Here is a 56924-nt window from a genome sequence, read left to right on the forward strand (position 1 = left end):
TTTGCACGATAATAAAACAACTGGCGTAAACCACCCATTCTTTACCGAACAATCCCATCACCAACGGAATAATCAAATTACCTGAATTAGCATAAATCGATGCCGCATGCTCGATAGGATCCAATTTCAGCGTTCTCTTTAACACCGTACCGATAATCACCAGCATGCCATGTAAAAACACCGCCATCCCAAAAGACAGCATTAATCCCTCTAGAATTTCCGGCGTATACGAAATCTGAAAAGCTTCAATCATCACGGCGGGACTGATGATATATAACCCGATAATAGACAGCGGCTTACTGTCTTCCGATTTAAGCAATTTGCTTTTCACCAACCCATAGCCCATCAACACAATAAGGGTCAGTTCAACGATTTTCGTGCCGAGAATGAATGCGATATCCATAGTTGTTCTTCGTCAAAATAATTAAAAATCACACCGCACTTTGTTTATAAACGTATCCATCGCCTTGCGGGATAAATTCAAACACATGCGTAATGCAATTCGGCGCGTCCTGATCTTGGTGGGACACGAAGAGTAGTTGGGTTTGACTATTGTTCACCAGTTGTTCGATAAAGTGCTTTACCAGTTTGCGATTCATGCCGTCGAGGCCTTGCAACGGTTCATCTAAAATCAATATGGGCGGGTGTTTCACCATCGCGCGGGTAATCAACAACAGGCGCTGTTGTCCCCAAGAAAGGGAACGAAACGGACGATTTGCCAACGCCTCCATATTCAAGCGCGTAAGCCATTGCATCGCCTTGATCCGCAGTGCGCCGGGAACGCTTTGGTATACGCCGATGCTGTCAAAAAAGCCCGAAAGAATCACCTCTAACGCAGAACAGTTGACCCGATAATCCATGTGTAACTGACTGCTGACATAACCGATGTTGCGTTTAATCTCCCAAATGGTTTCGCCACTTCCCCGCTGTTTACCGAATAAAACCACATGATTAGCATAAGATTGCGGATGATCGCCGCAAATAAGCGACAATAGCGTAGATTTTCCCGCACCATTCTGCCCTTTAATCCACCAATTTTGCTCAGGCGCCACTGTCCAATCAAGCCGATTTAAAATGACATTCTCACCATATTGAACAGTAACGTTTTTCAGTTCAAAAGGGGATTGATTCGGCGGTAATTTAATCGGCGATACAGCACTTTCCGGCAACGGCACATCAACGTTTTGTTCCGCATATTGTACTTGTTGAAATAGACTTTGTTGCTCAACCTCCGTCCGCCCTCCCTGCAAAATTAACTGGTTGTGATCTAACAACGCCACATGATCAGCGGCAGAAGGAATGTCGGAAAAGCGATTGACGATCAACACCAACGCCATTTTTTCATTGAGCTGTTGTAGCAATTGTTGCCAATCCGACACAGACTGTTGATCTAGCCCTTCAAAAGGCTCATCTAAAATTAATAATTGCGGTTCGGAAACCAATGCCTGCGCCAACAACACTTTGCGGCTCTCGCCGGTAGAAAGCAACATAAACGGACGATCCAACAACGACGTAATATGCAACAGCGCCGCATAAGAGTCACACAAGGTTTCCTTATCACTACTGTTCAAAATGGTCTGACGTGCGGTTTTGCCGAAATCGTCTGGACTCACCGTATCGTTGTTACGATCTTTAAACGTTTGTTCCAGAATTTGTTGTTGCCGTTCAAAAGAAAACAACCCAATGCGTTCAAAATCACTGTGATATTCGCCCGCCTCAAGAGGCAATGCCCCTTGTAATGCTAATGAAAACGCCGTTTTTCCGCTGCCGTTACTGCCCACCACGACCCAATAATCCCGAGCCTTGACAAAAAAGTGCGGTAGATTTAGCAAACGTTTTTCATGCAGTCGAAATTGCGCATTTTCTATATTGAGTTGAGGCATGATTGCTCCTTTTATTTACCACAAGCAGACAGTACCACGGAACAATTTTCCCCATGAACATGAATTTGCCCAGCTTTTTACTCCGCATTCACTGTTTTACGGTGCATACAACACATCTAAATCCTGTTGTGGCAGGAAATCTTTTTCCTGTACTTGGAATTGTACCACCTTGTCGTTTTGCAAGACTTTCTTCACTTCTCCTTTGCCTTTCCAGCAAAATGACACCAACTGATCTTTTGGTCGCTCGATGGTTAAGGTGAAATCGGCGATTGGTTTTGCCCAGTTGGCCCCGGTTTTTAAAATATAGCCCAACTGACGATAAGAACCACCGCCCTCAGGAATTAATTTTCTAATGGCATGTTTAAATTCAGGACCAATACAATATTGCTCGGTAAACGGTGTCTCCTCACCGAGTTCTAATATAGACGAAATAGACACGCCACCACCGACCAAAGGGGCATATTCATGGCTGATGTAAGTCGTGTCGGAGGCTTTAAAGGTTTGCTGCCAACTATAAATAATTTGCCCGCCCCAAAACAGTTCACCTTCATATTTTTCCAATTCAAATTTGGCTAAACGAGGATCTTTACACTTCAAAATTTTATTATCTGCCGATGCAGATTTGCGCAACCAAGGTTCCATCAATTCTTCCTCAGTTAAACCACAATCTCTGAAAATCGCCGTCACATCATGAGGCACCAATTTTTGTTCCTCTGTCCCTTCTTTTTCTGTTTTATAAAGAAACGCCCGCACATGCACTTGCGGTTTAATTTCCTTACCATTAGCGTAGATTTTAAAGGTGTTAATTAACCCTGCTGTATCCGCAAAGTCTCCGTAATCATAAAGAGAAACCTCAGGTAATGGGAATAGCACAGTTTCCGTAATGTCTTTGTCGGTGAGATTTTGATATTCGTAGTCCACCTTAATTTTATCGAGGCTGATAAACAGATTTTCTTTTTGCATGGCAATATTGTCATTTTTGAGGTATTCCACGCCACCAGTGGACACAAACCCCATGCTATCGTTGGCTTGTGCAGTAAAAGCGAAACAGAGCGCGGTTAAAACAACGTATTTTTTCATATTGGTCCTCAGGAAATAATGTATTGATGAACGGCGAAAATCATAGCAGGAATTGGCAGGATTAGGGATAAAAAGTGCGGTGGGTTTTGAAAACGTTTTTGAGACTCTACCGTGAGTAATACATTACCCTGGTTGGCACGCATAAGAAGACGCGCGCCATCAGAGTAAGCCACTATCTTAGGGCTAAACCTTGCTTTTTGCCCAATTCACTGCCGTTTCAATAGCGTTTCGGGCTTGTGGGCTGTTGCGCCAACAGGTTGAACCGGTGATTTCTGCACCGCGTTGAAGAATGAAATCCGGGCTGGTAGCTGCCAATATTTTGACGTCATCCAACCCCATTTCCATCAAACGTTTTAAGATCGTTGGGCCAATGCCTTTTTGCGACAGAAGGTCGTGTTTTTCAACTTCACTAAATGGCATATTATCTTCCTTGTGAGGTAAAAGTGCGGTGGATTTTGAAAATGTTTTTTTAGGTTCTGCCGTGGGTAATAAATTACCCACGGTTACACATCCTTCAGCCCCCTTGGGGCCGATTTTAAATTCCCCGATGGGGAATGATTAGGCTTCCACCTTTGGTTTAATCATCGCATAAACTACGCCGGTCAACACAGAACCAATGGCGATGGCGCCAAGGTACATAAGCGGTTCGGAGACGAACGGAATCACAAATAAGCCGCCGTGTGGCGCTTGTAAGGTAATGCCTAAACTCATGGAAATCGCCCCCGCAGTTGCACCACCTAGCACACTGCTGATAATCACGCGTAGTGGATCTGCCGCCACAAATGGCAATGCCCCTTCGGAAATAAAACAGAAGCCAAGCACGAAAGAGGCTTTACCCGCATCACGTTGATTGGAAGTGAATTTACTGCGCGCTAACCAAGTGGCAATCGCCATGCCGATTGGCGGCACCATGCCTGCTGCCATTGCCGCTGCCATTGGGGTGTAAACCTGAGAGGCGATCATGCCCACGGAGAAGGTATAAGCCGCTTTGTTTACCGGCCCTCCCATGTCGATACACATCATGGTGCCGATAATCACGCCAAGCACCATGGCATTCACATCGCCCATGGATTTGAGCCATTCACTCAACGCCGTCATGATTTTCGCAACAGGCGGGTTAATGAGATAAATCATGGCTAAGCCGACAATGAAAGACCCCAATAACGGCAAAATTAAGATCGGTTTAAGGGACATCAGGCTTGGTGGTAATTTAATCACATTATTAAGCCCTTTCACCACATAACCCGCAAGGAAGCCGGCGATAATTCCGCCTAAAATCCCCGCGCCTGCGGTCGTCGCCAACATCCCGCCGATTAACCCCACGGCAAGTCCCGGACGGTCGGCGATGGAGAACGCCACATAACCTGCGAACACCGCAATCATTAAGTGGAACGCTGCTCCACCGCCGATATCCATTAAGGCTTTCGGCAAGCCACCCGCGATGTTTTCGTCTTTGAACGCTTCAATACCGAACATGAAGGAAATGGCGATAAGCAAACCGCCTGCCACCACCAATGGCAACATATGCGATACGCCTGTCATTAGGTGCTTATAGACGCCTTTCTTCTCGCCGCGCTCTTCGGCTTTCGCCGCGGATGTTGCGCCGCCTTCGTAAATTTTGGCGTCTTTAAAGGCTTTATCGAATTCTTGCGCGGTTTTCTTCAACGCAAGTCCGGTGGAGGTGCGATACATTAATTTGCCTTTGAATTTGTCCAACGGTACGTCAATATCCGCCGCCACAAACACCAAATCCGCTGTAGCCACTTCTTCTGCCGTGATTTCATTGCCCGCCCCCACTTGTCCGCGGGTTTCCACTTTCACCTGCCAACCTTGTTGTTTGGCGTAGGTTTCGATAGCCTCGGCAGACATGAACGTATGTGCGACGCCTGTCGGGCAAGCAGTCACCGCCACAATATTTTTCATTTTACCGTTAGAAACGACCGCACTTTCAGCAGGCGGAACATAATCCTGCGCCTGTTGAATAGCCTGGTCTAACAAGTTTTCGGGTGCGTTGAAATGTTCGTCAATTTTTGCCAAAAACACTTTTTTGCCACTGAATTGAGCATTATTGGGTAAAACATTCCCCAAAACGATGATCAGATCCGCCGCCTCGGCACTGTCCACAATTTGATGTTGCGCTTGCGCGGCTTTGCTTAGCATTTCACGCAATAAAAAGGCCTTTGCATGACCGAAGTTGGCGGTTGGGGTTAAATAAATATGCATAAGATTATCCCTCAATGACAGTAATGTTGACATTGTTTAAAATTGGTTCAAGCAAAGTGCGGTCAGAAATGCCCACGTTACTTTGCGACACGGCAAAAGCGGACACCGCACTGGCAAAGGCAAGGGTGTCTTTTTGCGGAAGGTCGTTAATTAAACCGTAAATCAAGCCCGCCACCATAGAATCGCCCGCACCCACGGTACTCACCACATGTTCACATCTCGGTGGTTGTGCCTGCATAATTGCCTCATCACTCAACCATAAAGAACCATTCGCCCCCATGGAAATAATCACATGAGCAATGCCCTGTGCTTTTAATTTTTTGGCGGCAGACACAATTTCTTCCAGTGAATTTAAGGTATAACCCACCCAGGCTTCTAATTCGCGGTGGTTGGGTTTCACCAACCAAGGCCGTGCGCTTAAACCTGCGGTTAACGCGGCGTGGCTGCTATCCAACACCACTTTTACGCCTGCCTGATGGAGTTGTTTTAGCCAATCAGCAAACAAGTCCGGCGTCACGCCTCGCGGTAAGCTACCGCACACGGCAACAATGTCGAAGAATTTGCAATACGCAAGAGAATCCGCCACAAATTGTTGCCACGCACTTTCACTGATTTCATAGCCTAAAAAGTTTAAATCGGTAACATCCGCGTCGGTTTCGGTAATTTTCACGTTGATACGAGTTTTGCCCGGCACGCGTTGGAATTTATCTTGTAATCCCAGTTTGTCGAATAAGGCAACAAAATCTCCTTGGTTGTCTTCACCGAGAAAACCGCCCACCGTGACGTCAATACCCAAATCTTTTAACACTTTCGCTACGTTAATGCCTTTACCCGCAGGAAAAAGCCCGAGGGTTTCCACGGTGTTGACTTCGCCCAATTCGATACGTTTTAAACGCCCGACCAAGTCATAAGCGGCGTTTAAGGTGATAGTTGCGACGTTTGCCATCATTATTCCCCTAATCCTGCGTTAATTGCTGCACCGATACCCTCAATAGCTTGTTGTGCTTGCTCCCCGGTGGCCAAAAAACGTAAACGATGGCCTTTCACTACACCTAACGCCACCACTTTCATCAGACTTTTTGCGCTGACCAACGGCGTATCGCGATCGAGATTTTGTACGGCAATATTGGCGTTATATTTTTTTACTTCACTGACTAAAATCGCCGCTGGACGGGCATGCAATCCATGTTCATTTTTTACTTCAAAAATGCCTTCCACGGATTCACTCGGATTTTCCACCGCACTTTCACCACTTGGCGCAGAAATTGCCGACGCAACTTTCTCCATCACTTCAATGGTGTCCGGTTCGCTTGGTGGTATCGCAGAAATAGTTTCGCCAAGCCCTGACGCAATCACTTTACCAATAGCTTCAACTGCAGCTTGTGCATCATCGCCTTCTGCCACAAAACGTAAACGATGCCCCTGAGTCACCCCCAAGGCGACAATTTTTATCAAGCTCTTGGCGCTCACCGGTGCGCTGGCTCGGGTAAGATTTTCCACGGTAATCTTAGAGGTGAATTTTTTCACTTCATTAACCAAAATGGCGCTTGGTCGGGCATGTAAACCATGTTCATTACGAATAGTAAAGGTACCGACAACGCTGCCGGCAGCCACAGACGGCGCGGCGGAAGCAGTTGAAGTCGTCTGTGTCGTCGCTTGCGGAATTGCCCTGCCTTTTAATGCTGCAGCAATCTGTGCGCTATCGCCGTTTAACAAGATTTGCTGTACCTTGGCATCTAACAGACGGGCTAAAGCTTCGTCAATTTGCTCGTTGGCATAAGCCACCGTTACCACGCCATGCACAATTTTATTATTCAAATTAAACGCCTGTTTTGCGCGACTGAACGCCAACCCATTCTTTTGGTTTCCTACGGCGGCATCGGTTACCCATAGGCCTTGCGCCAACGGCAATGCCGGATTGGCAATGACTTCCGAAACGTACTGATGATTGACCGCACTTTGTTGTTCTAATTTGCCGGCGTTAATGGCGATTAAAGTGAGCAAACTGCTGGTGTCCACATCTAAGCTAATGTTTTCATCAACCACATTAAATTCGTCCGCTTCGCCCATTAAAATGGCGCGGAATTTTTTCACATCGGTGAGAGTGGCTAATCTTGCAGCGGTGTCTTCATCGCCGAGAACATGAGTCAGTTGACGTAGCAGTGCCAAATGTTCGTCAGAACGGGCCGCAATGCCGATCACCACATAGGCGATATTACCTTCGCCCCATTCAATCCCTTGTGGAAACTGGAAAATCTGCACACCGGTGTTTTTTACCATACTACGGGTTTCTAACGTGCCGTGCGGAATGGCGATACCATTCCCTAAAAAGGTCGATGTTTGTTGTTCCCGCCCTAACATGCCTTGTAAATAACCGCCTTCCACATAACCAGCCTGTTCAAGGGCATTTGCCGCCAGCGTAATGGCTTGCTGTTTATTATCGGCACTCGCCGCCAAATGAATGTTGCTTTCGGGTAAATTAAACATTCTGTCTCCTTGTTTCTACGAGGGTATAAATTGGGTGCTGAATATTGCAAAAACCTTTCAGCTTGGTTTTAAAAATACAAAAAACTGCCGGTAAAAACCGACAGTTTTGTAAATTATTTTCCGGTACACAATTTGAGTAATTGCTCGGAACCTTGCACGATATATTCGTCATTTTCAGACCGCACTTTGTCTTTTTTCAAATCTAACATGGCGTCATAAATACCTTGGGTCGCGCTCGGCGTATCGATAAGACTCCAGCATTTGGCATTCAGTTTGCCAAAATTATTTTGCAACGCCGAGGCATGTACAACGCCGCTGTAGTAGGCATAAACATCGGAATCCTGTCCTTGTGGGCTATACAATTTTTCTTTGATTTGTTCAACAGGCACAAGAATTCGGCCTAAATACCAATCATTGGCACCACTGGCGAAAGAATTCACATTAAAATCGCTGTGCACGCGCCCTTGGTAGGTTGCGACCGTAGCCTCATACGCGGTGGCGTAAGATTTTTGGTCAATTTTATCTTCGTCTAAGTCAATGACCGTTTTTTTGTCACCCATGAAAGGCACATACGAGGAAAGGGAACAAGCGCTCAATAAAGAGGCTAGGAAAAGAATGGAAAGTTTCTTAATCATAAAAATCCTTGAATTTCGGTGGAAGAAAACAAACTAACTCAAGCGTGGCGCTCATTATACTGTTTCTACGGTGCGCAATAAATAGCTCACGAGGATTGCACGTTAAACTGCAGTAACTCATCCAATGTGTTGATATTGGTAAACGCTGCCTTATTTTCTGAGAAATCCACACTCACCGCCCCGTTTTGGCGCATAAACTGCAACATTCTGCGCTCGCCAGTAGCCAAATAAGCCGCAAGTTTCTCTTTTAAGCTACGCGCCATTAAACAGAAGGTCGGATGTTCACGCTCACCATCATGCACATACGCAATAGAAACGCCGTGAAAAACCACCGCACTTTTCAATTTTTCCAGTAAATTGTCCGGGAAGAAGGGGCTATCACAAGGCACAAATAAGACAAAATCTGTCTCAGATCGTTCCAGCGCGGTCAAAATCCCACTTAACGGCCCTTGAAAGCCTTCGATATTATCGCCAAACACCGGCAATCCGGCGACAGCATAAATGGCCTGATTGCGATTGGCGTTAACAGAAATATGTTCCACCTGCGAATGCAGGCGATCGTAAATAAATTGAAATAACGGTTTTCCCTGCAGGGGCTGCAAGCCTTTATCCACACCGCCCATGCGTTTTGCTTGCCCACCGGCTAAAATGACTGCGCTAATTGAAATTGTCATGCTTCTTTGTTTTCTTATGAAGTTAATTCAAGTATGATCCCGCTCGTTTATCTCACAATAATAAGGAAATGCGTATGAAATGTCATCGCCTGAATGAAGTGTTGGAACTTTTACAACCTTACTGGTCTAAAGACCCCGATTTATCATTAATGCAAATTATGCAAAAAATTGCTGACGAAACCGGATTTGATAAACCTCTCGCAGAACTATCTGATGAAGTCATCATTTACCACTTAAAAATGGACGGCAAAGATAAATTCGAGCCAATTCCCGGCATTAAAAAAGATTACGAAGAAGACTTTAAAACCGCGTTATTAAAAGCGCGCGGTATTATTAAATAAATCGATTATTAAGGATAACAAATGAAAAAATGGTTATTTTTAGCGCTGACAGCAGCGCTATCTGTTTCTGTTCAAGCAGCTAACTTAACGGAAGGTAAACAATATGTGGTGGTAGAAGGGCAACAACAGAGTGCACAACCGGAAGTATTAGAGTTTTTCTCTTTTTATTGCCCGCATTGTTATCACTTTGAAACCCAATTTCACATTCCACAAAAAATTAGCGAGAGCCTGCCGGAAGGCACGCCATTCAAGCAATATCACGTGAATTTTTTAGGTCGCCAATCTGAAAACCTCACGCGCGCGTGGGCGTTGGCCATTGCGATTAAAGCGGAAGAAAAAGTCAAACTGCCATTATTTAAAGCAGCACAAGCCAATACATTGAGTTCGATGAACGACATTCGCCAAATCTTTATTGATAACGGCATCTCTGCCGAACAATTTGACGGCGGTATCAATAGCTTCGCGGTAAACGGTTTAGTCTCCAAACAGCAACAGTTAGTGGAAAAATACCAAGTGCGTGGTGTACCCGATTTCTATGTAAACGGTAAATATCGTGTAAACATGGAAGGCTTGGCGCATGATGAAAACACTTTTGTGATCGAATACGTCGAAACCGTAAAAGGTTTATTGCAAAAATAAACAAAAATTGGTTTAATGCCTGCCGATTTTATTTTCGATACCTATTTTAGAGGATTATATGGCTGAGAGTTTTAGCGTAACCCGTCGTTTTTTTGACGACAAAAACTACCCGCGCGGCTTTGCCCGTCACGGTGATTACACCATCAAAGAAGCACAAGCTTTAGAACAATACGGACAAGCCTTCCGCTCATTAGATTCAGGCGAACGTAAGCCGGTAACCAAAGAAGAAAAAAGCTTTGTTGCATTCTGTCGTGGTGAACGTGCTGCGGAAACTTTCTTCGAAAAAACCTGGCAGAAATATCGTAGCCGTATCTCCACCAACAAACGCCTTTACACCTTATCCGGTGTGGTTGGCGTGGACAATCTGGACGACTACTCGGCAGACTAATCACTTAAACAACAATCAGAAGGCTTGGGATTCCGAGCCTTTTGTTTTTACGACCGCCAATTCCATGAATGCTATGCTTAATTTACCCGTTGATCGTTACGCCAAATTGCTCGAAGAAAAGCAACAAAAACTGACCGCACTTTTATCGCCATTTGATGCACCTGATTTACAGGTGTTCGCCTCGCCAACGCAGCATTTCCGCATGCGGGCAGAGTTTCGAATTTGGCACGAAGGCGATGATTTCTATCACATCATGTTCGATCAACAGAGCAAACAACGTTATCGGGTGGATAATTTCCCTATCACCAGCGAACTGATTAATCGCATGATGACGGCATTGTTACCGTTGTTAAAACAGCAAATGGTATTACACCACAGACTGTTCCAAATCGATTATTTAAGCACGCAAAGCCAACAGATTATCGTCAGTTTGTTGTATCACAAAGCCTTGGATGAAAATTGGCAAACCGCTGCGCAAACCTTGCGTTCACAACTCCAACAGCAAGGTTTTAACGTGCAAATTGTCGGACGTGCCAGCAAGCAGAAAATTTGTCTGGAACAAGATTATGTAGATGAGATCCTACAGGTACAGGGCAAAGACTACATTTATCGCCAAGTGGAAAACAGCTTCACACAACCAAACGCGGCAGTAAACAGCAAAATGTTGGAATGGGCGGTAGATTGCACTCGCAATAGTCACGGGGATTTATTGGAGCTTTATTGTGGCAACGGCAATTTTTCTATCGCGCTGGCGCAAAATTTCCGCAAAGTGTTGGCCACAGAAATTGCCAAACCTTCGGTCGCCGCCGCGCAATTTAACATCGCAGCCAACGAAGTAGAGAATTTACAAATTATTCGTATGTCTGCCGAAGAATTTACCCAAGCCATGCAGGGCGTACGCGAATTTAATCGACTAAAAGGCATTGATTTGAAAGCCTATGAATGCAACACCATTTTCGTCGATCCGCCACGCGCCGGCTTAGATGCGGAGACCGTTAAACTGGTGCAACAATATGAGCGCATTTTGTATATTTCCTGCAATCCGCATACGCTATGCGACAACCTGAAAACACTCAGCCAAACCCATCGCATTGAAAAAGCCGCCTTGTTCGATCAGTTTCCTTACACGGAACACATGGAAGCGGGCGTTTGGTTAGTGAGAAAGGGATAAACATGAACATCCAACTGCTCTGCGAAACCAAAACACCGCAAAAATCCACCACACTTTTTGCCGAAGCCGGCTTAACACACGATCCGAATAGCCCGTTGGCGTTAGTATGGACAGAAGCGGAAGGCACAGAACGCTTGGAATTACGCAAATTAGACGAGCCAAAATTAGGCGCAGTATTTGTGGATTTTGTCGGCGGCACCATGGCACATCGCCGCAAATTTGGCGGTGGACGCGGTGAGGCGGTGGCAAAAGCGCTAGGTATTAAACAAGATAATTTGCCGACGGTGATTGACGCGACGGCAGGCTTAGGGCGTGATGCCTTTGTATTAGCGTCACTTGGCTGCCAAGTGAAACTGGTTGAACGCCACCCGGTCGTACGTTTGTTGTTACAAGATGGCTTACAACGTGCTTATGCTGACGAAGAAATCGGTCCGTGGATGCAACAAAATATGCAACTTTTGCCTTATCAACACATCAATCAACTGAATCCTGACACGGATTTCGCGGATGTAGTGTATCTCGACCCGATGTACCCACACAAAGCCAAAAGCGCCTTGGTGAAGAAAGAAATGCGTGTGTTTCAACATTTGGTCGGTGCCGATTTAGACGCCGATGAACTGCTTACGCCAGCACTTCAATTGGCTCGTCAGCGCGTTGTGGTGAAACGTCCTGACTATGCCGATTTTCTCGCGCAAAAAGCACCGCACTTTTCACGCGAAACGAAGAATCATCGCTTTGATGTGTATGTGAAACACAACTAAGCCATTTTATTCCACGAAATAATGAGGAATAAAATGGCTGTCGTTGCCGGTGACGGCGGTGAAATCTTCCCGCAAGCCCATGCCGCATGCCACATCGCCCACCACCCAAGAACCAATGACCGGATACATCCCATCAAAATTCGGTAACTCAAATTTCTGCTGATAAATATAGCCTGCATTGGCATAGAAATTTGAATGTTCACTGCCTTTGGCGGCAAATTCCAAGCCGTTGCTTTTTTCATAATAAAACACGTTAGCCCCTTCGCGACCTAATAACGGCTTTTTCACCCAAATAACATTGCGATCCGTAATGTCGTGTCGATTGAAATAGGTTGGCAATAAATACGGATGGTTCGGGTGTTTTTGCCAGAGTTTAGCAAGCAGCGCTTTATTGCTCAGTAACAATTTCCATGCCGGTTCAAAAAATTGCGTTGCACTGTTTAACATGTGCGGTGCGTATTCAGTAGTCGTCATCCATTCTAACGGATACAATTTGAACAATGCTTCAATGGGTTGATTGTTGAGATCGACAAATTGTTGCGTGTCGTTATCGTAGCCGATGTCTTCAATGGTCAAGCGGTGAATATGCCAACCGGCGTTATACGCCACATCCGCAAGATAATCCAAATTGCCCCAATCTTCCCGTCCGGCATCCGCCATCGCAGCAAAATGGAAACCGGTTTTGCCGCTTTGCTGTTGCAACACGGAAAAACGGGTAATCAATTCTTCATGAATCCAGTTGAATTGATCACGATTTGGTAAACCTTCCGCTTGCTCCAACCACTGCCATTGCACCACCGCGGCTTCCAATAAAGAGGTCGGCGTATCGGCGTTATATTCAAACATTTTGAGATTGTCACCGTCATAACCGAAATCAAAACGGCCATATAAGTACGGTGCGTTTTCACGCCAAGATTGCTCAATTAGATTTTTTTGTAAATCGGTAAAGCGATAATGTTCGTAATCGCCTTGTTTTACTTCATCGGCGACAAAATCCATGCACATGGCATGCAATTCGTTAGCGGCATCTTCAATTTTGTCGATTTCTGCCAACGTAAATTCGTAGGCAACATTGTCCGACCAATAATGCGAGCCATCGGTAGAAGGCAGATTGTAATAATCAAAGCCCACCTCAAGCAGCTGTTGCACCATGTCGGGACGGGTTGGAATGCCGGTGATACGTTTCATGATTAACCACCGCCACTTTTATTGGTGTTACTGCTACTAAACCCACCGCGTGAAACAGGTTTGCTGTTTGCGCTGCCGGCACCGCCCTTAACCAACACCGGCTTACCCACAGAATGGTTGCCTTGCGGTCGAATAATTTGCCCGGTTGGTGTCGAAACGGCGCGATTATTTGGATTGTAACTCGGGCCTAGAAAACCACTCATGGCTTTGGCGATCATATAACCTGCCGCCGCACCGGCAATGGCGCTGCCGATAGAAGGGCCTTCATCACCACTGGCTGTGGTAGTTGGCGTGGCATTATTGTCGCCGGCAACCGCGTTATTTTCGCTACTCGCCACACTGCCATTATTATTTGCCACAGGACTCGTGTTTGTGCTTTGAGATTTATCCTGTTCGCATAATTCCGGTCTAATCCAGTCCGCAATGCAATCGTCCAGACTGTTGTACACATCGCGTTGCACTTCATCTTCCGAGCAGCCACCCAACAGCGCTACCACGGATAATGTCACTAAAATTTGATTTTTCTTTTTCATCATAAACGTTACTAGAAAGTGTTTACTTTCCCCTTTTCATCGTATCTAAAAGACGTTTTCTGTCATACCAAAACATTGAGTTTGAATGGCGCTATCATAGCACAGAGTTACTGCAGCAATGAGTGCGGACGAGAAATTAACCGCATTAAAAATTCAGTTGGGAAGCGCAAACAGAACACTTCCCAACATTTGCAGCAGTAAAAGCAAAATAAAAAACACAGAAAAAACTGACCGCACTTTCAGTCATAGCCTAAAGTGCGGTCAGTTTTAAAAATGTTTTTTAGAAAAAAACGGCGAACCTTTTAGATTCGCCGTCACTATATTATTCCATCTCAAAAGTTTCACTACGTTGTCGCTGAGGCAACACAAGAGATAAACCGATACCAACCAGTGCCGGGGTAAGCCAAGAAAGCGAGTACTCAGCAAACGGCAGATGGTGAAGGAAATCCGTTAACCACGCTAATTGATAGTGATCTGCAATGACCCCAGCAAGAGAAATTGCCGTCACCAACGCAATGGTAAGTTGCATACCAATTTTGGATAACGCAACAAATTTATTCACGATAATCAGCAACACAATGGCAATCGTGATCGGATAGAGCACCAACAACACCGGAATAGAATACTGAATAATTGCGCCCAAGCCTAAATTTGCGATACCGAACCCAATCAAGGTAAACAGCGTAGCATAGGTTTTGTAACCCAACTGAGGGAAACGCTCACGGAAAAACTCGGAAACGGCAACAATTAAACCGGCTGTCGTGGTAAAACAAGTCATGGTCACCATCACAGCCAAGAAAATTTGCGCATTAGCCCCGAAAATGACTTGTGTTGCTTGAGAAAGAATATACACGCCTTTGTTTGTGTCAGATGCCATCACATCCGCAGGCACAGGGAAATGGTTGCCCAAATACGCCAAACCGATATACAGCAGACTAAAGCCTAACGCCACCACAAGACTCACTAGCCACACCGTAGAAACATATTCTTGTTTATTTCGGAAACCGAGCTGCTTCAAGGTTTGTACCGCCACCACGCTAAATGCTACGGAAGCCAAAGCATCAAGGGTGTTATACCCTTCAATGAATCCGGTACCAAAGGCAGAGGTCGCATAGTCGCCAAGGGCAGAAGATGGCGTTGTATCACCGTATTGGAAAAAGCCTAATGTGACTAACAATACGATAAGTAGAGCAAAGATCGGGGTCAAAATACGGCCGATGCTGTCGAGAATTTTAGACGGATTTAACGCGATCAAATAGGCTGCAATAAAATAAATAACCGTAAAAATAATCAACCCGGTAGCACTAAACGATGCAGGCAGCATAGGTGCTACACCCACTTCATAGGCCACCGTTGCCGTACGCGGAATCGCAAAGAACGGCCCGATGGAAAGGTAAAGCGCGACTAAATATAAGGTGGCAAACCAAGGAGCGATTTTTATCGAAATTTCATACACATAACCTTTCGGGTTAAGCGTACCAATCACCAAGGTGAGAATGGCAATGCCCACGCCGGACAACACAAATCCACTAATCGCTTGCCAAAAATTCTCTCCGGACAAGGCGCCTAGACTTGGTGGAAAAATCAAATTTCCCGCACCGAAAAACATTCCAAATAACAGTAAACCTGTCAACGTTGCTTTTTTGATCATAATTTTATTCTCTGTAATTAAGGTGGCGGGAGTATAACACCCTAAATAAGACCGTCAAATTTTGTACAACAAGAAAGGGGCAATGTAGATAAAATTAACATTTAATGCTGTTTTTTTAGGCATTAATGTTTAAAAATGTGATCTGCTTCCCTGTTTTTCAATATCATTTTTGTACACTAAAGATATGTCAAAGGAGCGACAAACTCTCTACTGGGGATTTCGGTGACAGCCTAAAACAATGGGTTGCCAATGTTTTAATAGCGGTGCATGAGAAGATGAATGTCTGCCATGCAATGGGTCACATCCCGAGGGCAAAGTGCGGTTGGAAACATCAACGTTTTTAACCGCACTTTTTTATCCAATACTATAAAAAAAGAGCAACATTGCCCAAGCCTGTTGCCCTTTGAAGCGTGAAATCAATTCGACTTATTTCTTCTTCGGTCTTTCCCAGCCTTGCACGTGTTTTTGTGGCACGCGTGTGGTCACCAGTTCATCTTGTTTCACGTTACGGCGAATAGTGGAGCCGGCACCAATCGTCGCACCGCTTTCAATGGTCACCGGCGCGATAAGTTGGCTGTCGGAGCCGACAAAGACGTTATCGCCGATAGTGGTTTTAAATTTATTGGCACCATCGTAGTTACAGGTAATCACGCCCGCGCCGATATTACAATTTTGACCAATTTCCGCATCGCCCACATAGGTTAAGTGGTTCACTTTAGAACCTTTGCCGATTTGTGCTTTTTTAATTTCCACAAAGTTGCCGACATGGGTGTTTTCTGCCAGTTCGGCGCCCGGACGCAAGCGGGAGAATGGGCCGATAGCCGCATTGGCGCCCACGATAGCATCTTCCAGTACGGAATACGGTTTAATTTCTACATCATCGCCGATGTCACAGTTTGTCAGCACGCAACCGGCACCGATTTTCACGCGATTTCCCAACCGCACTTCGCCGTTTAAAATCACGTTAACATCAATTTCAACATCCTTACCGTGAGTCAAGTTGCCACGCAAATCAAAACGCTCAGGATCTAACAACATCACGCCTGCCAACATCAGTTTATCCGCTTGTTTACGCTGAAAATAACGTTCCATACGCGCTAATTGTTGACGGTTATTGATACCTTCAACTTCCATAAAATCCTCAGCTTGTACTGCAACAACAGCGCGTCCATCACGATTTGCTAAACCAATGACATCTGTAATGTAATACTCGCCTTGCGCATTATTATTGTCTAACTGAGCAAGCCATTTTTTAAAACTCGCGCCGTCAGCAACTAAAACCCCCGTATTGATCTCCCGAATCTCCCGTTGTTCCGGTGAGGCATCTTTTTGCTCCACAATACCAACGACTTTACCGTTTTCACGTAAAATTCGGCCATATCCTGTTGGGTTATCCAATACCACCGTTAAAACAGCAACGCCATTTTCAGGCTTGGCATCAATCAACTTTTGCAAGGTTTCAGGGGTGATCATCGGTCCATCGCCGTACACCATCAAAATATTTTCATCATCAGCAAAAAACGGAGCAGCCTGTTGCATGGCATGGCCTGTGCCGAGCTGTTCTGTTTGCAAAACCCAATTCACCGGTTCAGCCGCCAAACGCTGTTGCATTAAATCGCCACCGTGTCCGTAAACCAAATGAATATTGCGCGCGCCAAGTTGTTTCGCTGTGTCAATAACGTGTTTCACCATCGGTTTTCCCGCAATCGGATGTAATACTTTGGGTAAATCGGAATACATGCGGGTGCCTTTGCCGGCCGCCAAAATGACGACGCTGAGTGCTTGAGTTGTCATAAAAATGTCTCTTTTGTTCGCTAAAAATTGCGCGCTAGTATATCATTCTTGCCATTTCGAGTTAAGTTAAGGATAAGCCGCCATGCAACAAGAATATTATCTCGGCATCATGTCCGGCACTAGTTTGGACGGCGTGGACATTGCGCTAATGGCATTTGGCGAAAAAACGCAATTTATCGCATCACAATTCACGCCGATGCCGGCAGATTTGCGCCAAGATTTATTGCAATTAATTTCGCAAGGCAACAGCACATTGCAGCGACTGGGCGAATTGGATCAGCGCTTAGCCTTGCTATACGCTAATACGGTCAACCATTTTCTCACGAGCCATCAACTGCAACCGCAGCAAATTCGCGCTATTGGCTGTCACGGGCAAACTGTTTGGCATGCACCGCAAGGCAATTTTCCGTTCACCATGCAATTAGGTGACATGAATCTGCTTGCTACGCGCACCGGCATTGATGTGGTTGGGGATTTTCGTCGTAAAGATATGGCATTTGGTGGACAAGGCGCCCCGTTAGTGCCTGCGTTTCATCAAGCGTGGTTTTATGATGAGAATTGGGCAACGGTGGTACTGAACATCGGTGGTATCAGCAATATTTCCGTCCTGTTTCCTCATCAACCGATTATTGGCTACGACACCGGCACAGGCAATGCGCTGATGGATGGTTGGATTGAACGCCATCTCGGAAAATCTTATGACGCTGACGGGCAATGGGCAGGTAGCGGTAACGTGCGAGCAGAATTATTGACGGAAATGTTGAAAGAACCTTATTTCCAACAGCCACCACCGAAAAGCACCGGGCGCGAATTGTTCAATCTGGTATGGCTTGAAAAAACATTAGAAAAAACCACCGCACTTTTAGGTGAGATCCCGCCACAAGATGTACAGGCGACCTTATTGGAATTTACCGCACAAAGCATTGCACTCGCATTAAATCAACTTGAAACGCCATTACCCCGCCGTTTATTGGTCTGCGGCGGTGGTGCAAAAAATGGCTTACTGATGGCGCGATTACAATCGCTATTACCACAATGGCAATGCCGCCCGACTAATGATGAAGGATTGGATGCAGACTACGTGGAAGCTGCCGCCTTTGCTTGGCTGGCTTATCGCCGCATACACAACCAACCGTCTAATTTGCCAAGTGTGACCGGCGCCAAACGTGCGGTCAGTTTAGGTGCAATTTTTCCTGCGGAGAAACAGGCATGAGTGAACACAATTTATTAAAAACGCTTGAAACGATGTTAAGCGAACAACGCAATCCAAACACCTTGCACATTGATGCTTTGTCATCGTTAGAGGTTGTCACGTTGTTAAATAATGAAGACAAACAAGTGGCTTTCGCCGTGGAGAAAAATCTGCCACAAATCGCACAGGCGGTAGAACACATCGTGGTGGCATTTCAGTCTGGCGGACGCTTGGTTTACATGGGCGCCGGCACCAGCGGTCGCCTTGGGGTACTGGATGCGTCCGAATGTCCGCCAACGTTTGGCGTGTCGTCAAGCATGGTGGTTGGATTAATTGCCGGTGGAGAAACCGCATTGCGTAACGCGGTAGAGGGTGCGGAAGACAATCGTGAAGCAGGCGAACAGGATTTACGTCATATTCATTTTAGTCGCAAAGATGTGTTGGTTGGGATTGCAGCCAGTGGGCGTACGCCTTATGTCATCGGCGGATTGCGGTATGCCAAACAACTCGGCGCCACCACGGTTTCTCTAGTCAGCAACCCGAACGCTATCATGAGCGAAATCGCGGACATTGCCATCACCACCGCAGTCGGTCCCGAAGCCCTCACCGGTTCCAGCCGTTTAAAATCCGGCACGGCGCAAAAAATGGTGCTGAACATGCTCACTACCGCTGCCATGATTCGTCTCGGCAAGTGCTATCAAAATCTGATGGTGGATGTGCAAGCCACCAATCAAAAACTCAAAGCACGCGCCATTCGCATCGTCATGCAAGCGACTGATTGTGACCAAACCACCGCCGAACAAACCTTACACACCACCAATGGCAACGCTAAATTAGCCATCATGATGTTGTTGAGCAGATTAGATAAAGCGCAGGCAGAAGCAGTTTTAGCACAGAACAAAGGGCGATTACAGGACGCGTTAGTAGCGTAAAAATGCAGAGAAAAACGACCGCACTTTAATACCATATAAAAATAAAAAACGTGAGCTTATGGCTCACGTTTTTCATTTATCTCATACGGTTAATATAAGCTGAACGCTTGTAGATAAGGCAATTTTCCGCGTCTCATCATATTTTCGATACCGCTTTGGTGATCATTGCCGAAACCACGTAATTCAAAGGTCACGCCGATGGCATTATCATAAAAAATCTCATCATTTCTTTGATTTTGACGGTTTGTGACATAACGTCTTGCTCCCACACCAACACTCCAGCAACACGTGTTATATTGCAGACCAAGGTATTGTTCTACCGGTTTTTGCAAAGAAAGATCTTGGTAATAACGCCCAACGATTGCCCAGTTATCCGTTAATTCCCAACCGAATTGAATCCCTAACTGATTAATGTCTTGGTTATAGCCTTGAGCATTAGACGTTAAGTTTTGATCGATATATTCTTGACTCACATAACGATAATTTAACTGAATGACATTATGGTTCATTGGGTTAAATTCGATGCCGGTATTTGCTAAAGAAATTTGTTTTAACTGTTGGTCGTATTGAAAACTCGCACGCCAGTGCCATTGTTCATCAATCTTCCAGTTAGACTCAACCGCCCAGGAAGAAGATAAACCGGAGGTTTTATTACGTGGATCATCGTCAATGCGTGAAGATTCCAAATAATAGGTTTGTCCGGCGGCAACATTAAAACGCTCTTCTTTGTTTTCATCAAAGAAGCGCATCGTTCCGCCAACCGTCACTTGGTTGACCGAAGCAATTCGGTCTAAGCCGCTGTAACGGCGATCGCGGAACAAAGAGAAATAGTCTTGTTGCAATAATGAAGAATCGTATCCAAAGCCAAGGTACTCTGAATTTCGTTTGGAGCCGATATTGCTTTGGTTTTTATAAGGGCGATACAAATATTGCACACGCGGCTCAAGGGTCTGTGTGTAGCCGTCTAAGAAACTCTTATTGCTAGCCAATACGGTTTGGAAATCCGCTTTAATTTGTGGGATCACGCGAGTAACGTGATGTTCAACATCCTCGGCGTCCGCTGCATTACCCCGCTTTTGTTGGTAATGGGTTGCATATAATTTAGTTTCAAAATTTGCGCTACCATAACGATTCGACAACGTACTATTTAAACTTGGCTCAAGGTGGAAACGCCACGCTTTTGGCATGCTTGCACTGTCATTATCAAAGTGCACCGCTTGAGAAAAGAGTTTAAAATCGAGCTTATCGTCAAGCAAACCATTTTGGTAATAATTGAAATCAATTTGCGGTAACGCACGATAAGGCCCAACATCTACTTCATCAAAAATTTGGAATTGTTTGGCGGAAAGGGCGATATTGTAGTTCGGTTGATAATAGGCTAAACGCGCGATTTGATTCGTATAGCCATCGGTGCTGCTACCATAGTTGGAATCAATATCAGTAAAATAACGTTTGTCACTCACTTTGGTGTAATCAATATCTAAGCGCCAATCCTGTGCAAACGCCGCATTGTGTTTCCAATGGAATAAATGACGTTTACGGTTATCGCTGACATAATCACTTAAGCGGTCATCATTCAAATATTCACCAGCAATTTGCCCTTCACCCAAGGCACTAAGGTAACGAAACTCACCGTTAACTTGCCAACCACGGCGAGACATATATTTTGGCGCAATCGTGGCATCAAAATTCGGCGCAATATTCCAATACACCGGCTGGGCATAGAAATAACCGTCACGGCTAGAATGTCCCACAACCGGCACAAGTAAACCGGAACGACGGCGATCGCCAATTGGTAACTGTAAATACGGTGTATAAAATACCGGCACGCCATGTACACGTAAACGGGCATGCCACATTTCCGCATATTCTTCTTTGACATGTTGGCGCATTTCATTGGCGTAAATAGACCAAGCATTATCGTCCGGCAAACAAGAGGTAAAGGTGGCATTTTTCATCACACGATAGTCATCACGCAATTCCACACTTTCTGCGGCGCCACGGCCTTGACGATCCACTAATTGATAATTGGCATTTTGAATATCCGTATCTTTGTTGTTTAAATGCACTTTCGCATCATCACCCAAAAGATTAATTTGGTTGTCCCGGTAATCAAAACCACCACGCGCAAACGCATAACGTTGTATGTTATCGCCTTCACCTGTCTGTTGAATCTCCACTTCCGCAGATTGCAAATGGCGAACGCCTTGCTTGATATCTACGTTGCCTTTATAAACACCACCGTTAGATTGGTTGATTTCCGCACTGTCCGCCTCGATGTAAATCGGCAAATCATTTGGATTTTCGGACACCACCTCACCACTAAAGTGCGGTACGCCGGATAAACATTGTTTTGCTAAATCGGCGGCACTTGTTGCGCTATAAAGTGCGGTCAAAATTGACAGTGAAATTAAGGTATAAGCATTTTTCTTCATTGGACAACCATTTTCTAGCCAAATAATGGCGTGATTATACGGGAAAATAAGGGGGATCGCACTGTTTAATCCGGCGATTTACAGTGGCATTGATTCCAGTGATCATTCACCAATCCCATGGATTGCATAAAGGCATAACAGGTGGTTGGACCGACAAACACAAAACCACGTTTTTTTAACGCTTTTGACATTTCAATAGACGTCGGCGTTTGCGCCGGGACCACCGAAAGCTCGGGGACATCATTCATTTGCGGCTGATGATTCACAAAAGACCAAATAAAATCACTGAAATTCTCACCGCACTTTTTCATGGCAAGAAATGCCTGCGCATTTTTAACAATGGCTTCTAGCTTTGCTCGGTAACGAATCAATCCCGGATTTTGCATACATTGATCAATGTCTCCAGCCGTCATTTGGGCAACTTTTTCCGGATCAAATTGAAAAAAAGCGTTTCGGTAATTTTCTCGCTTTTTCAAAAGCGTAATCCAAGACAACCCCGCTTGCTGCCCTTCCAAACAGAGTTTTTCAAATAATTTCTGCTCATCAAATTGTGGTTTGCCCCATTCGTTATCGTGATAATCTCGATAAATTGGCAACTCCTCCGACCAAGCACAACGTTTTATCATACCACCTCTCTTTTATTCCTTTCGCCTCATATTACCTATCAAGAAAAAGTCTTAATCATTCTTTTAAAAGAATAAAATCCAACTAGGATAAAAATTCTGAAAGAAACGACTGGTCATTCATTTCATTGATTTGAATTATAAGAAAAAACCACCTCATACAGAGGTGGTTTTTTATTTAAAGTGCGGTCTGAAATTAAAGAATTTCTTTCGCTTTAGCGACCACGTTATCCACCGTGAAACCAAAGAGTTTGAACAATTGGTCTGCCGGTGCGGATTCACCGAAGCTGTTCATACCAACGATACGACCATTGAAGCCAACGTATTTGTACCAGAAATCGGCAATGCCTGCTTCAACAGCAACACGTTTAGTCACCGCGCTTGGCAATACGGCTTCGCGATAAGCCTCGTCCTGTTTGTCGAACACGTTCGTACTTGGCATAGAAACCACACGGATTTTTTTGCCTTCTGCGGTTAATTGTTCTGCGGCTTTCACTGCCAATTCCACTTCAGAACCGGTCGCAATGAAAATCAGATCCGGCGTGCCGGCGCAGTCTTTTAATACATAAGCACCGCGCGCTACGTTAGCTAATTGCTCAGAAGTGCGGTCCATTTGTGCCAAGTTTTGACGGGTGAAAATTAATGCGCTTGGGCCATCGGTTCTTTCAATCGCCGCTTTCCAAGCAATGGCAGATTCTACTTGGTCGCAAGGGCGCCATGTGTTCAAGTTCGGGATTAAACGCAATGCGGAGGTTTGTTCAACCGGTTGATGGGTTGGACCATCTTCGCCTAAACCGATGGAATCATGGGTGAACACGAACAAGCTGCGTTGTTTCATTAAGGCTGCCATGCGAATCGCGTTGTGAGCGTATTCCATGAACATGAGGAACGTTGCGCCATAAGGAATGAAACCGCCATGAAGCGCGATACCGTTCATGATTGCCGCCATACCGAACTCGCGTACGCCATAGTTGAGGTAGTTACCATCCACGTTTTGAGTCGCACGAATTGGTTTAGAGCCGGACCAAAGGGTCAAGTTGGAGCTTGCCAAATCGGCAGAACCACCAAGTAATTCCGGTAACACTTTTGCATAAGCTTCGATAGCATTTTGTGATGCTTTACGGCTTGCAATGCTTGCCGGGTTCGCTTGTAAATGGTCAATGAACGCTTGAGATTCTTTTGCCCAATCTGCCGGAAGGTTTTTCTCCATGCGACGGGTAAATTCAGCGGCTAATTCCGGATAGGCTTTCGCATAAGCAGCAAATTTTTCATGCCATGCTTTTTCTAGCTCTGCGCCTTTCGCTTTTGCATCCCATTGTGCATAAATATCAGCTGGGATCTCAAACGGTGCGTAATCCCAGTTTAGTGCTTTACGGGTTAATGCGATTTCTTCATCACCTAATGGTGCACCGTGGCAATCGTGAGAGTTGGATTTATTCGGAGAACCGAAACCGATAATGGTTTTACAAATAATTAAGGTCGGTTTATTGGTTTCCGCTTGCGCTTGTTTAATCGCCTCAATGATTTGTGCCGGGTTGTGACCGTCGATTGCCGGAACCACTTGCCAGCCGTAAGCTTCAAAGCGTTTTTGTGTGTCATCGGTAAACCAACCGTCAACATGACCATCAATAGAAATGTTATTGTCATCGTAGAAGGCAATTAATTTACCTAAGCCCAAGGTACCTGCTAAAGAACAAGCCTCGTGGGAAATCCCTTCCATTAAACAGCCATCGCCCAAGAAAACATAGGTGTGGTGATCCACGATGTTATGGCCGTCACGGTTAAATTGACCCGCTAACGTTTTCTCTGCAATCGCCATACCGACTGCGTTGGTGATGCCTTGACCTAGTGGGCCTGTAGTGGTTTCAACGCCCGGTGTGTAACCAAATTCAGGGTGTCCCGGAGTTTTGGAATGTAATTGACGGAATTGTTTTAAATCTTCAATAGATACATCGTAACCGCTTAAATGTAACAAGCTGTAAATCAGCATAGAACCGTGGCCGTTAGATAACACGAAACGGTCGCGGTTAGCCCATTGTGGGTTGGTTGGGTTGTGATGTAAAAAATCACGCCATAATACTTCTGCGATATCTGCCATGCCCATCGGTGCACCCGGGTGACCGGATTTGGCTTTTTGCACCGCATCCATACTTAAAAAGCGAATGGCATTGGCGAGTTGTTGACGAGTTGACATTGTGCCTCCTGATTGAGATAAATTGACAAAATAGGGTGTGCTCATAAAAAAATGCGGTCAGATTTTTCAGCGTTTTTAAACACGGAAAATGTCTACCGCACTTTTGCTTAATACATAACTAATAAACCATTACCATTTAGACAGTAACATCTCTTCTAATTTGCCTTGGTCAACGGCAAATTTACGAATACCCTCGGCCAGTTTTTCCACGGCCATGGCATCACTGTTATGTTGCCAATAGAATTCAGCTTCGGTTAATGGTTGCGGTTTAGCTTGTACTTCGCCTTGGAAACCCAGTTTTCTCACTACCGCATTTGGTGTTTCGTGTAGGGCTTTTAATAGTGGCGGAGCAATGGTTAAACGGTCGCAACCGGCTAATTCAATGATTTCGCCCACGTTACGGAAACTGGCGCCCATCACCACGGTTTTATAGCCATATTGTTTGTAGTAATTGTAAATTTTGGTCACAGAAATCACGCCCGGATCTTCTGCCGGCGCATATTCTTTTTTATCGGTGTTAGCTTTATACCAGTCTAAAATACGGCCTACAAATGGCGAGATCAAATAAACACCGGCTTCTGCACAAGCGCGTGCTTGCGCTTCGGAGAATAATAAGGTGAGGTTACAGTTGATGCCTTCTTTCTCTAAGATTTCCGCAGCACGGATACCTTGCCATGTAGAGGCGATTTTAATCAAAATACGATTTTTATTAATGCCTGCCGCTTCATACAACGCAATCAATTTTCTTGCTTTTGCAACGGTCGCCTCGGTGTCATAAGAAAGACGCGCATCCACTTCCGTAGAAACACGGCCCGGCACTAATTTTAAGATTTCCAAACCAATGTTGACCGCCAATTTATCTTCCGCATCAACAAGTTGCTGTGCTTTGTCCTGACTTTGTTGTTTACCATAAGCAATTGCTTCATCAATCAACGCCGCATATTGTGGTAGCGCCGCTGCACTCAGAATCAAAGATGGATTCGTCGTGGCATCTTCAGGTTTATATTGACGAATGGCATCAATGTCACCGGTATCGGCAACAACAACGGTAAGTTCGCGAAGAGAATCTAACTGGTTAGTCATAATGTATTCCTTTATTTGGAGGGTGGAAAAACGAGTTGAATCGTTAAGATAGCTATCTTTGCGCATAGCCAAAAAGTACTAGGAATATACCCCCACTTAGCCCAGAAAGCAACTTTTAAGACGTGTTCTTACGTAATGAAATCAATAGGTTTCATCTTATAAAATAAATGTTAATTCGGTGGATTTTTATCATTTGATGGCTTAAATAAAAAACGACCCGCACTTACATATAAAGTGCGGGTCGTTTTTCATGTATTTATTGGCAGAATAGAAATTAATTGGTTTTTAATTGATTCCAATATTTTTCATAAATATCCACCGCGGAGCCTACATCGCTTTGGATAATGCCTTTTTCCACTTCTTCAGCCGGTGGGAATAAAGTTGGATTTTCCGCCATGGCCGGTTCCAACAAGGCTTTCACCCCATTATTTGGCATGGAATAACCCAATCGTTCCAACACCACTTTGGCATTTTCAGGACGTAATAGGAAATCGATGAATTTATAGGCATTTTCCACATTTTTTGCGCTTTTTGGAATCGCGTAGTTATCCATCCAGAAAATCGCGCCTTCTTTCGGATATACAAAAGCAATTTTATCGTTTTCTTTATGCGCCAAATAGCCGGAACCGTTCCAAATCATGCCTAATGACACCTCGCCTTGCACATAAGGCACTTCCGGTGAGTCGGAGTTAAACACCGCCACATTCGGCAGCAGTTTCACCAAGCGCTCATAAGCCGCTTTAATCTCTTCTTCATTGGTGGTATTCGGCGATTTACCATCTAACAATAACGCAACATGAAATACTTCGCGTGAGTCACTGGTCAGCAATACTTTGCCTTTATATTCCGGATTCCATAAATCGGCCCAGCTGGTGATTTTGCTTGGATCAATATCTTCGGAATTCACCGCCAACCCGGTCAAGCCGTAAACATACGGCAAGGAATACTCGTTGTTCGGATCGAAGTCTTTATGCAATAAATTGTCGGGAATTTGTTTGAAATTGCTTAACTTACTGTGATCAAGCTTTTGCAACATGCCATCTTTCGCCATTTTGTTCACATAATAGCTGGACGGGAATACCAAGTCATAGCCAGCGTTATCAGAAATCAGTTTGAGTTTGGCATACATTTCTTCGTTGCTTTCAAACGTGGAATAAATCACTTCAATACCGGTTTCTTTGGTAAATTCGGCAACGAGGTTGGAAGGGACGTAATCGGTCCAGTTATAAACGTACAGTTTTTCTTGCGCAAAGGCGGTGGTGGAAAGGAGAGTCAGCGTCAAGCCGAGGGTTTTAAGCGTTTTTGCAAACAAATTTTTCAATTTATTGTCCTCCAAAGCTAACAATAGCGAGTGGTTAATTTTCATAAAGGAACTGAGTAAAAACTCGGCTGGCAGTATAGCAGATTTTAAATACTTGTCCCGTGCTTTCGGGCAAACACAATGAATTTTTACCGCATAAAGTGCGGTGAGTTTTCAGGTTGTTTTTATGTAAAACGTTACAAATTCTTACCGCACTTAGGCTGACTCAATGACGTAACCAACGGTCAAAATCCATGATGTGTGATCAACCTCCCTTTCCCCTTGCTTATAAGCGTTGTAGAATAAAAATTATCCAATCACAGCAAAGGGATATTGTTATGAAACACCTTCACATTTCTTTCAAATGTACCTTACTTGCTGGCAGCCTTGCTTTACTTACCGCATGCCATTCCATTATTTATCACCCCACCAAAACTATCGAGCAAATTGAGCCGGAAAAAGGCTATCGCTTAGAAAGTGCCATGCAACAGGCATTACAAAAAGAAAATTTGGTGATTGTCGCCTTTTCTGGTGGTGGCTCACGGGCAGCTTCTTTGGGTTATGGTGTGTTAGAACAATTCCAACACGCCAGCGTACGACCAACGGAAAAAGGCGATACGTTATTACAAAATATTGACGTGGTGTATGGTGTCTCAGGCGGCTCTGTGCTTGCCGCATATTTTGCGTTAGAAGGACAAGACATTATTCCGAAATTTAATGAGTCCTTTTTGAAAAAGAATTTCCAGAAGAAAGTCATTAATGAAGTCTTTTCCATGAGCAACGTACCTCGTCTTACCTCCCCACAATTCGGGCGTAGCGATTTGTTGCAAGAGCAGCTGAATCTTGCGTTGTACGGTGGGAAAAAATTTGCCGACCTTGAACAACGTAAAGGGCCCTTTGCCGTCATTAACGCCACCGACATGACCGCAGAACAAAAAATTTCCTTTACACAAGATTTCTTCGATTGGCTTTGCGTGGATCTCAATGATGTTGAAATCGCCCGAGCAGTGGCCGCCTCCAGTGCCGTGCCGTTAATTTTCTCACCAATCACACAAAACAATCACGGTGGCACCTGCCATGCGGAAAGTAAGAAAGACTTGCTGATGCTGACACTACCGAAAAATCGTCTGTTGTTGAGCAATTTTGAAGCCATGAAAAAACGTGTTGCGCGTTACCAAAACAGTGCAGAAAGACCATATTTACATCTGGTTGACGGTGGCTTAACAGACAATCTTGGCCTAGCCAGTTTATTGGATGTGTCGAATTTACTCAGCATGCGCAAATTATATGCTGAGCTAAAACACTACAATTTACGCAACATTGTGGTGGTCAACGTCAACGCACAAAACGAGCGCACCAGCCACATTGATAAGTCTGCCGACGTACCGGGCATCAGAGAAGTGGTGAACACGGTCATTAATGTACCGATTGATAAAACCACGGAATCTACGGTGAAATACTCACAAAAATTTGCCGAACAATGGAACGCTTACGCTAAACGTAAAAAAGACGTAAAAATTAAAATTTATTTTGTGAATTTGAGTTTGAAAAATCTACCGGAAGGGCAGCTGAAAAACGATGTACTCAACATCGGCACCTCTTTCTATTTGCCGGAATCTGACGTGGATAAACTGCGCGAAGCCGCTAAAATTTTATTGCAACAATCAAAAGAATATCGCAAAGCATTGAAAGCGTTGCAATAAACAAAACGCGAAGTGCGGTCAAAAAACACATCAATTTTTGACCGCACTTTATACTTGATGGATTCCGCCTAAAAAGTCATTGGACGATATCACTGATTTCTTCTAGTATGACGCATCGTTTTTAACGTTATAGAGAAAACATGACTAGAATCAACCTGGTGCCACCTGCCGAATTGTGCGATCAACATTTACTCGCCGAACACCGCGAGCTCACCCGCATTCCCAATGCCGTCGCCAAAGGCAAATATCATTTAAAAGGACAACCGGCAGAGTACAAACTAGGCGAAGGCCACGTTCGTTTCTTCTTCAACAAAATGGCTTTTTTGAAAAAACGCTACGATCTTCTGCATGCCGAATGCAAAGCACGCGGCTTTAACGTGCAATACATTTGGAATGAAGAGTTGCCGCAAGATCCCACTTTATGGCTCGATTACAAACCCACAGAAGCAGCCCTCGCGCTCAACCGCGCACGCATTCAAGAACGCATGCCGGCAAAGGCGAGATTTACGCCATATAAAATTCAGGTAGAAAAATAACCGCACTTTTTCGTGTGTTTGTTCAAATATTGACTTCTCCCCCTTGCGTAGTAATATGCACCCACTTTTCATTACAGGCGTTTATTTATGCTAGCGTTTTCACATCAAGAACATATTGAATCCTATTATTCCGTCACCCGTAACCAACATTTCGAGTTACCGCCGTTAAATCAAAAAGAATCGGCTGACGTGTGCATTGTCGGTGCAGGCTTTTTCGGTTTATCCACGGCATTAGAACTTGCCGAACAGGGCAAAAGCGTGATCGTACTGGAAGGCGCACGGGTAGGCTTTGGCGCATCAGGGCGTAGTGGCGGTCAGGCCATTAACGGTTTTGAAGACGGCATCGATGAATATATCGAACAAGTAGGCTTGGAAACTGCCCGTAAGTTATGGCAAATGTCCTTAGAAGCCATTGATATTATTGATGAACGCATTGCGAAATACGATATTCAGTGCGATTGGAAGAAAGGCTATGCCACGTTGGCGCTCAACGAGCGTCGCATGGAAGATTTAATCGCGGCTGAAAAAGCCAGCCACGAGATTTTTGGCTATCAAAATATGCAGCTTTGGGACAAAGCAAAATTGGAACAACATCTCGGCAGCAAAATTTATTGTGGTGCGTTGTATGATAGCAATTCCGGCCATTTGCATCCGCTTAATTATTGCTTAGGTTTGGCAAAAGCGTGCTTGGATTTGGGCGTGCGTATTTATGAGCAATCGCCTGTGGTAGATTTGCGTGAAAAGGCGACAGACATTGAAGTCATAACGGATAAAAGCGTGGTTGTTGCCAAAGATGTAGTGTTGGCGACTAACGCCTACATTGATGTGCTACCAAAAAGTATTCACCGTGGCATTGCCCGCAAAATTCTACCGGTAGAAAGTTTTATCATCGCCACCGAACCGCTTGATCAAGCCACCGCCGATTCCGTGATCAATAACGGCATGTCTGTGTGCGACAGCAATTATTTGCTGGATTATTACCGTTTAAGCGCCGATAACCGTTTATTATTCGGGAGCGATTCCAGCTCGGAGAAAAACATGATTGAGGTTATGCGCCACAATATGTTGCACGTTTTCCCACAGTTGGAAAACGTTAAAATTGATTACGGTTGGGGCGGCCCTATCGACATGACCATCAATTCCAATCCACATTTCGGACGCATTTCGCCACATATTTATTTCGCCCACGGCTATTCCGGCCACGGCGTGGCGCTCACTGGTTTGGCGGGACGCGTTGTCGCAGAAGCCATTTTAGGCAACGATGAACGCTTGGCTATCTTCAGTAAATTAAAAGTGCCTTCAGTATTCGGCGGCAAATTAGTGAAGAACCTCGCATTAAAAATCGGCGTGAACTATTACCGTTTCTTGGATAAATACCGTTAATTTGGTGACATCATTTTATTTCTTTTGGTTATACGATAGAGAAAATGATTATTTTATTGGGTGTAAATTTACTGTAATAATTCACCGCACTTTTGGTCTTATTAAGCAAATTCTCAAGAGAGGAATGACTCATGAAAAAATCTATTTTTGCAAACGTATTACTGTTATCCGGTTTGGCATTGGGTGTCGCCACTCAGACCATAGCGGGTGAAATTTCTGACCGTGTAGAAAAAACCAAAACCTTATTAGTGGGCACAGAAGGCACTTATGCGCCCTTCACCTTCCACGATGACAGCGGCAAATTAACCGGTTTTGACGTAGAAGTCATTGAAGCCGTAGCACAACGTTTAGGGTTAACCATTCAATTTAACGAAACCCAATGGGATTCTATGTACGCAGGCTTGAACGCCAAACGTTTCGACTTAATCGCCAACCAAACCAACCCAAGCCCGGAACGTTTGAAAAAATACCTTTACACTGCGCCGTATAACTATTCCACTGCCGTTATCGTGACCAAAGAAGACGACAATAGCATTAAAACCTTTGAAGATTTAAAAGGCAAAAAAGCAGCACAATCCTTAACCAGTAACTACGGCAAAATCGCCAAAGCCAATGGTGCAGAATTAATCGTGGTGGACGGTTTGGCTCAAGCGTTGAAATTGATCACCCAAGATCGCGCCGAAACGACAGTGAACGATCACTTGGCAGTTTTGGATTACTTCAAAAAACAACCGAATGCCGGTTTGAAAATTGCCGTAAAACGTGATGAAAAAGTGCCTTCCGGCTTCGCCGTGTTAAAAGGAGAAGAACCGTTGATCGAAAAAATTAACCAAGCATTGGAAGAATTAAGAAAAGACGGCACCTTGAAACAAATTTCAATCAAATGGTTCGGTGATGACATTACTCAATAATTTTCTCGCGTCACTTCCCTTTATGAATGCAGAAAGAGCTGATGAAGTCATCAGCTCTTTTTGGCCTATGTTGGAAGCCGCCATTGATAAAACCATTCCGTTGGCGGTGATTTCTTTCTTTGCCGGGGTGGCTATTGCATTAATTGTGGCGTTGATTCGCATTGTGGAAAAGCCAAATCTTGGCATGCGTTTATTGCAAATACTTTGCCGCATTTATGTTTCCACCATTCGCGGCACACCGATGTTGGTGCAGATTTTCATTATTTTCTATGGTCTGCCGGAAGTAGGCATTAAGCTCGATCCGTTTCCAACAGCGATTATCGCCTTTTCCATTAACATCGGCGCTTACGCCTCAGAAACCATTCGCGCAGCGATTTTATCTATTCCGAAAGGGCAGTGGGAAGCCTCCTATTCCATCGGCATGAATTATTATCAAACTTTCACTCGCACCATCATGACGCAAGCCTTGCGCGTATCGGTGCCGCCATTGGCAAACACCTTTATCAGCAACGTAAAAGATACGTCTTTGGCATCGTTAGTATTAGTGACGGAAATGTTTCGCGTGGCACAAAACATCACTGCAGAAAACTATGAATTTATTATGATTTATAGCGAAGCCGCACTGATTTACTGGTGCATTTGTTTGATTTTATCCTTTGCGCAAGATCGCTTGGAACAACGCCTATCCCGTCATCTCAAGGCCTAAGGAAATCACATGTTAGAAGTGAACAATATTCATAAAACATTTAATGGCAATTCGGTGCTCAAAGGGATCGATTTTCACATTGAAAAAGGCGAAGTCGTGGCGATTCTCGGTCCTTCCGGCTCGGGTAAAACCACCTTTTTGCGCTGTTTAAACCTATTGGAACGCGCTGAACAAGGCACGTTGCATTTTACCGATGGCAGCCTTTTCTTAGATTTTGCTAAGAAAATCAGCAAAGCGGACGAACTCAAATTACGTCGTCGCTCTTCCATGGTGTTTCAGCAATACAATTTGTTCCCTCATCGCACCGCACTTGAAAATGTGATGGAAGGGATGGTCGTAGTGCAAAAGAAAAGCAAAGTAGAAGCAGAACAACGTGCCGTGGAATTGCTCACCAAAGTGGGCTTAAAAGACAAAATGCACTTATATCCATCGCAACTTTCCGGTGGTCAGCAACAACGGGTGGGCATTGCCCGTGCGTTAGCGGTTCAACCGGATATTATTTTGCTAGATGAACCCACCTCGGCGTTGGATCCGGAATTAGTGGGCGAAGTGCTACAAACGTTAAAGTTACTGGCACAAGAAGGCTGGACGATGATTATCGTGACCCATGAAATGCAATTCGCCCGTGATGTGGCAGATCGTGTGATTTTGATGGCTGACGGGAATGTGGTGGAACAAAACAGCGCTCGCGAATTTTTTGAAAATCCACAACATGAACGCACTAAGCAATTCTTGCTGCAGGCAAAAATTCCCGTTTGCGTGGAATATGAAATTTAGCCTGTTCTTTTTATAGGGCAATTTGTGGGAAATACTGTTCGCTGAGCGCAACAAAATCTGCTAACGAAATAGACCGCACTTTTGCATCATTTGGCAGAAGTGCGGTTAAATTTCTCGCCAAAATATCGTTCTCTAAGGCAAAACAGGAGGCATGACAACGCGCCAACACATCCGCCTGTTTTAACGCCAATAACACGCCATCTTGCCATAACACCACCGCATCCTGCGCCGTGGCATTCAGCAAATAATGTTCCAGTTCTGTTTGTGAATAATGGGCTTGAGAAAAAGTATAAAGCATAATCAAAAAGTCAAAATTTTTTCACTTTGTTGCAGGATTTGTAACAACTGTTGACGCGGTAGTACATCACAATCCAAGACGAAATCCGACGATGTCAGCTGAAATTGTTGCAGTGAATCGGCACACACATAGCGCTGTTCAATATCGTATAAATCCAATAATTTCAACGCACTTGCCGTGTCTTTTTGCAAGACGACTTCCGCTTGTTGCTGTTTTTGCAAGTTCAACACACCGTCATCTAGGAAAAACACCGCAATGTCTTCTTCGGCACAAAATGCCGTCGCGGCAAGCAGCGCATCTAATCCTTCCCGTGTATTGGCCGTGCCGTAAGGGGCATGACGAAAAATAAAGGCAAGTTTACTCATACGGTTATCACTCGATCAGCTTGAAGCAAGGCTTGGCTAAATTCACCTAAGCCGGCAAGTTGAAAAACGTCCGCCAAACTGACCGCACTTTTATCCGCCGCCGACTCGCTGTCCACCACGCCACGGCGTTGCGCTGCGGCAACACATAAATGCAACGGCACATTAAATTGGCGAGAAAAGGCTTGCCATGCTTTGACTAAATGAAATTCATCATTGGCGGGATACACCAAGGCGTTGCCATTGCTAACACCGTCTTGATAGAAAAAGATTTGGCGGATGTGATGTTTGTGAACCAACTCTTGTGCTAACTGATACGCAAGAAAAGCGCCTTGGCTCCCATAAACCGATTGTTTAACCACCAATACATAATCCATGATTACTCGTCCTGATCCTGTTTAATTTGGCGAATGTATAAATACACGGTATGGCGGGAAATATTGAGGCGTTCCGCCACCAAATTGATCGCATCTTTAATGTCGAAAATCCCTTTCTCATACAACGAAATCACGATTTGGCGGTTTTTATTATTATTTGCCACCATACGGTCGGAAGTCACTTCCTCAATGGTTTTTTCCACGGTTTGAACCACCAATTCCTCCACCGAACTGGCAAAGTTCACCGCAGAGGTTTCACTGTGATCCGATGCCGGAATAAAGTTTTGTAGGAATTGCGACATAGGGACATCTAAATTAATGTTGATGCAAAGCAGGCCAATGATACGTTTTGCGCTGTTACGAATCGCGATAGTCACTGACTTCATCAAGCCACTGCTTTTCTTGGCGCGGGTAAAATACGGTTTGCTGACGCTTTCCGATTTCATATTGTGCAATGAACGCAACGCAAGATCCGTCATAGGCGAGCCCACTTGGCGGTTGGTGTTATGTCCGTTAGCGATGTAAATGGCGGAGTGTTCTAAATCCTCAAAAGAATGTAGAACGATTTCACAATGTTGCCCGATGAGCGCACTGACACCGTCAACCACGGCAATATAGGAATTTAAAATTGTGCGATCTTCGTCGGTAAAAGGGCGTTTATCTGTGAGCATGAAAGAGCGTGTTGGTATTTATTCAAACAAATGACCGCACTTATCAGTTCAACACCGAAAAGTGCGGTCGTTTTTTTCGTTATTTTTTCGCAGGAATCACATCTAAGACTTCGACGTCAAAATAAAGTGTTGAGTTTGGCGGAATGCTCGCACCGGCACCGTCTTTGCCATAAGCCAAATCCGGTGGTAACACCAATTCGATTTTGCCACCTTTTTTCACTAATTGCAGACCTTCAGTCCAACCTTTAATTACTTGATTTAACGGGAATTCTGCTGGGGTACCGCGTTGTACGGAGCTATCAAACACCGTTCCGTCAGGTAATTTGCCGGTATAGTGTACTTTTACGACATCTGTCGCGTTGATCGCATTACCGGAGCCGGCTTTTTCGACACGATATAACAAACCGGAAGCCGTTTTCTTCACGCCATCTTTTTTAGCAAATTCCGCGGCAAATTTATTGCCTTCCTCTTCGGCTTTCTGTGCCACGGCAGCGGCACGTTTTTCACTCTCTGCTTTTAATTTAGCATCAATGCCTTGCAAAGCAGTCGCGATGTCTTTGTTGTCTTCCAACTTAACTTTGCCGTTTAATACATCGGCAATCCCGGCCACCACTTTTGCGTTGTCATAGTCGATAACGCCTTTTTGGGCATTGATAAGGCCTTGTAAATCAGTACCAAATAACACACCAACGGCATAAGAAGATTCTTCTTTGAATTTAGCATCGTTTTGCTCTGCTGCTAAAACGTTGCCGGAAATGACCGCACTTAACATGAGCGCTAAAGCGGAGACTTTTTGAATTTTTAACATTGTGTTCAATCCTTTATAATAAGTGACAGATGCGCAGGATAGGGTAAAACGGATTCAACAAATTCACAACATTTATTTAGGAAATTATTATGTCGATACAACAACATTTAGAACAGCGAATTGCCGAGCTGGAAATGAAAGTCACCTTTCAGGAAACGGTGATTGAAGAATTGAATCAAGCGTTAATCGAGCAGCAATTTATTTTAGACAAAATGCAACTCCAGCTCCGTTATGTGGTGAACAAAATGAAAGACATGCAGCCTTCCAATATCGCCAGCCAAGCGGAAGAAACCCCGCCACCGCATTATTAACTAAAAAACAAAAAGGACGTCAACATGACGCCCTTTTTTATTCAGTCTATACGCTGATTATTTCGCGAAATACGCTTCTAAATCATCGCTACCACCGATGTGTTTACCACCGATGAAGACTTGTGGCACAGTCGCACGACCGGAAACCGCACGCACGCTCACGATAGTTGCATCATGACCTAATACGATTTCTTCAAAGCTTAAGCCTTTGTCATGTAACATTTGTTTTGCTTTTGCACAGTATGGGCAACCAGGTTTAGTAAAGATCGCGATGGATTCTTGAACTTGGTGTTGTGGTGCAAGGTATTTCAACATGGTATCAGCATCGGACACTTTGAACGGGTCGCCCGGCTCATTTGGTTCAACGAACATTTTTTCTACTACGCCGTTTTTCACGAGCATAGAATAACGCCATGAACGTTTACCGAAACCTAAATCTTCTTTACCTACCAACATACCCATGCCTTCGGTAAATTCACCATTACCGTCCGGAACGAAAGTGATGTTGTCGGCTTTTTCGTCTTCTTTCCATGCGTTCATAACGAAAGTATCGTTCACAGAAACCACGAGAATGTCATCAACGCCGTATTTTTTGAATACTGGTGCTAATTCGTTGTAACGTGGTAAGTGGGAAGAAGAACAAGTTGGGGTAAATGCACCCGGTAGAGAGAAAACGATAACAGTTTTGTTATCAAATAATTCGGATGAAGTTACATCAACCCATTGGTCGCCTTGGCGAGTGCGGAATGTCACTTGAGGAACTTTTTTACCTTCCATATTGGACATGATTTTTCTCCTATTAATGATGTGGAACGGATTAGAAACTGCTGTACAAAACCTAAACAGATTCTAAATGACGATGAATTATAGGTAAAATTATGATATAGTCACAATCAATTAATTCTATCCTTTTAATTGTTACTTTCTATAATGAGGACCTATGAATATTCGCGATTTAGAATACCTTGTTGCTCTTGCTGAATACAAGCACTTTCGTCGTGCGGCAGATTCTTGTCATGTCAGTCAACCTACCTTAAGCGGTCAAATTCGTAAATTAGAAGACGAGCTCGGCATTATTTTATTGGAACGTACCAGCCGTAAAGTTTTATTCACTCAATCAGGTTTATTGTTGGTTGAACAAGCCAAAACTATCCTACGCGAAGTGAAATTATTAAAAGAAATGGCAAGCAACCAAGGCAAAGAAATGACCGGTCCATTGCACGTTGGCGTCATTCCAACCATCGGGCCTTATTTAATGCCGCACATTGTTCCGGCGCTACAACAGGCTTTCCCTGAACTCGAGTTATTCTTGTACGAAGCACAAACCCATCAATTATTGGAACAATTAGAAACCGGCCGACTCGATTGCGCTATTGTTGCCTCTGTGCGTGAAACCGAACCGTTCATCGAAGTGCCGCTATTTAACGAAAAAATGCTACTGGCCGTTTCCGAAACCCATCCTTGGGCGAAGGAAGAGACCATTCCAATGAGCATGCTAAAAGATCGTGAAATGTTAATGTTAGATGATGGACACTGTTTGCGGAATCAAGCTCTTGGCTATTGTTTCACTGCCGGTGCAAAAGAAAATTCACATTACCAAGCAACCAGTTTGGAAACCTTGCGTAACATGGTGGCGGCCAATGCCGGCATGACTTTAATGCCGCAACTTGCGGTTCTTAGTGAGGGCGCTCGTGGCGGCGTGAAATACCTGCCATGCCACACACCACAGCCGGCGCGTGATGTCATTTTAGTTTACCGTCCGGGTTCCCCATTGCGTGTACGTTATGAACGCATTGCCGAAGCGGTTTCTAAATCAATTAAACCGCTTTTAGATTAATGGAGTAAAGCATGGTCGGTATTCGCGCACAACAAAAAGAAAAAACCCGTCGAGCTCTCATTGATGCCGCGTTCAACCAGCTGACGGCGGAAAAAAGTTTTTCCAATTTAAGCCTACGGGAAGTGTCTCGCGAAGCCGGCATTGCACCGACCTCATTTTATCGACATTTTCGCGATATGAACGAATTAGGTCTCACCATGGTTGACGAAGCGGGGCTAACCCTACGTCAACTCATGAGACAGGCACGTAAACGCATCGCCAACGGCGGCAGCGTCATTGTGATTTCGGTGGAAACCTTCTTTGAATTCATTAATAACAGCCCAAACGTATTCCGCCTGTTATTGCGCGAAAGTTCCGGCACATCCCAATCCTTCCGTACCGCAGCCGCCCGTGAAATCAAACATTTCATTGATGAACTGGCAGAGTACATCGCTCACAAAAACAACTATTCCCAATACATTGCCTACGTGCAGGCGGAAGGCATGGTAACCATTGTCTTTACTGCCGGCGCCAACGCCTTGGACATGAGTAAAACAGAACGGGAACAGTTAAAAGAGCGGTTGATTTTACAGCTCAGAATGTTAGCTAAAGGCACCAAACACGAAGCCAAAGACCGCCATGACATCGATTAATATCAAAAAATTATTGAAAAATACGGTTTCTTTATTGCTCACTTTACTGATCATGAGCAGTATCTTGGATTTTATTCGCAAACCGACTGTACCGGATAATCTCAACGCCACGGCGTTATACGATTTACAAGGCAACCCGTTTTTTCTGCCACAACTGGATCAAGACAAGCCTACGGTACTTTACTTTTGGGGAACCTGGTGTAGCTACTGTCGTTACACCTCATCAGCAATTAATGATCTGGCAAAAGAAGACTATCCTGTGGTTTCCGTTGCATTGCGTTCAGGTTCTGCACAAGATGTAGCGAATTACCTGACGGAACATCAATATGGTTTCACCACGGTTAACGATCCTCAGGGTGAACTAGCAACGCAATGGCATGTGGGCGTTACTCCCTCCATTATCATTTTACGTCACGGCAAAATGGATTTGGCGACAACCGGTTGGACAAGTTATTGGGGACTAAAAGTGCGGTTGTTTTTAGCGACGTTTTTATAAGAAAAAACACATTTAAAACCTATCACACAAAAACCAACATTTTTTGAATATTGGCTTTTCTAACAGCATCAATCGGCGAACAATCAAGCCTAACTTGATTGCGAATACTTTTACCTTGGTGAGCAAATCAATTACAATGAGCGACAACTTTCATATCTAGTAAGAGGACAGAACTATGATTATCGTAACCGGTGGCGCAGGCTTTATTGGCAGCAATATCGTCAAAGCATTAAACGACATGGGTCGTAAAGACATTTTAGTGGTAGATAACTTAAAAGACGGCACAAAGTTCATTAATTTGGTGGATTTAGACATCGCTGATTATTGCGACAAAGAAGATTTCATCGCCTCCATTATCGCCGGCGATGATTTAGGCGACATCGATGCCGTTTTCCATGAAGGTGCATGTTCTGCCACCACAGAATGGGACGGCAAATACATCATGCATAACAACTACGAATATTCCAAAGAGTTGTTGCATTACTGCTTAGATCGCCAAATTCCATTCCTCTACGCGTCCAGTGCCGCCACTTACGGCGACAAAACCGAATTCCGCGAAGAACGCGAATTTGAAGGCCCATTGAATGTGTACGGCTATTCCAAATTCTTATTTGACCAATATGTGCGCGCGATTTTACCTGAAGCGCAATCACCGGTGTGCGGCTTCCGTTATTTCAACGTGTACGGCCCACGTGAAGGCCACAAAGGCTCTATGGCAAGTGTCGCGTTCCACTTAAATAATCAAATTCTCAAAGGTGAAAATCCGAAACTCTTCGCCGGTAGCGAACACTTCCGCCGTGATTTCGTGTATGTGGGCGATGTCGCCGCAGTGAATATTTGGTGCTGGCAAAACGGCATTTCCGGTATTTTCAACTGTGGCTCCGGTAACGCAGAATCTTTTGCTGAAGTAGCAAAAGCGGTGATTAAATTCCACGGAAAAGGCGAAGTGGAAACCATTCCATTCCCGGAACATTTAAAATCCCGCTACCAAGAATACACGCAAGCGGATTTAACCAAACTCCGTGCTACCGGCTACGATAAACCGTTTAAAACCGTGGCAGAAGGCGTAGCGGAATATATGGCGTGGTTGAATAAATAATTACACCTCTCCATTCAAAACAAAAAGAAAGTGCGGTTAAAATTCATTATGTTTTTTAACCGCACTTTTAGCATAAGGCAAAACATGAATATCCTAATTATCGGCCCCTCTTGGGTCGGCGATATGATGATGTCGCACAGCTTATATCAACAACTTAAACTGCAATATCCAACTTGCCTAATTGATGTGATGGCGCCGAACTGGTGTAAGCCGTTGCTGGCACGCATGCCAGAAGTGCGTAACGCCATTGAAATGCCGCTCGGACACGGCAAATTTGCGCTATGTGAACGTTATCGTTTAGGCAAAGCGTTACGTCATCAGTATGACATGGCGATTGTTTTGCCGAACTCTTTAAAATCCGCGTTTATCCCTTTATTTGCGAAAATTGCCGTGCGTCGTGGTTGGAAAGGGGAAAGTCGTTATTTTCTGCTCAATGACTTACGTAACAACAAACGGGATTACCCAATGATGGTGCAGCGTTATGTGGCATTGGCGTTTGAAAAAAATGCGGTGCCGAAAGCGGCAGATATTCCTGTCTTAAAACCTTACTTAACCGTTGAGCCAACACAACAGGCAGAAACCTTAAAAACATTTGAAAACCAGACCGCACTTTTAGGCAATCGCCCGATTATTGGTTTTTGTCCGGGGGCCGAATTTGGCCCGGCAAAACGTTGGCCGCATTATCATTACGCGAAATTAGCGGAAATGCTGATTGAAAAAGGCTATGCCGTGGAATTGTTTGGCTCCCCGAAAGACGTAGAAGCCGGCGAACAAATTCGCAATGCATTGCCTGCCGAGTTGCAACCGTTTTGTTTAAATTTAGCGGGACAAACTAATCTGAATCAGGCTGTGGATTTAATTGCTCACTGCACGGCGATCGTGAGTAACGACAGTGGTTTAATGCACATCGCGGCAGCTACAGATCGCCCATTGGTGGCGCTTTACGGCCCAACCAGCCCAACGTATACGCCACCACTGTCAGATAAAGCGGAAATCATCCGTTTAATTGAAGGCGATTTGATTAAAGTGCGTAAAAGCACCGACAGCGCGGAAGGATATCATCAAAGTTTGATCGATATTACACCACAAAGCGTATTTGAAAAACTCACCGCATTACTGAATAAATAGTTAAATCACCGCCAAAGTGCGGTGATTTTTTTTTGATAAATTCGTTGGGGGGCAAAAAATAAAAGATCTATACTACGGTTTTAATTTACTCTTTCGGAGTTGTTATGCCGGATCGTTCTCCTAATATCGCAACACATGATCCCTTCGGCAGCTTATTGGGTTATGCACCCGGCGGCGTTGCCATTTACTCTTCAGATTACAACACAGCAGATGCGCAGGAATACCCTGACGACACCGCTTTTCGTAGCTACCTGGGTGGCGAATACATGGGCTATAAGTGGCAATGTGTGGAATTCGCCCGTCGCTATCTTTATCTCAATTACGGCATGGTCTTCACCGATGTTGGCATGGCGTACGAAATTTTTTCTTTGCGTTTTCTACGCCAAGTGGTTAATGACGCGTTGTTACCACTACAAGCCTTTGCCAATGGCGGAAAGCGAGCGCCAGAATGTGGTGCATTGCTGATCTGGCAGGAAGGTGGCGAGTTCAAACATACCGGCCATGTGGCGATTATCACCGAAGTGCTGACAGATAAAGTACGCATCGCGGAACAAAATGTGATTCATTCCCGCCTGCCGAGTGGTCAACAATGGACCCGTGAATTGCCGATGACGATTACAGAGGATGGCTATCGCTTACATGATACCTTTGATGATACAGAAATCCTCGGTTGGATGATTCAAACGGACAACGAGGAATTCAGCCTACCACAACCTATGCCGGAGCCGAATAAACTCAACATTTATGCAGAACACATTGAGAACCAAGGACAGTTTTCAGCAAACTGGCTTGATCAAACAAAACCACTAGAGGCAGCTTACGTTAAAGCAATGCAAGGGCATATTGTGAATCATGGTGATCAATATCGTTATTTTGTGCTTTCAGAAAGTGCACAGCATGAATTGATTCGCGCCACGAATGAATTACACCTCATGTATTTACACGCCACCGACAAAGTGCTTAAAGACGATAACTTATTGCAATATTTCAATATCCCAAAACTGCTTTGGCCTCGCCTGCGATTATCTTGGCAAAATCGTCGTTATCAAACCATCACTGGGCGGTTAGATTTCTGTCTCGATGAGCGTGGTTTGAAGGTGTATGAATACAATGCCGATTCCGCATCTTGTCATGCTGAAGCAGGCGCAATTTTGCCACAATGGGCAAAACAAGCTGGCATCACAGCAGGGCATGACCCGAGCGAAGGATTACGTAATGCGTTGGCGGACAGTTGGAAACACAGCCGTGCTACACCACTCGTACATATTATGCAGGACTACGATGCCGAAGAAGATTACCATGCCCTATTTATGCGTGATGCACTAATCCAAGCCGGTTTTAACACAAAGATTATTCACGGCACAGAAGGGCTACATTGGGATATTCGTGGGCAGTTATTAGATGATGAAAATCAGCGAGTCCAAAGCGTATGGAAAACCTGGGCGTGGGAAACCGTGTTGGAACAATTACGCGAGGATGCCACGGGCCGCGAGGTTGCCCCACCGATTCGTACCGGTTATCCGGAAGATAAAGTGCGGTTAATTGATGTATTACTTCGCCCAGAAGTATTGGTTTATGAACCCTTGTGGACGGCTATTCCAAGTAACAAAGCTATTTTACCGGTGTTGTGGTCATTGTTTCCCAATCATCGTTATTTGTTGGAGGCAGGGTTTGAGCTCACGCCAGCATTAATTGCCAACGGTTATGCACAAAAACCAATTGCCGGGAGACGTGGTGATAATGTGAAACTGATTGGTGAATGTAAAAGCGTGCTAGACAGTACAAATGGGCGTTTTGGTAAACAAGAGAACATTTATCAACAGTTATGGTGCTTGCCTAAAGTCGAAGAGCAGTATGTACAGGTGTGTACTTTCACCGTAGGTGGACATTATGCCGGCAGCTGTCTGCGTTCTGATCCAACCCGTGTGATTGTCGGTAATAGCGATATGCAACCATTGCGTATATTAAGTGATAAGGCGTTTACACAGAAGGTAAAATAGATTTAGGGGAGATCAAAATAGGCACCTTCAAGGTGCCTATTTTTACTTTAAAGTGCGGTCAAAAAACTCAACGTTTTTGAACCGGTTTATTTTTTGTCTTTTGACTCAGCCGGCTCAACCTCAGCACCTTGCAACCAACCCGGAGCAACTTTACTCATATCCGGTAAGTTGTGTGCAATACCTTTATGGCAGTCAATACAGGTTTTGCCGTTTTCTTGAGCAAATTTATGCATTTTTTGCGCCACCGTTTTTTGTTGAGAGAAATCCATGCGATCCATTTTATGGCAGTTACGACATTCTTTAGAATCATTAGCTTTCATACGCGCCCATTCATTTTCCGCCATGTGCGGACGACGAGCGTTGAATTTCTCAATAGTATCGGTCCAACCCATGTAATGGGCATACACTTCTTTTGCCGCCACCATTTTACGCCACATTTTCGGGCCAAACTCATGTGGTACGTGACAATCCGGGCAGCTCGCCCCTACACCGGTACGCGTTTGATAGTGTACGCTGTGTAAATATTCCGGATAAGCGTCATTTGTATGGCAACCTGAACAGAATTGTTCCGTGTTGGTTTGTTCCAAACTGTAATTAAAGCCGACCCAGGATAAAATACCGCCGATAAAAGATAAAACGATAATCGTACCAACCGCTATACGGCTAGGTGATCTAAACCAGCGCCAAAGCCGAATGAGAATATTTGCTTTTTTATCTGACATAATCGCCCCTTAATTACTTACCGTAACCTTTCATTGGTTTGAATTCATTTGGCACGATTGGCTCAACATCAGATTGAGAAACGTGACATTGCAAACAGAAATAACGGCGAGGAGATGAACTGGAGCCGATATTACCATCGCGATCAGCAAAGTGTGTCGGGCTGATACGCGTTGCCCCGGTAACACGAGAGGCTTCAACGCTGTGACAGTTCAAACATTGGTTAACATTTTTGGTGACTTGATAGTTTTTTACGCTATGTGGCACCATTGGTGGTTGGTTAACATAATTTAATGCAGGTAATTCACTTTGTTTCGGTGCATCGTGGAATGCCGGTGCAACACTTTCCGGTGAATTATTGAAAAAGTCTCCGGCACCACTGTTTGATTGTTCTGCCATGACAGAAGTCGCAAACAATGCCGCGAATACAGCACCGCTAAAAGCAAAGAGGTTTTTTCTAGTCATTTTAATCACTCCCCCGAATGATGGAAATTTTTTATTTTTATTGGTTTAAATTGACGACAGGAATATCGTTATTAAACCTATGGCTAAAGGTGAATACTTTTTCAGCGCAAACATCGATACAACGTCCGCAACTGATACAATCTTGAGAAAGCACAAGCAGGCTTTCGTTATTTTTACCGTGTAATGGAGAACGTAACACTTGTGGTTCCGGACAAACGTTATAACAATCCATGCAATTATCGCATCTTGCTCGGTCAATTACTTTGATCCGAAGCAGACTTTTCGCACCGATAACACCATAGGTTGCGCCGATTGGGCAAAGGTGTCCGCACCATCCGTGTTCGACAATGAATAAATCAAAGAAGAAAACAACTAAGATTAACCACGCTGTTGCACCAAAGCTATAAATTAAAGCCCTTCCTAATGCAGCAACGGGGTTCACCCATTCCCATAGTAACAAACCGCTTACCGCACTACCGGCTAAAATCATGACTAAGATAGCATAGCGTAAACTGCGTGGAATTTTTGCCGTTTGACGAATACCCAACTTACGGCGAATCCAAGCCGCACAATCGGTGACGACATTTAACGGACAAACCCAGCCACAGAAAACCTTACTACCTAACAACGCATAGATTATAAAAATAATCAATGCACCGCTGAGAGTCAGAATACCCGGTAAATGGCCAGAAGCCAGACTTTCTAAGGTAATTAACGGATCACTAAACGGAATAACATCGAAAAGCAAACTTCCGCTATAATTGCCTTTTAAAATCCAAACACCCAAATAAGGTCCGCTTAAAAACATCAACAAAATGCTTAGCTGACTTACACGTCGCCAAAATAGGAAACGATTAGCATACCACCAGCCCAGTTTTTCTCTGGCTTCTCGTCCAGCAAACTTTGGTGCATTAGCCATTACTTACCTCCTAATACCGGTGCCAAAACAGGCTCTGGAATTTGTTCAGCACCTGTTGCAGGAATAGCACCCGCAGGTGTTGGTATTCCGTCCGGTAATCGGGTCGGCATAGAAATCAAATCGTCCGGTGCAAGAGAATGTCCTGCTTTCGATTTTTCTTCCCAACCTAAACGATAATGTTTACCCAACATACCTTTAGCAAGAGACATCGGTAATACTTTGATTGCCGCTTCTTCCAATACGCAAGCTTTTTCACATTTACCACAACCGGTACAAGCATCAGAATGAACGGTCGGAATAAACACGGCGTGTTTACCGGTACGCTCGTTACGATGGCTTTCTAATGTAATCGCTTTGTCGATTAAAGGACAAACACGATAACATACATCACAACGCAAACCTTGCCAGTTAAGGCAGGTTTCGTGGTCTAGCAATACAGCAAGCCCCATACGGGATTCGTTAATATCCTGTGCATAGCGATCTAACGCACCACTTGGACAAGCGTGAGCGCAAGGAATATCGGGACACATTTCACAAGGTTTATCTCGCGCAATAAAGTATGGCGTACCGGCTTCCATTGGAGAAAGTAAGGATGCCAAATGCAACATATCATATGGGCAAGCTTGCACACATTGACCACAACGAATACAGGCGGCTGCAAACTTCTCGTCATCCTCAATAGCAAACGGTGGACGTAACGCCACACCTTCACGGGCTAAGCTTTGTTTTTGTTGTAAACCTAATAAAAGGCCGAGCCCAACTAAACCGCCCGCAGTACGGGTTGCTTCTTTGAGGAATTTTCGGCGATCAGGTGTTACTGTTGGTTTTTTCATTGTCTTAATGACCGCACCATAAAGTGCGGTCTGTTTTCCCATTATTTTTTAAGCTTTTTCCACTTTTACCGCACATTTCTTGAAGTCGGTTTCTTTGGAAATCGGGTCAGTTGCATCCAATGTTAATTTATTGGCTAACTGTCCTGCATCAAAGAAAGTGGTATAAACCAAACCTTCCGGTACTTTATTACGACCACGAGTATCTAAATAAGAAATCATTTCGCCACGACGTGAAGCGATCTTAATCTTATCGCCATGACGCAACCCGCGTTTTTGTGCATCGTTCGGGTGCATCCAAACAACGTTGTTCGGGAAAGAACGGTGCAATTCCGGTACACGGCGGGTCATGGTACCTGTATGCCAATGTTCTAACACACGGCCGGTACATAACCATAAATCGTATTCAGCATCCGGTGACTCTGCAGGTGGTTCATAAGGCACAGCAAGAATAATCGCTTTTTTATCCGGGTAACCGTAGAACGCCACGCCTTCACCTTCTTTCACATACGGGTCAAAGCCTTCACGGTAACGCCATAAGGTTTCTTTACCGTCCACAACAGGCCAACGCAAACCACGTGCCTTGTGATACATATCGAACGGCGCTAAGTCATGACCATGACCACGACCGAATGATGCGTATTCTTCAAACAAGCCTTTATGTAAATAGAAACCGAAGTGGTAAGACTCATCATTTAATTGGCCTTCTGCAAGCTCGCTTAGTGGGAATTTATCCACTTGACCATTGCGGTACAACACTTCATATAAGGTTTTGCCTTTGTACTCCGGATTTTTCTCTAGAATTTCTGCCGGCCACATTTCATCGGTGGTGAAATATTTAGAGAACTCCACTAATTGCCATACGTCAGACTTCGCTTCACCCGGTGCTTTGACTTGTTGACGCCAGAATTGAGTACGACGCTCTGCGTTACCATAAGCACCTTCTTTTTCTACCCACATTGCTGTTGGAAGCATTAAGTCTGCGGCTAAACAGGAAACAGTTGGGTATGGGTCGGACACCACGATAAAGTTGTCCGGATTACGCCAGCCCGGGAAAGTTTCTTCATTAATATTTGGACCGCCTTGCATATTGTTGGTACACATTTGCCATAACACACGCATTTTACCGTCTTTTAATGCACGGCTTTGAGCAACAGCATGGAAACCTAATACATCCGTAATAAGTCCTGCAGGTAATTTCCAGATTTTTTCTGCAATTTCACGGTGTTTTGGATTGGTAACCACTAAGTCTGCCGGCAAGCGGTTAATAAAGGTACCTACTTCACGGGCTGTACCACACGCAGACGGTTGACCGGTTAAGGAGAACGGACCACAACCCGGAATAGAAATTTTTCCGGTTAATAGATGGATGTTATAGATTAAGTGGTTTGCCCACACACCGCGAGTGTGTTGGTTGAAACCCATGGTCCAATAAGAAACCACTTTACGTTTTGGATCAGCATATAATTTCGCCAAGTTTTCCAACACATCTTTTGGTACGCCGGACATTTCGTGGGCTTTATCTAAGGTGTATTCAGCAACTAGGGCTTTTAATTCCTCAAAGTTACTGTCATACATTTTGCCGCTGTTCGGATTTTTTGCCGCTTTTTGCAATGGGTGATTATCACGCAAGCCGTAACCGATATCGGTTTCACCACGTTTGAATTTGGTGTGTTTATTGACGAAATCCCAGTTAATCGCATCGTTTTGAATTAAGTAATTGATAATGTAGTTTAAAATCACTAAGTCAGTATGTGGCTTAAAGACTAGACTATAGTCAGCCAACTCGAAACTACGATGTTCATAGGTTGAAAGTACGGCGACTTTCACATCTGGGTTGGATAAGCGACGGTCGGTAATACGAGACCACAAAATTGGGTGCATTTCCGCCATATTGGAACCCCAAAGCACGAAAGCTTCAGCATTCTCAATATCATTATAACAACCCATCGGTTCATCCATACCGAAAGTACGCAGAAAGGCTACTGCTGCGGATGCCATACAGTGGCGCGCATTCGGGTCGATATTATTAGAACGGAAACCGGCTTTCCAAAGTTTAGCTTTAGCATAACCTTCAAAGATGGTGCTTTGACCGGAACTGAACATACCCACACCGTTTGGCCCTAATTCTTTCACAGCAGCTTTGAATTTTTCTGCCATGGTTTTAAATGCGACATCCCAGCTAACTGGCGTAAAATCACCGTTTTTATCGTATTTGCCGTCTTTCATACGTAGCATCGGCTGGGTTAAACGGTCTTTACCGTACATGATTTTCGGTAAGAAATAACCTTTAATACAGTTTAAACCACGGTTTACTTCTGCATCCGGGTCACCTTGTGATGCTACAACGCGACCATCTTTGGTTCCTACCAATACGGCACAACCGGTACCACAGAAACGACAAACGGCTTTATCCCATTTAATTTCGGATTCAGCGGCTTCTACATTTTTTACCGGAATAGTTAATCCGGCAGCCGTAGCTGCAGCAACAGCAGCATTGGCTTTCATAAAGTCTCTACGACTTAAATTCATAGTGTTTTCCCCCCACTATATGATTTTTGAGTTATTCAGGCTGTTCATCCTGTTGATGATAAATCAGCGAAACGGTAATAACACCGTCAATATCTTTCACAGATTCCATGTTGTTAAGCAAGATATGCTGATCGTGAGATTGCATAACAGCAACAATCTTACCAATCTTTTCGTCAAAGGTTGGCACTTCTGTGTTTGGAATCGCTAAAAGTGCGGTACGAATCGCGGGTATTTTTTGGGGTTTTCCTTGCACCACCAAACCGACGACGTGCCAGTCTTTCGCTTCTTCCATGGTTAAAACTTCAGTTTCATTCATCGTTGTTAGGATATGTAATTTTTATTGCATTCACCGGACAACTGTTTAAACAGGCGCCACACCCATTACAGTTATCCACGTTTACCATCGGCTGTGCCACACCACCTATTTGTAAGCGGAATCGAATGGCATTTACCGGACAGTTATCTTGACAGCTACGACACTCGATTTTCTGTTGCGTTAAGCATAAAGAGGTGATTTCTACCTTATGTTCCCAAGGTTTCTCTTCTATTAAACGGAAAATCGGTTGTTTGCAAACATCCACGCATTTATGGCAAAAAGTACATTCGCCTTGGCTAAATTGCACTTGCGGAAAACCGCCCTCACCCTTAATCAAAATATGCGTTTCACACACTTCAATACAGTCGTCACAACGGGTGCAATGCTGAATAAATACTTGGTTATCTTTGCTCCAAGGTGGTCGAATACCATTAAAACCTTGGACTTTTTGTTGTTCTGTCTGTAACGATGACAAGAAAGAACCACGTAAAAAATGGCGCCGTGAAACATCAGGCGTTGTCATTCGTCTTTACCTATTAATCTATTTTTAGATCCTGTATGTTAATTCCTTCACAGCCAATTAACATAACTACAAATAAGTATTTACCTCACCTTCTGTCTTCAATTTGTTTTAGATCAAACTCTATTATTGGTTTGCTCTCATTCTCCCTAAAAAACTCTTATAAAAGAGACCGCACTTTTTGTTAAACTAGCGGCACATTTTCCACCAAGGTTTTTTATTGTGAAAATCAAGCATTCTGTTTCTACCCGCATAGCCAACTATCTCATCGTAATTATTATCTTTGTTGGCATTATCAGCGCATTTAGTTTAACACTAATGGAAGGTAATCGTTCCTATGCAGAAGCAATTAATGTGTCTGGTTCATTACGGATGCAGAGTTACCGCTTACTCTATGAAATCGAACATAATCCCCAAATGGTGGAAACAAGCCTACGTCAATATCGCGTCAGTTTGCATTCAAAATCCCTGATAGAAATTAATTATCATCCTTTCGCCTCACAAGAAGTAAAAGATGCCTATCGCAATTTGATTAAACGCTGGGAAGGCATGGAATGTCTTGCACGAGAAGGCAACTTTTCTGAGTATCAACAAAATATTGCTAATTATGTGGCGCAAGTGGATCGGTTCGTGTTCGCCTTACAACATTCAGCGGAAGAAAGATGGATTTGGGCATTATGCGTCATTATTTTTTCGATGCTACTCATCGTCGCCATGGTGTCTTATGTAAATTGGTATACTCGCAAAGCCGTCGTGACACCATTGGAGCAACTGACGCGCGCCAGTATTCAAGTTCAAATGGGGCAATTCAATCATATTCCGCTAGATCTTAAGAAAGAAGATGAGTTAGGCCATTTGGCACGCACGTTTACCAAAATGGCCTCGGATTTAAGCAAGTTATATTCCAGCTTGGAGGCGACGGTAAATGAAAAAACCCAAAAATTACAACAAACTAACCACTCTTTAAGCACGCTGTATCACTGTTCACAACTTGTCACAACCAATAAAATTGACAGTAAAATTTTGCAATTAGTCTTACAAAACATCATGCTCAGCGAACACTTGCGCTATCTGGAGCTAGATGTATTGGATATGGCACATTGGCACATTTGCTTAGGTGAGAAAAATGACGACTTGGAATTACAACAAACAGAAGTGACCATTGAAGGGGAAACCTTAGCGGTGTTGTATTGGCAAGCAGGGCTTCCTTGCCCTGATTTACGCACCATGCAAAACTTAGCGCAAATGCTAAGCCGCTCCTTATATTTCCAGCGCACACAACGTCAACAAGAACAGCTATTACTCATGGAGGAACGTTCTATTATTGCGCGTGAATTACATGATTCGTTGGCGCAAGTTTTGGCATTTTTACAAATTCAACTGACTCTACTTAAGCATAACTTAAATAAAGACGAACCAGATTCTAAACACAAAAGTTTGATGATCATTAAACAGTTTGAACAAGCCTTGAGTGACGGTTACAGCCAGTTACGCGAACTGTTAGCCACTTTCCGTTTAACCATTCAGGAAGCCAATTTGAAACTCGCGCTAGAACAAGTGATTGATTCCTTACGCAATCAAACAGACATTCAAATGAGCGTAGATTGTTCCCTACCATCGCAAAGTTTTAATGCACAACAATTAGTCAACGCCTTGCAAATCGTACGCGAGGCTGTACTCAATGCCATTAAACACTCACAAGCCACGCTCATTGAAGTCATCGCTCGTACCAACGAAGATGGCGAACAAGAACTCATTGTGCGTGATAACGGCATTGGTATTCCAAGTTTAGAAGAACCGGATGGACATTACGGACTTAACATCATGCACGAGCGTAGCGCACAACTCAACGCCAAGCTCACCATTACTAATCAAGCAAGTGGCGGCACAGAAGTAAAAGTTACGTTGGCGCACACATCATCTTAATTCAGAGGAAATTATGCAGAATTTACAATCGTTTCATACCTTTGCTATTCCGGCGCATGCCGAAAAAATCATTAAAATTGCCTCCATTCCTCAACTGAAACAGGTATGGGACGAGTGCCAACAAGAAAATCTGCCCGTGTTGTTTTTGGGGCAAGGTAGCAATGTGTTATTTATTGAGGATTTTGCCGGTGCTGTGCTCATTAACTGCCTGCTCGGCATTCAACACAAAGAAGACCAGCATTTCCATTATCTGCACGTTAATGGTGGCGAAGTATGGCATAATTTGGTGCAATGGAGCATCGAACAAGGCATTTACGGCTTGGAAAATCTCGCCTTAATCCCAGGTTGCGCTGGTTCCGCTCCCATCCAAAATATCGGTGCCTACGGCGTTGAATTTAAAGATGTGTGCGACTATGTAGAGGTATTAAACTTAGCCTCCGGCGAGCAATTCCGTTTAACCAATATCGAATGCGAGTTTGGTTATCGGGAAAGTGTATTCAAACATAAATATGTAAAAGGTTATGTGGTGACAGCCGTCGGATTAAAACTGGCAAAAGATTGGAAACCGGTATTGAAATATGGCAACTTGGCAAACCTAGATAAAAGTGCGGTCAGTTCTGCGGACATTTTTTCAGAAATTTGTGCCGTTCGCCAAAGTAAATTACCCGATCCGAAACAATTTGGTAATGTAGGCAGTTTCTTCAAAAACCCTGTTGTTTCCGCCCAACAATTTGAGCGTCTACAACAAGAATACGCGACGATTCCGCATTTCCCACAAGCAGACGGCAGCATAAAATTAGCCGCAGGTTGGCTTATTGACCAATGCAACTTAAAAGGCTACCAAATCGGCGGCGCAGCGGTACATCAACAGCAAGCCTTGGTTCTTATAAACAAAGGCAATGCCACCGCATCTGATATCGTTGAATTGGCACATCACATTTATCATCTGGTAGCACTTCGCTTCGATATTCAATTACAACCGGAAGTACGTTTTATCGGTAAGTACGGTGAAGTGGATAGTCAACAAACCATCAGTTAATTACAGGAACACCATGACATTTAACGAAATTTTAGTCGCATTACCGACAATTGAACATCTGAGTGAAATCAACATTTTAGAAAACGGTAAACAGATTCATCAAATTCCGGCTGCGCCTGGAAAATTAGGTTCATTACGGGTGTATAACGCACTGGCAGAGGAATTTAACGGGAAATTAGACCGCACTTCTGCACAGAAAGGCTTGCAACTCTTCGCTGAGCATACGGAAGATGCCCGTCAGTTTCCAGGTAAACACCCGAATATTGATTTATTACTGCGCGTGATTGAACAAGACTTGTGTTATCACATTGAGGCTCACTAATGGAACAGCAAAAACCATTTCCTATTCCCGTCAATTATTTCAGTATTGTTTTAGGCTTATCCGCGTTAGGCTTGGCTTGGCGTTATGGCACGCATACTGCAGGACTACCTTCGATTATTAGCGAAACCTTGCTAGGTTTAGCGACTATCATTTGGTTGATATTTATTGTGGCTTATGGCGTGAAATGGTTACGTTTCCCTCAACAAGCCAAAGAAGAATTACATCACTTAATTCTGGGCTGTTTTATCAGTTTAATTCCCATCACCACCATTTTAATTGGCTTGGCTGTCTTGCCATATGCCTTCCCATTATCCATAGGATTAATCGCATTAGGGATCATAGGGCAGTTAGGTTTCGCCGCTTTCCGCGTTGCTGGGTTATGGCGCGGCATTCACAAAGCAGAAGCCGCAACACCGATTATGTATTTACCAACCGTAGCAACTAATTTTGTCAGCGGCACAGCATTAGGCTATTTGGGGTATAGCGAGTTGGGAATGCTCTTTTTTGGTGCCGGCATGTTTTCGTGGCTAAGCCTTGAACCGGCAATTTTGCATCGCTTACGCAATTTAGAACCCGTTGCACCTGCCGTACGTCCAGCGATAGGTATTCAACTTGCACCGGCATTTGTGGGTTGTTCCACTTACTTAACGTTAAATGGTGGTGAGGTGGATTTATTGGTGAAGCTGTTCGTCGGTTATGGTGTATTGCAACTGTTATTCTTAATCCGTTTATTGCCTTGGCTATTCCAAAATGGTTTCATGGTTTCATTTTGGGCATTCTCGTTTGGACTAGCATCCATGGCAAACGTAGGATTACATATTTATCAAGGTACATCAGACCCTATCCTAAGCGTTATTGGCCTATCCCTATTTTGGTTTGCTTCGACGATGATTGGACTATTGATTTTAGGGACAATTTACCTCATGATGCGCGGTCGTTTTTTAGTAAAATAAACGAACTTTCAGGCAAAAAATTGGTCATATAAACGATGAAAAGACGAATTCCAATCGCTAAAACCGATTGAAATTCTCATAAATTGTGTTATAACTGGGCTCTCTCAATCAAGCCTGGTGACTTTACTAAGAAGGAAGATGATGGATAAAGAAACTCAAACCATGATGTTAGTTCCCCAAGGAAGCTTAGAAGCCTATATTCGCGCAGCGAATGAATACCCGATGTTAACGGCGGAAGAGGAAAAGGAACTCGCGGAACGTTTGTATTACAACGAAGATATTGAAGCAGCAAAAAAACTCGTGTTATCTCACTTGCGCTTCGTTATCCATGTTGCCCGTGGTTATTCCGGTTATGGCTTGCCGCAAGCGGATTTAATTCAAGAGGGCAATATCGGTTTAATGAAAGCAGTTAAGCGTTTTAACCCGGAAGTAGGTGTTCGCTTAGTGTCTTTCGCAGTGCATTGGATCAAAGCAGAAATTCACGAATACGTTTTGCGTAATTGGCGTATTGTGAAAGTTGCGACGACCAAAGCGCAACGTAAGTTGTTCTTTAATCTACGCAAAACCAAACAACGCTTAGGTTGGTTTAATGAAAACGAAGTGGACATGGTGGCAAATGAGTTAGGCGTTTCTCCACAAGATGTGGTGGAAATGGAATCACGCATGACCGGTGCTGATGTGGCGTTTGATTTGCCAACAGACGATCATGATGAAGAAACCTACGCACCGGCGTTGTACTTGGAAGACAAAGGCTCCAATTTTGCCGCGGAGTTAGAAAATGAAAACTATGAAGCACAAGCCACTGATCAACTTGTGGTGGCATTAAATAATCTTGATGCACGTAGCCAAGACATTATCAAAGCCCGCTGGTTGGATGAAACCAAAGCAACTTTACAAGACTTGGCTGCAAAATATAACATCTCAGCAGAACGTGTTCGTCAGCTAGAAACTAACGCACTGAAAAAATTAAAAAGTGCGGTCAGTTTTTAATGCATTTTTGAAGCGTATAAAAAGAGAAAACCCGCTCCATCAAGAGCGGGTTTTTCTTTTTCCAACGAAGTTATTTCACCGGAATTTCTGCTAATAATTTCGTGATCAAAGACCAATAAATTTGTACCGCCGGAATATGAACCTTCTCATCCGGTGAGTGCGCATTTTTGATTGTTGGCCCGATGGATACCATATCCATATTCGGATAGATTTTCTTCAGTAAACCACATTCCAGACCGGCGTGAATCACTTTGATTGTTGGCTCATAGCCCAAGACGTCCGCATAGATTTTATGGGTTAAATCAACAATTGGTGAATGTGCCTGTGGCTCCCAGCCCGGATAAGAGCCGGAGAATTCAGCACAAGCACCACTTAATGAAGCAAGCGATGTCAACATCTCGGCAACATATTCTTTGCCGCTATCAATAAGTGAACGTACTAAAATTGTAGCTTTAATTTGATTCTCTTCTGTTTTTAATACGCCAACACTGAGGGATGTTTCCACGGTGTTTTCTAATACATCGCTATTACGAATCACACCATTCGGTAGCACGTTCAAGAAATGAATCACACGTTGTGTGCTAGCCACAGTAAAGGTTTTCTCAGATTTCTCAACAGGCTGCAAATCAAACGTAAGATTCGGTTCAATTAGTGCCAGTTCAGCTTTTAATAAAACAGCAAAATTTTCCACCGCACTTTTTAGTTGAGCCACGTCACCGTTGAAGTTCAACGTTGCAAACGCTTCACGCGGAATAGCGTTACGAATAGAACCGCCGCGAATGTCACTTAAAAGGAAATCAAAGTGCGGTTGATGTTGGGTGAGTTTTGCTAAGAAACGCGCAAGCACTTTAATCGCATTGGCACGTCCAGTATGGATATCGCAACCGGAATGTCCGCCACGTAACCCCTTAAGAATAATTTGATAGCTGTGAGAGAAGGCATTGTCTTGATATTCCACCGGCAATGTCACATTCGCATTTTCGCCACCGGCGCAACCCACATAAATTTCTGCGTTTTCTTCTGTGTCGGTGTTAATCATAATGTCGCTTTGTAGCCAGTTTGGACGCAATCCGATAGCCCCTTCCATGCCACGTTCTTCTGTCATGGTGAGTAACACTTCTAAATCGGGATGGGCAATATCATCACTGTCTAAAATGGCTAACGTCGATGCCATTCCAATACCGTTGTCCGCCCCTAAGGTCGTGTCTGTAGCACGCACCCATTCACCATCAATATAAGGACGGATAGGATCGGTGGCAAAATTATGTGAGCTACCTTCATTCGCTTGCGGCACCATATCCAAATGCGCCTGTAAAGCAACTTTTTGACGATTTTCCATGCCTTTTGTTGCCGGTTTACGGATTAATACATTGCCTACATCATCACGTTCCGCGTAAAACCCTTTCCCTTTTGCCCAGTTGATGATGAATTCCGCAAGTTCATTTTCTTGGTAGGATGGATGTGGGATTGCACAAATTTGATCAAACCATTTCCATAATAAATTCGGACTTAATTGTTGTATTTCTGACATAGTTCCTCCTTAAAAAATTAGGGAAAATAATAGCATAAAATGCCATTTCGGGTTATCCTAACGCAATTTTTATTTCCAGGGCGATGCCCGTAAAATTTTTAAAAGGTGTGTTTATGAGTGAAAAATATGTTGTGACGTGGGATATGTTCCATATGCACGCACGCAAATTATCCGAACGTTTACTTCCAGCTTCCCAATGGAAGGGCATCGTCGCAGTCAGCCGTGGCGGTTTATTTCCTGGCGCAGTACTTGCCCGTGAGTTAGGTATTCGTCATGTAGAAACCATTTGTATCGCTAGCTATAACCACGATAAACAAGGTGAATTGCAGGTCTTACATGCAGCTCAATTAGAAAACGGTGGAGAAGGATTTATCGTCATTGACGATTTAGTAGATACCGGAAACACTGCACGCGCTATTCGTGAGATGTACCCAAATGCTCATTTCGTTACTGTTTTCGCAAAACCAGCCGGCGCTGAATTAGTTGATGATTATGTAGTTGATATCCCACAAAACACATGGATCGAACAACCTTGGGATATGGGCATTTGTTTCGTTCCACCACTTGCTAGAAAATAAAAAATAATAGAAAAAAATGACCGCACTTTATTTCATTAAAG

At 44.2% G+C, this 56924-nt stretch carries 59 protein-coding genes (1 of these 59 only partly in view); 27 read left to right on the plus strand and 32 right to left on the minus strand.

Going from position 1 to position 56924, the window contains the following annotated elements; translation table 11 throughout:
• The 9 genes from HMPREF9064_RS00755 to mobA all read right to left on the minus strand — a co-directional run.
• Positions 1-403, minus strand: partial view of an AEC family transporter gene (locus tag HMPREF9064_RS00755; protein WP_006719689.1) — the start only. 527 nt of this gene lie to the left of the window's left edge; the window shows 403 of its 930 coding nt (coding positions 1-403); it begins with the start codon at positions 401-403; its stop codon lies off the left edge, out of view.
• Between the two features lie 28 nt (positions 404-431).
• On the minus strand, positions 432-1883 hold the full coding sequence (modF, locus tag HMPREF9064_RS00750; protein WP_006719691.1) for a molybdate ABC transporter ATP-binding protein ModF: 1452 nt from the start codon (positions 1881-1883) through the stop codon (positions 432-434).
• A 96-nt stretch (positions 1884-1979) separates the two neighbouring features.
• On the minus strand, positions 1980-2963 hold the full coding sequence (locus HMPREF9064_RS00745; RefSeq protein ID WP_006719694.1) for a DUF4424 family protein: 984 nt from the start codon (positions 2961-2963) through the stop codon (positions 1980-1982).
• Between the two features lie 183 nt (positions 2964-3146).
• Positions 3147-3383, minus strand: a complete 237-nt coding sequence (locus tag HMPREF9064_RS0109575; protein ID WP_032998210.1) for a recombinase RecA — start codon at positions 3381-3383, stop codon at positions 3147-3149.
• Positions 3384-3521: 138 nt separating this feature from the next.
• A complete protein-coding gene (locus HMPREF9064_RS00740) occupies positions 3522-5186 on the minus strand; it encodes a fructose-specific PTS transporter subunit EIIC (RefSeq protein ID WP_006719702.1) in 1665 nt (554 codons plus the stop codon).
• Between the two features lie 4 nt (positions 5187-5190).
• Positions 5191-6132 carry a 1-phosphofructokinase gene (gene fruK, locus HMPREF9064_RS00735; RefSeq protein ID WP_032998025.1) on the minus strand — a complete coding sequence of 314 codons (942 nt, stop codon included), beginning with the start codon at positions 6130-6132 and terminating at the stop codon, positions 5191-5193.
• Positions 6133-6134: 2 nt separating this feature from the next.
• The gene (fruB, locus tag HMPREF9064_RS00730) at positions 6135-7673 is read right to left on the minus strand and encodes a fused PTS fructose transporter subunit IIA/HPr protein (protein ID WP_006719706.1); all 1539 of its coding nucleotides are present in this window, start codon (positions 7671-7673) and stop codon (positions 6135-6137) included.
• A 113-nt stretch (positions 7674-7786) separates the two neighbouring features.
• Positions 7787-8308, minus strand: a complete 522-nt coding sequence (locus HMPREF9064_RS00725; RefSeq protein WP_006719709.1) for a hypothetical protein — start codon at positions 8306-8308, stop codon at positions 7787-7789.
• Between the two features lie 86 nt (positions 8309-8394).
• A complete protein-coding gene (mobA, locus tag HMPREF9064_RS00720) occupies positions 8395-8982 on the minus strand; it encodes a molybdenum cofactor guanylyltransferase MobA (RefSeq protein ID WP_006719710.1) in 588 nt (195 codons plus the stop codon).
• Positions 8983-9056: 74 nt separating this feature from the next.
• Between mobA and HMPREF9064_RS00715 the strand changes: the two genes are divergently transcribed.
• From HMPREF9064_RS00715 to HMPREF9064_RS00695, 5 genes are all read left to right on the plus strand, one after another.
• Entirely contained in the window at positions 9057-9323 is a 267-nt protein-coding gene (locus tag HMPREF9064_RS00715) for a YihD family protein (protein WP_032998027.1), read from the plus strand.
• Positions 9324-9344: 21 nt separating this feature from the next.
• Positions 9345-9962 carry a thiol:disulfide interchange protein DsbA gene (dsbA, locus tag HMPREF9064_RS00710; RefSeq protein ID WP_006719714.1) on the plus strand — a complete coding sequence of 206 codons (618 nt, stop codon included), beginning with the start codon at positions 9345-9347 and terminating at the stop codon, positions 9960-9962.
• A 58-nt stretch (positions 9963-10020) separates the two neighbouring features.
• The gene (locus HMPREF9064_RS00705) at positions 10021-10350 is read left to right on the plus strand and encodes a MaoP family protein (RefSeq protein WP_006719716.1); all 330 of its coding nucleotides are present in this window, start codon (positions 10021-10023) and stop codon (positions 10348-10350) included.
• Between the two features lie 73 nt (positions 10351-10423).
• Positions 10424-11521: a tRNA (uridine(54)-C5)-methyltransferase TrmA gene (trmA, locus tag HMPREF9064_RS00700; protein ID WP_032998212.1), complete on the plus strand. Its 1098-nt coding sequence runs from the start codon at positions 10424-10426 to the stop codon at positions 11519-11521.
• Positions 11522-11523: 2 nt separating this feature from the next.
• Complete coding sequence (locus HMPREF9064_RS00695) at positions 11524-12282, plus strand: class I SAM-dependent methyltransferase (RefSeq protein ID WP_006719719.1); 759 nt, start codon at positions 11524-11526, stop codon at positions 12280-12282.
• Between the two features lie 6 nt (positions 12283-12288).
• Here HMPREF9064_RS00695 and HMPREF9064_RS00690 read toward each other — a convergent pair whose 3' ends face one another.
• The 3 genes from HMPREF9064_RS00690 to brnQ form a co-directional block, all read right to left on the minus strand.
• Positions 12289-13470: a glutathionylspermidine synthase family protein gene (locus HMPREF9064_RS00690; protein WP_006719721.1), complete on the minus strand. Its 1182-nt coding sequence runs from the start codon at positions 13468-13470 to the stop codon at positions 12289-12291.
• Positions 13471-13472: 2 nt separating this feature from the next.
• A complete protein-coding gene (locus HMPREF9064_RS00685; protein WP_032998214.1) occupies positions 13473-14003 on the minus strand; it encodes a DUF1190 domain-containing protein in 531 nt (176 codons plus the stop codon).
• 322 nt (positions 14004-14325) lie between these two features.
• Entirely contained in the window at positions 14326-15654 is a 1329-nt protein-coding gene (gene brnQ, locus HMPREF9064_RS00680; protein WP_006719726.1) for a branched-chain amino acid transport system II carrier protein, read from the minus strand.
• A 279-nt stretch (positions 15655-15933) separates the two neighbouring features.
• Between brnQ and HMPREF9064_RS10075 the strand changes: the two genes are divergently transcribed.
• Positions 15934-16068 carry a hypothetical protein gene (locus HMPREF9064_RS10075; protein ID WP_269148704.1) on the plus strand — a complete coding sequence of 45 codons (135 nt, stop codon included), beginning with the start codon at positions 15934-15936 and terminating at the stop codon, positions 16066-16068.
• A gap of 12 nt (positions 16069-16080) precedes the next feature.
• On the opposite strand, the gene glmU is transcribed toward HMPREF9064_RS10075, so the two are convergent.
• A complete protein-coding gene (gene glmU / locus HMPREF9064_RS00670) occupies positions 16081-17448 on the minus strand; it encodes a bifunctional UDP-N-acetylglucosamine diphosphorylase/glucosamine-1-phosphate N-acetyltransferase GlmU (protein ID WP_006719730.1) in 1368 nt (455 codons plus the stop codon).
• Positions 17449-17530: 82 nt separating this feature from the next.
• Here glmU and HMPREF9064_RS00665 point away from each other — a divergent pair, with 82 nt between their 5' ends.
• Both HMPREF9064_RS00665 and murQ read left to right on the plus strand, forming a co-directional pair.
• A complete protein-coding gene (locus HMPREF9064_RS00665; protein WP_006719732.1) occupies positions 17531-18661 on the plus strand; it encodes an anhydro-N-acetylmuramic acid kinase in 1131 nt (376 codons plus the stop codon).
• A complete protein-coding gene (murQ, locus tag HMPREF9064_RS00660) occupies positions 18658-19572 on the plus strand; it encodes an N-acetylmuramic acid 6-phosphate etherase (protein WP_006719734.1) in 915 nt (304 codons plus the stop codon). Before HMPREF9064_RS00665 ends, murQ begins: the two co-directional genes overlap by 4 nt.
• Before the next feature lie 89 nt (positions 19573-19661).
• Here murQ and lptD read toward each other — a convergent pair whose 3' ends face one another.
• The 5 genes from lptD to HMPREF9064_RS00635 form a co-directional block, all read right to left on the minus strand.
• The gene (lptD, locus tag HMPREF9064_RS00655) at positions 19662-22007 is read right to left on the minus strand and encodes an LPS assembly protein LptD (protein ID WP_006719736.1); all 2346 of its coding nucleotides are present in this window, start codon (positions 22005-22007) and stop codon (positions 19662-19664) included.
• A gap of 65 nt (positions 22008-22072) precedes the next feature.
• Complete coding sequence (locus HMPREF9064_RS00650) at positions 22073-22633, minus strand: DNA-3-methyladenine glycosylase I (protein WP_006719738.1); 561 nt, start codon at positions 22631-22633, stop codon at positions 22073-22075.
• Positions 22634-22826: 193 nt separating this feature from the next.
• On the minus strand, positions 22827-24824 hold the full coding sequence (gene tkt, locus HMPREF9064_RS00645) for a transketolase (protein WP_006719740.1): 1998 nt from the start codon (positions 24822-24824) through the stop codon (positions 22827-22829).
• A gap of 129 nt (positions 24825-24953) precedes the next feature.
• A complete protein-coding gene (tal, locus tag HMPREF9064_RS00640) occupies positions 24954-25907 on the minus strand; it encodes a transaldolase (RefSeq protein WP_032998029.1) in 954 nt (317 codons plus the stop codon).
• A 274-nt stretch (positions 25908-26181) separates the two neighbouring features.
• Complete coding sequence (locus HMPREF9064_RS00635) at positions 26182-27228, minus strand: extracellular solute-binding protein (RefSeq protein ID WP_006719744.1); 1047 nt, start codon at positions 27226-27228, stop codon at positions 26182-26184.
• Between the two features lie 317 nt (positions 27229-27545).
• Here HMPREF9064_RS00635 and HMPREF9064_RS00630 point away from each other — a divergent pair, with 317 nt between their 5' ends.
• The 6 genes from HMPREF9064_RS00630 to HMPREF9064_RS00605 all read left to right on the plus strand — a co-directional run bounded on the left by HMPREF9064_RS00630 (position 27546) and on the right by HMPREF9064_RS00605 (position 33223).
• Positions 27546-28910 carry a patatin-like phospholipase family protein gene (locus HMPREF9064_RS00630; RefSeq protein WP_032998031.1) on the plus strand — a complete coding sequence of 455 codons (1365 nt, stop codon included), beginning with the start codon at positions 27546-27548 and terminating at the stop codon, positions 28908-28910.
• Between the two features lie 140 nt (positions 28911-29050).
• The gene (locus HMPREF9064_RS00625) at positions 29051-29446 is read left to right on the plus strand and encodes a pyrimidine dimer DNA glycosylase/endonuclease V (RefSeq protein ID WP_006719747.1); all 396 of its coding nucleotides are present in this window, start codon (positions 29051-29053) and stop codon (positions 29444-29446) included.
• Between the two features lie 87 nt (positions 29447-29533).
• Positions 29534-30829 carry an NAD(P)/FAD-dependent oxidoreductase gene (locus HMPREF9064_RS00620; protein WP_006719750.1) on the plus strand — a complete coding sequence of 432 codons (1296 nt, stop codon included), beginning with the start codon at positions 29534-29536 and terminating at the stop codon, positions 30827-30829.
• A 131-nt stretch (positions 30830-30960) separates the two neighbouring features.
• On the plus strand, positions 30961-31740 hold the full coding sequence (locus HMPREF9064_RS00615) for an amino acid ABC transporter substrate-binding protein (protein ID WP_006719752.1): 780 nt from the start codon (positions 30961-30963) through the stop codon (positions 31738-31740).
• Complete coding sequence (locus tag HMPREF9064_RS00610) at positions 31724-32446, plus strand: amino acid ABC transporter permease (RefSeq protein ID WP_006719754.1); 723 nt, start codon at positions 31724-31726, stop codon at positions 32444-32446. The genes HMPREF9064_RS00615 and HMPREF9064_RS00610 overlap by 17 nt, the downstream gene beginning before the upstream one ends.
• A 9-nt stretch (positions 32447-32455) precedes the next feature.
• Entirely contained in the window at positions 32456-33223 is a 768-nt protein-coding gene (locus tag HMPREF9064_RS00605; protein WP_006719756.1) for an amino acid ABC transporter ATP-binding protein, read from the plus strand.
• A gap of 10 nt (positions 33224-33233) precedes the next feature.
• Here HMPREF9064_RS00605 and HMPREF9064_RS00600 read toward each other — a convergent pair whose 3' ends face one another.
• The 5 genes from HMPREF9064_RS00600 to HMPREF9064_RS00580 all read right to left on the minus strand — a co-directional run bounded on the left by HMPREF9064_RS00600 (position 33234) and on the right by HMPREF9064_RS00580 (position 35739).
• A complete protein-coding gene (locus tag HMPREF9064_RS00600) occupies positions 33234-33521 on the minus strand; it encodes a DsrH/TusB family sulfur relay protein (RefSeq protein WP_006719758.1) in 288 nt (95 codons plus the stop codon).
• A 2-nt stretch (positions 33522-33523) separates the two neighbouring features.
• Positions 33524-33886: a sulfurtransferase complex subunit TusC gene (tusC, locus tag HMPREF9064_RS00595; protein WP_006719760.1), complete on the minus strand. Its 363-nt coding sequence runs from the start codon at positions 33884-33886 to the stop codon at positions 33524-33526.
• Positions 33883-34260 carry a sulfurtransferase complex subunit TusD gene (gene tusD, locus HMPREF9064_RS00590; RefSeq protein ID WP_006719762.1) on the minus strand — a complete coding sequence of 126 codons (378 nt, stop codon included), beginning with the start codon at positions 34258-34260 and terminating at the stop codon, positions 33883-33885. Before tusD ends, tusC begins: the two co-directional genes overlap by 4 nt.
• Positions 34261-34262: 2 nt before the next feature.
• A complete protein-coding gene (locus HMPREF9064_RS00585) occupies positions 34263-34931 on the minus strand; it encodes a helix-turn-helix transcriptional regulator (protein WP_006719764.1) in 669 nt (222 codons plus the stop codon).
• A 79-nt stretch (positions 34932-35010) separates the two neighbouring features.
• Positions 35011-35739 (minus strand): FKBP-type peptidyl-prolyl cis-trans isomerase, encoded by a 729-nt coding sequence (locus tag HMPREF9064_RS00580; RefSeq protein WP_006719766.1) that lies wholly within the window; start codon positions 35737-35739, stop codon positions 35011-35013.
• An 89-nt stretch (positions 35740-35828) separates the two neighbouring features.
• Here HMPREF9064_RS00580 and HMPREF9064_RS00575 point away from each other — a divergent pair, with 89 nt between their 5' ends.
• Positions 35829-36050 (plus strand): SlyX family protein, encoded by a 222-nt coding sequence (locus tag HMPREF9064_RS00575; protein WP_006719768.1) that lies wholly within the window; start codon positions 35829-35831, stop codon positions 36048-36050.
• Positions 36051-36107: 57 nt separating this feature from the next.
• On the opposite strand, the gene pgdx is transcribed toward HMPREF9064_RS00575, so the two are convergent.
• The gene (gene pgdx / locus HMPREF9064_RS00570) at positions 36108-36836 is read right to left on the minus strand and encodes a hybrid peroxiredoxin PGdx (RefSeq protein ID WP_006719770.1); all 729 of its coding nucleotides are present in this window, start codon (positions 36834-36836) and stop codon (positions 36108-36110) included.
• A 154-nt stretch (positions 36837-36990) separates the two neighbouring features.
• On the opposite strand from pgdx, the gene oxyR reads away from it, so the two are divergent.
• From oxyR to gss, 6 genes are all read left to right on the plus strand, one after another.
• Positions 36991-37887 (plus strand): DNA-binding transcriptional regulator OxyR, encoded by an 897-nt coding sequence (gene oxyR, locus HMPREF9064_RS00565; RefSeq protein ID WP_006719772.1) that lies wholly within the window; start codon positions 36991-36993, stop codon positions 37885-37887.
• An 11-nt stretch (positions 37888-37898) separates the two neighbouring features.
• Complete coding sequence (gene fabR / locus HMPREF9064_RS00560) at positions 37899-38519, plus strand: HTH-type transcriptional repressor FabR (RefSeq protein ID WP_006719775.1); 621 nt, start codon at positions 37899-37901, stop codon at positions 38517-38519.
• On the plus strand, positions 38515-39015 hold the full coding sequence (locus HMPREF9064_RS00555) for a protein disulfide oxidoreductase (RefSeq protein WP_032998216.1): 501 nt from the start codon (positions 38515-38517) through the stop codon (positions 39013-39015). The genes fabR and HMPREF9064_RS00555 overlap by 5 nt, the downstream gene beginning before the upstream one ends.
• 175 nt (positions 39016-39190) lie before the next feature.
• Positions 39191-40114: an ADP-glyceromanno-heptose 6-epimerase gene (gene rfaD / locus HMPREF9064_RS00550; RefSeq protein WP_006719779.1), complete on the plus strand. Its 924-nt coding sequence runs from the start codon at positions 39191-39193 to the stop codon at positions 40112-40114.
• 84 nt (positions 40115-40198) lie between these two features.
• Positions 40199-41242: a lipopolysaccharide heptosyltransferase II gene (gene waaF, locus HMPREF9064_RS00545; protein ID WP_032998034.1), complete on the plus strand. Its 1044-nt coding sequence runs from the start codon at positions 40199-40201 to the stop codon at positions 41240-41242.
• A gap of 104 nt (positions 41243-41346) precedes the next feature.
• Complete coding sequence (gene gss, locus HMPREF9064_RS00540; RefSeq protein ID WP_006719782.1) at positions 41347-43242, plus strand: bifunctional glutathionylspermidine amidase/synthase; 1896 nt, start codon at positions 41347-41349, stop codon at positions 43240-43242.
• An 86-nt stretch (positions 43243-43328) separates the two neighbouring features.
• Here the strand turns inward: gss and HMPREF9064_RS00535 are convergent, their stop codons facing one another.
• The 7 genes from HMPREF9064_RS00535 to napF are packed head-to-tail and all read right to left on the minus strand — an operon-like array spanning position 43329 to position 49547.
• A complete protein-coding gene (locus tag HMPREF9064_RS00535) occupies positions 43329-43964 on the minus strand; it encodes a NapC/NirT family cytochrome c (RefSeq protein WP_006719784.1) in 636 nt (211 codons plus the stop codon).
• A 13-nt stretch (positions 43965-43977) separates the two neighbouring features.
• The gene (locus HMPREF9064_RS00530; RefSeq protein ID WP_006719787.1) at positions 43978-44427 is read right to left on the minus strand and encodes a nitrate reductase cytochrome c-type subunit; all 450 of its coding nucleotides are present in this window, start codon (positions 44425-44427) and stop codon (positions 43978-43980) included.
• 37 nt (positions 44428-44464) lie between these two features.
• Complete coding sequence (gene napH / locus HMPREF9064_RS00525) at positions 44465-45346, minus strand: quinol dehydrogenase ferredoxin subunit NapH (protein ID WP_006719789.1); 882 nt, start codon at positions 45344-45346, stop codon at positions 44465-44467.
• Positions 45346-46179, minus strand: a complete 834-nt coding sequence (napG, locus tag HMPREF9064_RS00520; protein ID WP_032998218.1) for a ferredoxin-type protein NapG — start codon at positions 46177-46179, stop codon at positions 45346-45348. The genes napH and napG overlap by 1 nt, the downstream gene beginning before the upstream one ends.
• Before the next feature lie 48 nt (positions 46180-46227).
• Complete coding sequence (gene napA / locus HMPREF9064_RS00515) at positions 46228-48708, minus strand: nitrate reductase catalytic subunit NapA (RefSeq protein WP_006719792.1); 2481 nt, start codon at positions 48706-48708, stop codon at positions 46228-46230.
• A gap of 31 nt (positions 48709-48739) precedes the next feature.
• Entirely contained in the window at positions 48740-49024 is a 285-nt protein-coding gene (locus HMPREF9064_RS00510; protein ID WP_006719794.1) for a chaperone NapD, read from the minus strand.
• Positions 49017-49547 (minus strand): ferredoxin-type protein NapF, encoded by a 531-nt coding sequence (napF, locus tag HMPREF9064_RS00505; protein ID WP_006719796.1) that lies wholly within the window; start codon positions 49545-49547, stop codon positions 49017-49019. The genes HMPREF9064_RS00510 and napF overlap by 8 nt, the downstream gene beginning before the upstream one ends.
• Positions 49548-49766: 219 nt before the next feature.
• Here napF and narQ point away from each other — a divergent pair, with 219 nt between their 5' ends.
• From narQ to rpoH, 5 genes are all read left to right on the plus strand, one after another.
• Positions 49767-51470 (plus strand): nitrate/nitrite two-component system sensor histidine kinase NarQ, encoded by a 1704-nt coding sequence (gene narQ / locus HMPREF9064_RS00500; RefSeq protein WP_006719798.1) that lies wholly within the window; start codon positions 49767-49769, stop codon positions 51468-51470.
• 13 nt (positions 51471-51483) lie between these two features.
• A complete protein-coding gene (murB, locus tag HMPREF9064_RS00495; protein ID WP_006719799.1) occupies positions 51484-52509 on the plus strand; it encodes a UDP-N-acetylmuramate dehydrogenase in 1026 nt (341 codons plus the stop codon).
• A 13-nt stretch (positions 52510-52522) separates the two neighbouring features.
• The gene (locus HMPREF9064_RS00490; RefSeq protein WP_006719801.1) at positions 52523-52831 is read left to right on the plus strand and encodes a DUF2322 family protein; all 309 of its coding nucleotides are present in this window, start codon (positions 52523-52525) and stop codon (positions 52829-52831) included.
• Positions 52831-53784 (plus strand): dicarboxylate transporter/tellurite-resistance protein TehA, encoded by a 954-nt coding sequence (gene tehA / locus HMPREF9064_RS00485; RefSeq protein WP_006719803.1) that lies wholly within the window; start codon positions 52831-52833, stop codon positions 53782-53784. Before HMPREF9064_RS00490 ends, tehA begins: the two co-directional genes overlap by 1 nt.
• A gap of 141 nt (positions 53785-53925) precedes the next feature.
• Entirely contained in the window at positions 53926-54774 is an 849-nt protein-coding gene (gene rpoH, locus HMPREF9064_RS00480) for an RNA polymerase sigma factor RpoH (protein WP_032998036.1), read from the plus strand.
• A 70-nt stretch (positions 54775-54844) separates the two neighbouring features.
• Here rpoH and HMPREF9064_RS00475 read toward each other — a convergent pair whose 3' ends face one another.
• Positions 54845-56305, minus strand: coding sequence for an aminoacyl-histidine dipeptidase (locus tag HMPREF9064_RS00475; RefSeq protein ID WP_006719807.1), 1461 nt, complete (start codon positions 56303-56305; stop codon positions 54845-54847).
• Positions 56306-56418: 113 nt separating this feature from the next.
• Between HMPREF9064_RS00475 and gpt the strand changes: the two genes are divergently transcribed.
• Positions 56419-56883 carry a xanthine phosphoribosyltransferase gene (gpt, locus tag HMPREF9064_RS00470; RefSeq protein ID WP_032998038.1) on the plus strand — a complete coding sequence of 155 codons (465 nt, stop codon included), beginning with the start codon at positions 56419-56421 and terminating at the stop codon, positions 56881-56883.
• Positions 56884-56924 lie beyond the last annotated feature (41 nt).

The organism is Aggregatibacter segnis ATCC 33393 (genome assembly GCF_000185305.1).
GTDB classification, from domain to species: domain Bacteria; phylum Pseudomonadota; class Gammaproteobacteria; order Enterobacterales; family Pasteurellaceae; genus Aggregatibacter; species Aggregatibacter segnis.

Bases quoted from the DNA above. Each gene is read 5' to 3' on its own strand.
- modF (WP_006719691.1), bottom strand. From the start codon at position 1,883: ATGCCTCAACTCAATATAGAAAATGCGCAATTTCGACTGCATGAAAAA.
- HMPREF9064_RS00745 (WP_006719694.1), bottom strand. From the start codon at position 2,963: ATGAAAAAATACGTTGTTTTAACCGCGCTCTGTTTCGCTTTTACTGCA.
- HMPREF9064_RS0109575 (WP_032998210.1), bottom strand. From the start codon at position 3,383: ATGCCATTTAGTGAAGTTGAAAAACACGACCTTCTGTCGCAAAAAGGC.
- HMPREF9064_RS00740 (WP_006719702.1), bottom strand. From the start codon at position 5,186: ATGCATATTTATTTAACCCCAACCGCCAACTTCGGTCATGCAAAGGCC.
- fruK (WP_032998025.1), bottom strand. From the start codon at position 6,132: ATGGCAAACGTCGCAACTATCACCTTAAACGCCGCTTATGACTTGGTC.
- fruB (WP_006719706.1), bottom strand. From the start codon at position 7,673: ATGTTTAATTTACCCGAAAGCAACATTCATTTGGCGGCGAGTGCCGAT.
- HMPREF9064_RS00725 (WP_006719709.1), bottom strand. From the start codon at position 8,308: ATGATTAAGAAACTTTCCATTCTTTTCCTAGCCTCTTTATTGAGCGCT.
- mobA (WP_006719710.1), bottom strand. From the start codon at position 8,982: ATGACAATTTCAATTAGCGCAGTCATTTTAGCCGGTGGGCAAGCAAAA.
- HMPREF9064_RS00715 (WP_032998027.1), top strand. From the start codon at position 9,057: ATGAAATGTCATCGCCTGAATGAAGTGTTGGAACTTTTACAACCTTAC.
- dsbA (WP_006719714.1), top strand. From the start codon at position 9,345: ATGAAAAAATGGTTATTTTTAGCGCTGACAGCAGCGCTATCTGTTTCT.
- HMPREF9064_RS00705 (WP_006719716.1), top strand. From the start codon at position 10,021: ATGGCTGAGAGTTTTAGCGTAACCCGTCGTTTTTTTGACGACAAAAAC.
- trmA (WP_032998212.1), top strand. From the start codon at position 10,424: ATGCTTAATTTACCCGTTGATCGTTACGCCAAATTGCTCGAAGAAAAG.
- HMPREF9064_RS00695 (WP_006719719.1), top strand. From the start codon at position 11,524: ATGAACATCCAACTGCTCTGCGAAACCAAAACACCGCAAAAATCCACC.
- HMPREF9064_RS00690 (WP_006719721.1), bottom strand. From the start codon at position 13,470: ATGAAACGTATCACCGGCATTCCAACCCGTCCCGACATGGTGCAACAG.
- HMPREF9064_RS00685 (WP_032998214.1), bottom strand. From the start codon at position 14,003: ATGAAAAAGAAAAATCAAATTTTAGTGACATTATCCGTGGTAGCGCTG.
- brnQ (WP_006719726.1), bottom strand. From the start codon at position 15,654: ATGATCAAAAAAGCAACGTTGACAGGTTTACTGTTATTTGGAATGTTT.
- HMPREF9064_RS10075 (WP_269148704.1), top strand. From the start codon at position 15,934: ATGTCTGCCATGCAATGGGTCACATCCCGAGGGCAAAGTGCGGTTGGA.
- glmU (WP_006719730.1), bottom strand. From the start codon at position 17,448: ATGACAACTCAAGCACTCAGCGTCGTCATTTTGGCGGCCGGCAAAGGC.
- HMPREF9064_RS00665 (WP_006719732.1), top strand. From the start codon at position 17,531: ATGCAACAAGAATATTATCTCGGCATCATGTCCGGCACTAGTTTGGAC.
- murQ (WP_006719734.1), top strand. From the start codon at position 18,658: ATGAGTGAACACAATTTATTAAAAACGCTTGAAACGATGTTAAGCGAA.
- lptD (WP_006719736.1), bottom strand. From the start codon at position 22,007: ATGAAGAAAAATGCTTATACCTTAATTTCACTGTCAATTTTGACCGCA.
- HMPREF9064_RS00650 (WP_006719738.1), bottom strand. From the start codon at position 22,633: ATGATAAAACGTTGTGCTTGGTCGGAGGAGTTGCCAATTTATCGAGAT.
- tkt (WP_006719740.1), bottom strand. From the start codon at position 24,824: ATGTCAACTCGTCAACAACTCGCCAATGCCATTCGCTTTTTAAGTATG.
- tal (WP_032998029.1), bottom strand. From the start codon at position 25,907: ATGACTAACCAGTTAGATTCTCTTCGCGAACTTACCGTTGTTGTTGCC.
- HMPREF9064_RS00630 (WP_032998031.1), top strand. From the start codon at position 27,546: ATGAAACACCTTCACATTTCTTTCAAATGTACCTTACTTGCTGGCAGC.
- HMPREF9064_RS00625 (WP_006719747.1), top strand. From the start codon at position 29,051: ATGACTAGAATCAACCTGGTGCCACCTGCCGAATTGTGCGATCAACAT.
- HMPREF9064_RS00620 (WP_006719750.1), top strand. From the start codon at position 29,534: ATGCTAGCGTTTTCACATCAAGAACATATTGAATCCTATTATTCCGTC.
- HMPREF9064_RS00615 (WP_006719752.1), top strand. From the start codon at position 30,961: ATGAAAAAATCTATTTTTGCAAACGTATTACTGTTATCCGGTTTGGCA.
- HMPREF9064_RS00610 (WP_006719754.1), top strand. From the start codon at position 31,724: ATGACATTACTCAATAATTTTCTCGCGTCACTTCCCTTTATGAATGCA.
- HMPREF9064_RS00605 (WP_006719756.1), top strand. From the start codon at position 32,456: ATGTTAGAAGTGAACAATATTCATAAAACATTTAATGGCAATTCGGTG.
- HMPREF9064_RS00600 (WP_006719758.1), bottom strand. From the start codon at position 33,521: ATGCTTTATACTTTTTCTCAAGCCCATTATTCACAAACAGAACTGGAA.
- tusC (WP_006719760.1), bottom strand. From the start codon at position 33,886: ATGAGTAAACTTGCCTTTATTTTTCGTCATGCCCCTTACGGCACGGCC.
- tusD (WP_006719762.1), bottom strand. From the start codon at position 34,260: ATGGATTATGTATTGGTGGTTAAACAATCGGTTTATGGGAGCCAAGGC.
- HMPREF9064_RS00585 (WP_006719764.1), bottom strand. From the start codon at position 34,931: ATGCTCACAGATAAACGCCCTTTTACCGACGAAGATCGCACAATTTTA.
- HMPREF9064_RS00580 (WP_006719766.1), bottom strand. From the start codon at position 35,739: ATGTTAAAAATTCAAAAAGTCTCCGCTTTAGCGCTCATGTTAAGTGCG.
- HMPREF9064_RS00575 (WP_006719768.1), top strand. From the start codon at position 35,829: ATGTCGATACAACAACATTTAGAACAGCGAATTGCCGAGCTGGAAATG.
- pgdx (WP_006719770.1), bottom strand. From the start codon at position 36,836: ATGTCCAATATGGAAGGTAAAAAAGTTCCTCAAGTGACATTCCGCACT.
- oxyR (WP_006719772.1), top strand. From the start codon at position 36,991: ATGAATATTCGCGATTTAGAATACCTTGTTGCTCTTGCTGAATACAAG.
- fabR (WP_006719775.1), top strand. From the start codon at position 37,899: ATGGTCGGTATTCGCGCACAACAAAAAGAAAAAACCCGTCGAGCTCTC.
- rfaD (WP_006719779.1), top strand. From the start codon at position 39,191: ATGATTATCGTAACCGGTGGCGCAGGCTTTATTGGCAGCAATATCGTC.
- waaF (WP_032998034.1), top strand. From the start codon at position 40,199: ATGAATATCCTAATTATCGGCCCCTCTTGGGTCGGCGATATGATGATG.
- gss (WP_006719782.1), top strand. From the start codon at position 41,347: ATGCCGGATCGTTCTCCTAATATCGCAACACATGATCCCTTCGGCAGC.
- HMPREF9064_RS00535 (WP_006719784.1), bottom strand. From the start codon at position 43,964: ATGTCAGATAAAAAAGCAAATATTCTCATTCGGCTTTGGCGCTGGTTT.
- HMPREF9064_RS00530 (WP_006719787.1), bottom strand. From the start codon at position 44,427: ATGACTAGAAAAAACCTCTTTGCTTTTAGCGGTGCTGTATTCGCGGCA.
- napH (WP_006719789.1), bottom strand. From the start codon at position 45,346: ATGGCTAATGCACCAAAGTTTGCTGGACGAGAAGCCAGAGAAAAACTG.
- napG (WP_032998218.1), bottom strand. From the start codon at position 46,179: ATGAAAAAACCAACAGTAACACCTGATCGCCGAAAATTCCTCAAAGAA.
- napA (WP_006719792.1), bottom strand. From the start codon at position 48,708: ATGAATTTAAGTCGTAGAGACTTTATGAAAGCCAATGCTGCTGTTGCT.
- HMPREF9064_RS00510 (WP_006719794.1), bottom strand. From the start codon at position 49,024: ATGAATGAAACTGAAGTTTTAACCATGGAAGAAGCGAAAGACTGGCAC.
- napF (WP_006719796.1), bottom strand. From the start codon at position 49,547: ATGACAACGCCTGATGTTTCACGGCGCCATTTTTTACGTGGTTCTTTC.
- murB (WP_006719799.1), top strand. From the start codon at position 51,484: ATGCAGAATTTACAATCGTTTCATACCTTTGCTATTCCGGCGCATGCC.
- HMPREF9064_RS00490 (WP_006719801.1), top strand. From the start codon at position 52,523: ATGACATTTAACGAAATTTTAGTCGCATTACCGACAATTGAACATCTG.
- tehA (WP_006719803.1), top strand. From the start codon at position 52,831: ATGGAACAGCAAAAACCATTTCCTATTCCCGTCAATTATTTCAGTATT.
- rpoH (WP_032998036.1), top strand. From the start codon at position 53,926: ATGGATAAAGAAACTCAAACCATGATGTTAGTTCCCCAAGGAAGCTTA.
- HMPREF9064_RS00475 (WP_006719807.1), bottom strand. From the start codon at position 56,305: ATGTCAGAAATACAACAATTAAGTCCGAATTTATTATGGAAATGGTTT.
- gpt (WP_032998038.1), top strand. From the start codon at position 56,419: ATGAGTGAAAAATATGTTGTGACGTGGGATATGTTCCATATGCACGCA.